56 protein-coding genes and 1 pseudogene (1 of these 57 running past the window's edge) are annotated in these 56,219 nt (G+C 70.2%); 32 read left to right on the top strand and 25 right to left on the bottom strand.

The features are described 5' to 3' along the window. The 3 genes and pseudogenes from AC5P09_RS24775 to AC5P09_RS24785 all read left to right on the top strand — a co-directional run. Positions 1–674 (top strand): annotated as a pseudogene (locus tag AC5P09_RS24775) (hypothetical protein); the annotation flags it as partial. A 146-nt stretch (positions 675–820) separates the two neighbouring features. Then, entirely contained in the window at positions 821–1,306 is a 486-nt protein-coding gene (locus tag AC5P09_RS24780; RefSeq protein ID WP_493875985.1) for an SRPBCC family protein, read from the top strand. Beyond that, on the top strand, positions 1,303–1,785 hold the full coding sequence (locus tag AC5P09_RS24785) for a MarR family winged helix-turn-helix transcriptional regulator (RefSeq protein ID WP_493875986.1): 483 nt from the start codon (positions 1,303–1,305) through the stop codon (positions 1,783–1,785). Before AC5P09_RS24780 ends, AC5P09_RS24785 begins: the two co-directional genes overlap by 4 nt. Here the strand turns inward: AC5P09_RS24785 and AC5P09_RS24790 are convergent. Then, positions 1,750–3,201 carry a DHA2 family efflux MFS transporter permease subunit gene (locus AC5P09_RS24790; RefSeq protein WP_493875987.1) on the bottom strand — a complete coding sequence of 484 codons (1,452 nt, stop codon included), beginning with the start codon at positions 3,199–3,201 and terminating at the stop codon, positions 1,750–1,752. The genes AC5P09_RS24785 and AC5P09_RS24790 overlap by 36 nt on opposite strands. A 188-nt stretch (positions 3,202–3,389) precedes the next feature. Between AC5P09_RS24790 and AC5P09_RS24795 the strand changes: the two genes are divergently transcribed. From AC5P09_RS24795 to AC5P09_RS24810, 4 genes are read left to right on the top strand one after another with little or no spacing between them, the layout of a single operon-like run. Continuing rightward, positions 3,390–4,721, top strand: a complete 1,332-nt coding sequence (locus tag AC5P09_RS24795; protein WP_493875988.1) for a beta-ketoacyl-[acyl-carrier-protein] synthase family protein — start codon at positions 3,390–3,392, stop codon at positions 4,719–4,721. Then, a complete protein-coding gene (locus AC5P09_RS24800; protein WP_493875989.1) occupies positions 4,718–5,968 on the top strand; it encodes a ketosynthase chain-length factor in 1,251 nt (416 codons plus the stop codon). The genes AC5P09_RS24795 and AC5P09_RS24800 overlap by 4 nt, the downstream gene beginning before the upstream one ends. 50 nt (positions 5,969–6,018) lie before the next feature. Continuing rightward, positions 6,019–6,276, top strand: coding sequence for an acyl carrier protein (locus AC5P09_RS24805; RefSeq protein ID WP_493875990.1), 258 nt, complete (start codon positions 6,019–6,021; stop codon positions 6,274–6,276). A 19-nt stretch (positions 6,277–6,295) separates the two neighbouring features. Further along, positions 6,296–7,213, top strand: a complete 918-nt coding sequence (locus tag AC5P09_RS24810; RefSeq protein WP_493875991.1) for an MBL fold metallo-hydrolase — start codon at positions 6,296–6,298, stop codon at positions 7,211–7,213. An 83-nt stretch (positions 7,214–7,296) separates the two neighbouring features. On the opposite strand, the gene AC5P09_RS24815 is transcribed toward AC5P09_RS24810, so the two are convergent. The 7 genes from AC5P09_RS24815 to AC5P09_RS24845 all read right to left on the bottom strand — a co-directional run bounded on the left by AC5P09_RS24815 (position 7,297) and on the right by AC5P09_RS24845 (position 14,453). Next, positions 7,297–7,494: an acyl-CoA carboxylase epsilon subunit gene (locus AC5P09_RS24815; RefSeq protein WP_493875992.1), complete on the bottom strand. Its 198-nt coding sequence runs from the start codon at positions 7,492–7,494 to the stop codon at positions 7,297–7,299. 2 nt (positions 7,495–7,496) lie between these two features. Then, positions 7,497–8,243, bottom strand: a complete 747-nt coding sequence (locus AC5P09_RS24820) for an SDR family oxidoreductase (RefSeq protein WP_493875993.1) — start codon at positions 8,241–8,243, stop codon at positions 7,497–7,499. A 25-nt stretch (positions 8,244–8,268) separates the two neighbouring features. Continuing rightward, positions 8,269–9,423 (bottom strand): alpha/beta hydrolase family protein, encoded by a 1,155-nt coding sequence (locus AC5P09_RS24825; protein WP_493875994.1) that lies wholly within the window; start codon positions 9,421–9,423, stop codon positions 8,269–8,271. Continuing rightward, entirely contained in the window at positions 9,416–10,873 is a 1,458-nt protein-coding gene (locus AC5P09_RS24830) for an aromatase/cyclase (RefSeq protein ID WP_493875995.1), read from the bottom strand. The genes AC5P09_RS24825 and AC5P09_RS24830 overlap by 8 nt, the downstream gene beginning before the upstream one ends. Before the next feature lie 71 nt (positions 10,874–10,944). Continuing rightward, on the bottom strand, positions 10,945–12,552 hold the full coding sequence (locus tag AC5P09_RS24835) for a class I adenylate-forming enzyme family protein (RefSeq protein ID WP_493875996.1): 1,608 nt from the start codon (positions 12,550–12,552) through the stop codon (positions 10,945–10,947). Then, entirely contained in the window at positions 12,545–12,982 is a 438-nt protein-coding gene (locus AC5P09_RS24840; RefSeq protein ID WP_493875997.1) for an SRPBCC family protein, read from the bottom strand. The genes AC5P09_RS24835 and AC5P09_RS24840 overlap by 8 nt, the downstream gene beginning before the upstream one ends. Continuing rightward, positions 12,975–14,453, bottom strand: a complete 1,479-nt coding sequence (locus AC5P09_RS24845; protein WP_493875998.1) for a coproporphyrinogen-III oxidase family protein — start codon at positions 14,451–14,453, stop codon at positions 12,975–12,977. The genes AC5P09_RS24840 and AC5P09_RS24845 overlap by 8 nt, the downstream gene beginning before the upstream one ends. Positions 14,454–14,691: 238 nt before the next feature. Here AC5P09_RS24845 and AC5P09_RS24850 point away from each other — a divergent pair, with 238 nt between their 5' ends. From AC5P09_RS24850 to AC5P09_RS24865, 4 genes are all read left to right on the top strand, one after another. Next, positions 14,692–15,474, top strand: coding sequence for an SDR family NAD(P)-dependent oxidoreductase (locus tag AC5P09_RS24850; RefSeq protein WP_493875999.1), 783 nt, complete (start codon positions 14,692–14,694; stop codon positions 15,472–15,474). A gap of 77 nt (positions 15,475–15,551) precedes the next feature. Further along, positions 15,552–16,298, top strand: coding sequence for an AfsR/SARP family transcriptional regulator (locus tag AC5P09_RS24855; protein WP_493876000.1), 747 nt, complete (start codon positions 15,552–15,554; stop codon positions 16,296–16,298). A gap of 176 nt (positions 16,299–16,474) precedes the next feature. Then, the gene (locus tag AC5P09_RS24860) at positions 16,475–17,275 is read left to right on the top strand and encodes a DNA-3-methyladenine glycosylase family protein (RefSeq protein WP_493876001.1); all 801 of its coding nucleotides are present in this window, start codon (positions 16,475–16,477) and stop codon (positions 17,273–17,275) included. A 6-nt stretch (positions 17,276–17,281) separates the two neighbouring features. Further along, on the top strand, positions 17,282–17,527 hold the full coding sequence (locus AC5P09_RS24865; RefSeq protein WP_493876002.1) for a hypothetical protein: 246 nt from the start codon (positions 17,282–17,284) through the stop codon (positions 17,525–17,527). A gap of 439 nt (positions 17,528–17,966) precedes the next feature. On the opposite strand, the gene AC5P09_RS24870 is transcribed toward AC5P09_RS24865, so the two are convergent. Genes AC5P09_RS24870 through AC5P09_RS24895 form a run of 6 tightly spaced genes read right to left on the bottom strand, consistent with a single transcriptional unit; the run spans position 17,967 to position 24,930 of the window. Further along, on the bottom strand, positions 17,967–18,317 hold the full coding sequence (locus tag AC5P09_RS24870) for a hypothetical protein (RefSeq protein ID WP_266435858.1): 351 nt from the start codon (positions 18,315–18,317) through the stop codon (positions 17,967–17,969). 60 nt (positions 18,318–18,377) lie between these two features. Continuing rightward, positions 18,378–19,205 carry a carbohydrate ABC transporter permease gene (locus AC5P09_RS24875; protein WP_493876003.1) on the bottom strand — a complete coding sequence of 276 codons (828 nt, stop codon included), beginning with the start codon at positions 19,203–19,205 and terminating at the stop codon, positions 18,378–18,380. Next, entirely contained in the window at positions 19,202–20,137 is a 936-nt protein-coding gene (locus tag AC5P09_RS24880) for a carbohydrate ABC transporter permease (protein ID WP_493876004.1), read from the bottom strand. The genes AC5P09_RS24875 and AC5P09_RS24880 overlap by 4 nt, the downstream gene beginning before the upstream one ends. A 38-nt stretch (positions 20,138–20,175) precedes the next feature. Continuing rightward, complete coding sequence (locus tag AC5P09_RS24885) at positions 20,176–21,423, bottom strand: ABC transporter substrate-binding protein (RefSeq protein WP_493876005.1); 1,248 nt, start codon at positions 21,421–21,423, stop codon at positions 20,176–20,178. Positions 21,424–21,439: 16 nt separating this feature from the next. Further along, a complete protein-coding gene (locus tag AC5P09_RS24890) occupies positions 21,440–22,570 on the bottom strand; it encodes a LacI family DNA-binding transcriptional regulator (protein ID WP_493876006.1) in 1,131 nt (376 codons plus the stop codon). 2 nt (positions 22,571–22,572) lie between these two features. Beyond that, on the bottom strand, positions 22,573–24,930 hold the full coding sequence (locus AC5P09_RS24895; RefSeq protein ID WP_493876007.1) for an ATP-binding SpoIIE family protein phosphatase: 2,358 nt from the start codon (positions 24,928–24,930) through the stop codon (positions 22,573–22,575). 220 nt (positions 24,931–25,150) lie between these two features. On the opposite strand from AC5P09_RS24895, the gene AC5P09_RS24900 reads away from it, so the two are divergent. Continuing rightward, the gene (locus tag AC5P09_RS24900; RefSeq protein WP_493876008.1) at positions 25,151–26,044 is read left to right on the top strand and encodes a glycosyltransferase family 2 protein; all 894 of its coding nucleotides are present in this window, start codon (positions 25,151–25,153) and stop codon (positions 26,042–26,044) included. Positions 26,045–26,139: 95 nt separating this feature from the next. On the opposite strand, the gene AC5P09_RS24905 is transcribed toward AC5P09_RS24900, so the two are convergent. Both AC5P09_RS24905 and AC5P09_RS24910 read right to left on the bottom strand, forming a co-directional pair. After that, a complete protein-coding gene (locus AC5P09_RS24905; protein WP_493876009.1) occupies positions 26,140–27,825 on the bottom strand; it encodes a bifunctional 3'-5' exonuclease/DNA polymerase in 1,686 nt (561 codons plus the stop codon). Positions 27,826–27,930: 105 nt separating this feature from the next. After that, complete coding sequence (locus tag AC5P09_RS24910) at positions 27,931–28,665, bottom strand: Clp protease N-terminal domain-containing protein (RefSeq protein WP_493876010.1); 735 nt, start codon at positions 28,663–28,665, stop codon at positions 27,931–27,933. 103 nt (positions 28,666–28,768) lie between these two features. Between AC5P09_RS24910 and AC5P09_RS24915 the strand changes: the two genes are divergently transcribed. Further along, a complete protein-coding gene (locus tag AC5P09_RS24915) occupies positions 28,769–29,881 on the top strand; it encodes a DUF2786 domain-containing protein (protein WP_493876011.1) in 1,113 nt (370 codons plus the stop codon). A 55-nt stretch (positions 29,882–29,936) separates the two neighbouring features. Here AC5P09_RS24915 and AC5P09_RS24920 read toward each other — a convergent pair whose 3' ends face one another. The 4 genes from AC5P09_RS24920 to rpmB form a co-directional block, all read right to left on the bottom strand. Beyond that, on the bottom strand, positions 29,937–30,476 hold the full coding sequence (locus AC5P09_RS24920) for a DUF4232 domain-containing protein (protein ID WP_493876012.1): 540 nt from the start codon (positions 30,474–30,476) through the stop codon (positions 29,937–29,939). Positions 30,477–30,589: 113 nt separating this feature from the next. Continuing rightward, positions 30,590–31,141, bottom strand: a complete 552-nt coding sequence (locus AC5P09_RS24925) for a hypothetical protein (RefSeq protein WP_493876013.1) — start codon at positions 31,139–31,141, stop codon at positions 30,590–30,592. Between the two features lie 86 nt (positions 31,142–31,227). Beyond that, a complete protein-coding gene (gene rpsN, locus AC5P09_RS24930) occupies positions 31,228–31,533 on the bottom strand; it encodes a 30S ribosomal protein S14 (protein ID WP_307676475.1) in 306 nt (101 codons plus the stop codon). Beyond that, positions 31,533–31,769 carry a 50S ribosomal protein L28 gene (rpmB, locus tag AC5P09_RS24935; RefSeq protein ID WP_030043313.1) on the bottom strand — a complete coding sequence of 79 codons (237 nt, stop codon included), beginning with the start codon at positions 31,767–31,769 and terminating at the stop codon, positions 31,533–31,535. Before rpmB ends, rpsN begins: the two co-directional genes overlap by 1 nt. Positions 31,770–31,831: 62 nt before the next feature. On the opposite strand from rpmB, the gene rpmG reads away from it, so the two are divergent. The 5 genes from rpmG to AC5P09_RS24960 all read left to right on the top strand — a co-directional run bounded on the left by rpmG (position 31,832) and on the right by AC5P09_RS24960 (position 34,224). After that, positions 31,832–31,996, top strand: a complete 165-nt coding sequence (gene rpmG, locus AC5P09_RS24940) for a 50S ribosomal protein L33 (RefSeq protein ID WP_046260352.1) — start codon at positions 31,832–31,834, stop codon at positions 31,994–31,996. Positions 31,997–32,003: 7 nt separating this feature from the next. After that, positions 32,004–32,252 carry a type B 50S ribosomal protein L31 gene (locus AC5P09_RS24945; protein ID WP_307676477.1) on the top strand — a complete coding sequence of 83 codons (249 nt, stop codon included), beginning with the start codon at positions 32,004–32,006 and terminating at the stop codon, positions 32,250–32,252. Between the two features lie 4 nt (positions 32,253–32,256). Further along, on the top strand, positions 32,257–33,417 hold the full coding sequence (locus AC5P09_RS24950; RefSeq protein ID WP_493876014.1) for a CobW family GTP-binding protein: 1,161 nt from the start codon (positions 32,257–32,259) through the stop codon (positions 33,415–33,417). A gap of 7 nt (positions 33,418–33,424) precedes the next feature. After that, complete coding sequence (gene rpsR, locus AC5P09_RS24955) at positions 33,425–33,661, top strand: 30S ribosomal protein S18 (protein ID WP_266435819.1); 237 nt, start codon at positions 33,425–33,427, stop codon at positions 33,659–33,661. Between the two features lie 296 nt (positions 33,662–33,957). Beyond that, positions 33,958–34,224, top strand: coding sequence for a DUF397 domain-containing protein (locus AC5P09_RS24960; RefSeq protein WP_493876015.1), 267 nt, complete (start codon positions 33,958–33,960; stop codon positions 34,222–34,224). Positions 34,225–34,306: 82 nt separating this feature from the next. Here AC5P09_RS24960 and AC5P09_RS24965 read toward each other — a convergent pair whose 3' ends face one another. Further along, a complete protein-coding gene (locus AC5P09_RS24965; protein ID WP_493876016.1) occupies positions 34,307–34,792 on the bottom strand; it encodes an ATP-binding protein in 486 nt (161 codons plus the stop codon). 352 nt (positions 34,793–35,144) lie between these two features. Here AC5P09_RS24965 and AC5P09_RS24970 point away from each other — a divergent pair, with 352 nt between their 5' ends. The 7 genes from AC5P09_RS24970 to AC5P09_RS25000 all read left to right on the top strand — a co-directional run bounded on the left by AC5P09_RS24970 (position 35,145) and on the right by AC5P09_RS25000 (position 42,270). Beyond that, positions 35,145–35,981: a Sco1979 family transcriptional regulator gene (locus AC5P09_RS24970; RefSeq protein ID WP_493876068.1), complete on the top strand. Its 837-nt coding sequence runs from the start codon at positions 35,145–35,147 to the stop codon at positions 35,979–35,981. A gap of 123 nt (positions 35,982–36,104) precedes the next feature. Then, the gene (locus AC5P09_RS24975) at positions 36,105–37,565 is read left to right on the top strand and encodes an aldehyde dehydrogenase family protein (protein WP_493876017.1); all 1,461 of its coding nucleotides are present in this window, start codon (positions 36,105–36,107) and stop codon (positions 37,563–37,565) included. Between the two features lie 144 nt (positions 37,566–37,709). Beyond that, a complete protein-coding gene (locus AC5P09_RS24980; RefSeq protein WP_493876018.1) occupies positions 37,710–38,258 on the top strand; it encodes a DinB family protein in 549 nt (182 codons plus the stop codon). 38 nt (positions 38,259–38,296) lie between these two features. Then, positions 38,297–38,938 (top strand): PadR family transcriptional regulator, encoded by a 642-nt coding sequence (locus AC5P09_RS24985; RefSeq protein WP_266435807.1) that lies wholly within the window; start codon positions 38,297–38,299, stop codon positions 38,936–38,938. A gap of 92 nt (positions 38,939–39,030) precedes the next feature. Then, the gene (locus AC5P09_RS24990) at positions 39,031–40,014 is read left to right on the top strand and encodes an ATP-binding cassette domain-containing protein (RefSeq protein WP_493876019.1); all 984 of its coding nucleotides are present in this window, start codon (positions 39,031–39,033) and stop codon (positions 40,012–40,014) included. Positions 40,015–40,085: 71 nt separating this feature from the next. Beyond that, entirely contained in the window at positions 40,086–40,814 is a 729-nt protein-coding gene (locus AC5P09_RS24995; protein WP_493876069.1) for an ABC transporter permease, read from the top strand. A 229-nt stretch (positions 40,815–41,043) separates the two neighbouring features. Then, positions 41,044–42,270: a WD40/YVTN/BNR-like repeat-containing protein gene (locus AC5P09_RS25000; protein WP_493876020.1), complete on the top strand. Its 1,227-nt coding sequence runs from the start codon at positions 41,044–41,046 to the stop codon at positions 42,268–42,270. Positions 42,271–42,293: 23 nt separating this feature from the next. Here the strand turns inward: AC5P09_RS25000 and gad are convergent, their stop codons facing one another. Further along, entirely contained in the window at positions 42,294–43,706 is a 1,413-nt protein-coding gene (gene gad / locus AC5P09_RS25005; RefSeq protein WP_493876021.1) for a glutamate decarboxylase, read from the bottom strand. 53 nt (positions 43,707–43,759) lie between these two features. Next, positions 43,760–45,043 carry an ion channel protein gene (locus tag AC5P09_RS25010; RefSeq protein ID WP_493876022.1) on the bottom strand — a complete coding sequence of 428 codons (1,284 nt, stop codon included), beginning with the start codon at positions 45,041–45,043 and terminating at the stop codon, positions 43,760–43,762. Between the two features lie 157 nt (positions 45,044–45,200). On the opposite strand from AC5P09_RS25010, the gene AC5P09_RS25015 reads away from it, so the two are divergent. Together AC5P09_RS25015 and AC5P09_RS25020 are read left to right on the top strand one after the other, a co-directional pair. Then, positions 45,201–45,962, top strand: a complete 762-nt coding sequence (locus AC5P09_RS25015; RefSeq protein ID WP_493876023.1) for a MerR family transcriptional regulator — start codon at positions 45,201–45,203, stop codon at positions 45,960–45,962. Between the two features lie 145 nt (positions 45,963–46,107). Further along, on the top strand, positions 46,108–47,061 hold the full coding sequence (locus AC5P09_RS25020) for a DedA family protein (RefSeq protein ID WP_493876024.1): 954 nt from the start codon (positions 46,108–46,110) through the stop codon (positions 47,059–47,061). Between the two features lie 63 nt (positions 47,062–47,124). On the opposite strand, the gene AC5P09_RS25025 is transcribed toward AC5P09_RS25020, so the two are convergent. After that, positions 47,125–48,831: a threonine/serine exporter family protein gene (locus tag AC5P09_RS25025; protein WP_493876070.1), complete on the bottom strand. Its 1,707-nt coding sequence runs from the start codon at positions 48,829–48,831 to the stop codon at positions 47,125–47,127. Positions 48,832–48,934: 103 nt separating this feature from the next. Further along, positions 48,935–49,426 carry an inorganic diphosphatase gene (locus tag AC5P09_RS25030; RefSeq protein WP_030599677.1) on the bottom strand — a complete coding sequence of 164 codons (492 nt, stop codon included), beginning with the start codon at positions 49,424–49,426 and terminating at the stop codon, positions 48,935–48,937. A 124-nt stretch (positions 49,427–49,550) separates the two neighbouring features. Here AC5P09_RS25030 and dacB point away from each other — a divergent pair, with 124 nt between their 5' ends. The 5 genes from dacB to ftsH form a co-directional block, all read left to right on the top strand. Continuing rightward, positions 49,551–51,134 (top strand): D-alanyl-D-alanine carboxypeptidase/D-alanyl-D-alanine endopeptidase, encoded by a 1,584-nt coding sequence (gene dacB, locus AC5P09_RS25035; RefSeq protein ID WP_493876025.1) that lies wholly within the window; start codon positions 49,551–49,553, stop codon positions 51,132–51,134. 62 nt (positions 51,135–51,196) lie between these two features. Then, complete coding sequence (locus AC5P09_RS25040) at positions 51,197–52,321, top strand: zinc-dependent metalloprotease (protein WP_493876026.1); 1,125 nt, start codon at positions 51,197–51,199, stop codon at positions 52,319–52,321. Between the two features lie 191 nt (positions 52,322–52,512). Next, positions 52,513–53,625, top strand: a complete 1,113-nt coding sequence (gene tilS, locus AC5P09_RS25045; protein WP_493876027.1) for a tRNA lysidine(34) synthetase TilS — start codon at positions 52,513–52,515, stop codon at positions 53,623–53,625. Between the two features lie 61 nt (positions 53,626–53,686). Next, positions 53,687–54,247 carry a hypoxanthine phosphoribosyltransferase gene (gene hpt / locus AC5P09_RS25050; protein WP_266435785.1) on the top strand — a complete coding sequence of 187 codons (561 nt, stop codon included), beginning with the start codon at positions 53,687–53,689 and terminating at the stop codon, positions 54,245–54,247. Between the two features lie 184 nt (positions 54,248–54,431). Further along, a protein-coding gene (gene ftsH, locus AC5P09_RS25055) for an ATP-dependent zinc metalloprotease FtsH (RefSeq protein WP_493876071.1) crosses the window boundary here: on the top strand, positions 54,432–56,219 show its 5' portion. 252 nt of this gene lie beyond the right edge of the window; 1,788 of the gene's 2,040 nt are visible here — the first part of the coding sequence; it begins with the start codon at positions 54,432–54,434; its stop codon lies off the right edge, out of view.

Consider the following 56,219-nt stretch of genomic DNA (forward strand, 5'->3'; position numbering starts at 1 on the left):
GCATCCTGGAGGACGCCCTGCTCACCCGGCTCGCCCAGCAGATCCACGACCGCACCGTCGACGCCCGCGACCTGATCCGGCGGATGGACACCGACATGCGGGCACACACGATGTCCTCGGGGACGACGGTCGGCGTGAACTGGCTGCTCGCAGACCATCTCGACGACGAACAGCGCGCTGTCTGCGGCCTCCTCGACGCCGACGCCGTCCGCCTCGGCCCCGAAGGTCTCGCCCGGGTGCGCACCCACTTCGCCGCGCAGATCAAGACCGCCCGCGCCCGCCACCGCGACCAGCCCTGCCGGGACTTGCTGGCCGAGGTCCTCGACTACCGGCACTGGCGGCAGTTCGCGTTCCAGCACCACCTGATCCGGCCGCGTGCACGTATCGCACGAATGACCTTGCCCCAGGCCGAGGAGTACGCCGCGACCATGCGAGACCTGGGTACCGCGATCCTGGCCTTCGGCCGTGAATGTGGCGGCCTGAGCGCGGAGGAGGTGGCGATGGGTGAGCAGGCGGCCGCCGAACGGATCAACCAACTGGTGGCCGCTTCCCGGCCACTGGCCACGCATGGCAGTTGCGTCTCCTGCGACGAACCGTGCGCCCCCTGGTACACACACTGCGATGCCTGCCACTCCGCCCGCTTCTCGTGCTATGACGTCGAACTCGACTGGTGACAGCGGACCGCCAGGGCCGTGGGTGCGTGGGTGGGTCCGGGCGACGGCGGAACAGACCCACGCCCCTCCGTCCCCGTTCGCTTCGGGGCCGGCGATGTAAACCGTGCCGAGGTCAGGTCTGCCTGTGCAGTTGCTGCCGTGCCGTTTTGGCCGCCGACCATAAAGTAAGTACACTGATTATAAGTACACATACCTTTGGAGGCGGCATGTGGGATTTCGAGCACACCATCGAGGCTGATGTCACCCCGGCTCAGGTCTGGTCGCGGTACGTGGACACAGCCAGCTGGCCCGAGTGGGACGAGGGGATCGTGCGGGTGACGCTGGACGGGCCGTTCGCGGCGGGGAGCACGGGCACGATGACGCCGGAGGGGCAGGATCCGCTGCCGTTCACCATCACGGAAGCTGTTCCGGAGCAGGGATTCACCGATGAGACGGTGATTCCCGACGCGGTCACCCTGCGGTTCATTCACCGGCTGACCGCTCTCCCCGGTGGGCGGACGAAGATCACTCACCGCCTCGAGATCGAAGGGCCGGCTGCCGAGGCGATGGGGCCTGAGCTGGGACCGCAGATCACTTCGGACTTCCCCGAGGCCATGGAGGCCTTGGCGAAGGTCGCAGGACAGGCCGGATGACCGATCGAGCAGAGCGGGAGCAGGGGCCCTGGAACAATCCGGGGTTCCTGCTCTGGCGCGTCACACTCCGCTGGCAGCGCGCCGTCGCCGGTGCCCTGCGGCCCTATGAGCTGACCCATCCGCAGTTCGTCGTGTTGGCCAGCGCCTGGTGGCTCGGCCGTCACGGGCAGCCGCCCAGCCAGCGCGAACTCGCGGAGCACGCCGGGATGGATGCCATGACCGCGTCCCAGGTCGCCCGTGCCCTGGAAGGCAAACGGCTCATCAGCCGTGAGCAGGACCCGCACGACACCCGGATCAAACGCCTGCACGTCACGGACCAGGGAACGGCACTCGCCCGGGAGGCCATCGAGCTCGTCGAGGCCGTTGACCGGGCCTACTTCGAGGCGACACCGGACGGGCCGGCCTTCGTCGAAGCGCTGCTGGCCCTCGACGCGCAGCCCGGCTCAGCGGCGGTTCTCCCTGGCGCGGGCAGCGAGTAGCACCCCCAGCGCGCTGACCACCGAGGCCAGGGAGAAGAAGGCGAGGCACCAGAAGGCCGCTCGATGGTTGGAGACGGCTGTTGCCCCGCCGGTTCCGCTGCTCACCACGGAGACCAGCAGTGCGGAGCCGACGGCACCACCGAGCCGCAGGAAGATGTTGATCAGAGTGACGGCGTCGGGGATGCGTGGTGGGGCCACGGTCACGTACGCGGCTGTCGAAGAGGGCACCACTGACAGCGCGTTCCCGACGCCGAGCAACAGCAGACACGCCTCGAGGACGAACAGTGAGGTGCCTACCGGCAGCAAGGCCGCAGGTACGAAGGCCAGGGTTGTCACCACCGCACCCGCGAGGGACACCGGCCCGCCGCCGAAGCGGTCGGTGAGCTTGCCGGCGAAGGGCAGTACGGCTGCTCCCACGGCAAATCCGATCATGGCGAGGCCGGTGTCCACCACGCCGTATCCACGGACCAGTTGGAAGTAGAGAGCCCAGATCACCAAGGCGCCGAACTGGACCACTCCGGCCAGCAGACTCGACGCGGCCGCGGCCACGAACACCTTGTTGGCGAACAGGTCGAGGTTCAGCAGCGGCGCTTCGGTTCGGCGGGTGAGGACGCCGAAGGCGACCAGAGCGGCGCAGCCCAGGACCAGGGGGCCGTAGAACGCCGTGAGGGTCAGGCCGTCCGACGCGTCGGACAGGCTCACCGCGTAGGTCACGGCCGAGAGGCCGGCACCGATCAGGACGAAGCCCACGGCGTCGAACCGGGCCGCCTTCGTGGGCTCGCCTCGCGGGATGAGGCGCCTGCCGAGCCAGAGCCCGACCAGACCCACCGGGATGTTGACGAGGAACAGCCACCGCCAGGAGGCATGGGCGATCAACAGACCGCCGATCACCGGACCCGCGGCCGGGCCCAGCACGAGTGCCGCCCCGGCGGTGCTCATCACCCGGCCCATCAGATTCCGGCCCGCGACCTGGGCGATGACCGTCTGGCCCGCCGGCAGCAGCAGCCCGCCGAACAGTCCCTGAAGTATCCGGAAGAGGACGAGCAGCCGGATGTCGGTGGCCAAGGCGCACAACGTCGACGTCAGGGTGAAGCCACCGAGTGACCACATCCACAGACGGCCGGCGCCCAGACGACGGCTGCCCCAGCCACACAGCGGCAGGCCGACGACCAGGCCCAGCAGATAGCCGCTGACGATCCACTGGGTGGACCGGAGCGAAGCGTGCAGATCGTCCGCCACCGTGGCGAGGCCGACGTTGACGAGCGCGGCGTCGAGCTGCGTGATGAAGGCGCCCACGATCACCACCGCGGTCACCTGCCACACGTGGCGGGGAACGCCGGGCACCGGCTCCTGCGGGCCGTCGGCGGCGGCGAGGGAGCCGCCCGACGGCTCCGTCTCACCCGAGGGCGGTCTCATGTGCTCTCCCGTGCGCTCGTGACTGTCGGCTCCTCGGCACCAGAGGAATCGATCGCGGTAGCAGTTCGGTCGTGAGTTGCTCGGAATCTCTTCGAAGGCGCCGTCGCAGGGGGTGAAAGGCCGACGAGCGGTGTTCGAGCCGTCCTGCCCAGGCTGTGTCCTGTCGTCACTGCCCGCGGCGGGAGCTCGTGGGGGAAGGAGATGTTCGCCATGGTCCTCAGGTCCAACTCGCCGACCCCGGGCGGTTCCACGTGAGCCGTCGTGTGGTCATCACCGGGATCGGAGTCAGGGCCGCCGACAGCGGCAGCAGAGCGGAGTTCTGGAGCCTGCTGACATCGGGGCGCTCGGCCACCCGGAGGATCTCCTTCTTCGACCCGTCCCCCTACCGCTCGCAGATGGCCGGTGAAGCCGATTTCGACCCGCTCGCCGAGGGGTTGACGCCTGCTGAGATCCAACGCATGGACCGGGCCGCCCAGTTCGCGGTCGTCTGCGCCCGGGAGGCCGTCGCCGACAGTGGCATGGACTTCTCCGCCCTCGACCTCACCCGCGTCGGGGTGAGCCTGGGCAGCGCCGTCGCCGCAGCCACCAGCCTCGAGCAGCAGTACCTTGCCGTATCGGCGGGGGGTCGCGACTGGCTGGTCGATCACACCCGAGTGTCCCCGAACATGGCGGACTACCTCATCCCCAGCGTCATGCCCGCGGAAGTGGCCTGGACGGTGGCGGCTCAGGGCCCGGTGACCATGATCTCGAACGGCTGCACCTCGGGACTCGACTCGGTCGGTCACGCCTGTCGGCTGCTGCGGGAAGGCAGCGCCGACGTGATGCTGGCCGGGGCCTCGGACACCCCGATCACCCCGATCGTGGTCGCCTGCTTCGACGCGATCCGGGCGACCAGCCCGCGCAACGACGATCCCGAGCACGCCTCCAGGCCCTTCGACGCCTCGCGCAACGGCTTCGTCCTGGCCGAGGGCGCCGCGATGTTCGTCCTGGAGGAGTACGAGCACGCCCGGCGCAGGGACGCCCACATCTACGCGGAGATCTCCGGCTATGCGAGCCGCTGCAACGCCTACCACATGACCGGCCTGAAGGCCGACGGCCGGGAGATGGCCGAGGCGATCAGGGTGGCGCTGGCGGAGGCCAGGACGGATCCGTCCGCCGTGGACTACATCAACGCCCATGGCTCCGGCACCAAGCAGAACGACCGGCACGAGACGGCCGCGTACAAGCGCAGCCTCGGCGAGCACGCCTACTCCACGCCCGTCAGCTCCATCAAGTCGATGGTCGGTCACTCCCTGGGGGCGATCGGGTCCATCGAGATCGCGGCGTCCGCCCTGGCCATTGAGCACGACGTGGTGCCACCGACCGCCAACCTGCACCAGCCCGACCCTGAGTGCGATCTCGACTACGTGCCCCGGACCGCCCGCGAATGCCCGGTGAACACCGCACTCACGGTGGGCAGCGGCTTCGGCGGATTTCAGAGCGCCATGGTGCTCCGCAGTCCGGAAGGAGCTCGCGCATGACGGCCGGCATGGCCACCGGTGCCGGAGGCCGCACCGTGGTGACGGGAATCGGCCTGCTGACGCCCAATGGGTTCGGACTGGAGGAGTTCTGGCAGGCCACGCTCGAGATGCGCAGCGGCATCGGTCCGCTGACCCGGTTCGACGCGACGCGCTATCCCGCCCGGCTGGCCGGCGAGATCGACGGATTCGACCCGGCTTCACACCTGCCGGCCCGGCTGCTGCCGCAGACGGATGTGTCCACGCAGCTCGCGCTGGTGGCCTCGGACTGGGCACTCCAGGACGCGAAGGTGGAGTCGGGCGGCTACGCCGACTACGACATGGGTGTCGTGACCGCCAACGCCTGCGGCGGATTCGCCTTCACCCACAGGGAGTTCCACAAGCTGTGGTCCCAGGGCCCGGACTCGGTCAGCGTCTACGAGTCGTTCGCCTGGTTCTACGCGGTGAACACGGGCCAGATCTCCATCCGCAACGGCCTGCGCGGGCCGAGCAGCGCGCTCGTCGCCGATCAGGCCGGAGGGCTGGACGCGGTCGGTCACGCCCGTCGGACCGTACGCGCCGGGACGCCCCTGGTGGTCACCGGGGGCGTGGACTCCGCACTCGATCCATGGGGCTGGGTGTCCCAGCTTGCCGATGGCCGGGTCAGTCACGCCGTCGACCCCGAACACGCCTACCTCCCCTTCGACACCCACGCCTGTGGTCACGTCCCCGGCGAAGGAGGCGCGCTGTTGGTGCTTGAGGACGCCGACGCGGCGCGGCACCGCGGGGCCCATCAGGTATACGGGGAGATCGCCGGGTACGGCTCGACGTTCGACCCGCCTCCGGGGTCCGGGCTGCCGTCCGGGCTCGCGCGAGCGGCGGAACTCGCCCTCGCGGACGCCGGGGTGGCAGCGTCCCAGGTGGATGTGGTGTTCGCCGACGGGGCCGGAGTCGGCGAGCTCGACCGGGCGGAGGCCGCGGCGATCAACGCGGTGTTCGGACCGCGGTCCGTGCCCGTCACGGTACCGAAGGCACTTACCGGCCGGATGCACTCCGGAGCCGGTCCTGTCGACATCTGCGCGGCGCTGCTGTCGATCCGGGACGGTGTGATCCCGCCGACCGGCAAGGTCACTCGAGTGCCGGCGGAATACCGCATTGACCTGGTGCGCGAGGAGCCACGGACGGCGAGGGTCTCCTGCGCGCTGGTACTGGCCCGCGGACGGTGGGGGTTCAATTCCGCCGTCGTGGTCCGCGAGGCCCTGCCTCGATGAATGTTTCCTGCCCGACGCATTGATCATCAGAGAAACCGAGGGAGTTGAACATGTCGACGATCACCATTGATGACCTGAACCGGCTGCTCACCGAGGAAGCAGGTGGGACGGACAACGGCGCACTCACCAGCGAGCTCGTGGACACCGAGTTCGTGACACTCGGATACGACTCCCTGGCGCTGCTGGGGATCGCCACCCGCATAGGCAAGGAGTTCGGGGTGCACATCTCGGACGAGGTGCTGTTCGATCTGGTCACCCCACGTGCTGTGCTCGATCTGGTGAACGGGGTGGCCCAGGAAACCCGCTGACGGCGGCAGGGCGGTGGTGATGGATACGCAGACCGAGCAGGAGACCCTGACCGAGGTCGCCGAGGACGTGTACGCCTATGTACAGCGGCCGGGCGGCTGGTGCGTGAGCAACGCGGGTGCGATCGCGGGCCGCGACGGCGCGGTGATCGTGGACACCTTGGCCACCCAGGCCAGGGCGGAGCGGTTTCGCGCATGTGTGGACCAGTTGGGCGTCGGCGCCCGCAGAACCGTGGTGAACACCCACCACCACGGCGACCACAACTTCGGCAACCAGGCGTTCGGCACATCGGCCGAAGTGATCGCTCACGAGCGGGCGCCGGCAGAACTGATCGACACGGGGCTGGCGCTGACCCGACTGTGGCCGGACGTCGAGTGGGGGGATGTCCAGGTGGCGCGGCCCACGATCACGTTCGCCGACTGCCTGGTGCTCGAAACCGGCGAGCAGCGCGTGGAGTTGCTGTACGTAGGACCGGCGCACACCACCAACGACATCGTGGTGTGGCTGCCTCGGAGCAAGGTGCTGTTCACCGGGGACGTGGTGCTCGCCGACGCCACCCCCTTCGCGTTGATGGGGTCGGTCTCGGGTTCCCTTGAAGCCGTCGAACGGCTGCGCCGGCTCGGTGCGCGGACCGTGGTCTGCGGCCACGGCCCGGTGAAGGGCCCCGAGGTGTTCGACGAGAACGAGGCGTATCTGCGGCGCATCCAGCAGGTTGCGGCCGCGGGCCTGGACGCCGGCTGGAGCCCGCTGCGGGCGGCGCGCGAGGCGGGCCCGGGTGATTTCACGCATCTCCTGGATCCGGAGCGACTGGTCGGCAATCTGCACCGTGCCTACGCCGAGCTGCGCGGTGGGGAACGCGGTGAGCCGCTGGACGTGCCGTCGGTCTTCGGCGAGATGGTGGAGTACAACGAGGGAGTACTGCCGACCTGTCTGGCCTGACCGGCAGCACCGCAGCACCGCAGCACCGCAGCAACAGGGCGTCCCCACAGCCATCGCCGTGAGGACGCCCTTTTGTTGTGCGGTCAGGCGCTCTGTCGCCAACTGAGCGGTGTCGCCGCGTACTTGGGCAGCCGTTCCAGACGCTGCCAGTTCGCGTGCCGAACCGGGCCCACGCCCCGCGTGCGCACATCGGTCGGCACACCGGGGGACAGGCGGAGGGCCAGGACCAGGGCGAGCGCAGCCAGTTCCTCGGCAGTCGGGTCTCCTCGTGCGATGCGCACGATCATGAGGTCGTGCCGCCGTCGACGGTGATGACCTGGCCGGTGATCCACCGGCCCGCGTCACTGACCAGGAACGAGATGACGTCTGCCACGTCCTGGGGCTGGCCCAGGCGTTTGAACGGCGAAGCCTCGGCCATGGCGGCCTGCCGCGCCACCGGCGCCTGACTGAACATTCCGGGGACGGTGGGCCCGACCCGCAGCGCGTTGACGGTGATTCCGCGGGGCCCCAACTCCTGCGCGGCGACGGTGCTGAACAGCTCGAGCGCGGCCTTGCTCGCCGCGTAGGCACCCGAGCCGGCGATGGGGGAGCGCACGAGGGTCGAGGAGATGTTGACGACGCGCCCCCAGTCGGCCAGATGCCTGCTCGCCTCGCGCAGCACGTTCAGGGCGCCGCGCACGTTGACGTCGAAGATCCGGTCGTACAGCGCGTCGTCGAGCTCGGCCAGGGGACGCGGCACCGTCGTCCCGGCGTTGTTGATGACGGCGTCCAGCCGCTTGTGGCGAGTCATCACCTGGGAGAAGGCCGCGGTCACCCGCTCAGGAACCTTGACGTCGAACTGCAGGACTTCCGCCGCACCCCCTTCCTTCTCGATGGTGGCCGCCAGCTCCTCGGCGGGTTCGACTCCGGTGTACGCGCCCACGACGACGTGGTAGCCGTCGGAGGCCAGCCGTTGGCAGACGGCGCTGCCGATGCCACCGGCGCCGCCGGTCACCAGGGCGACCGGCGTGGTCGGGCGGGTCAGGGACATGGAAGCCTTCTCTCTCGTCAGGTGGTCATCGGAGCCGTTCGGCGACCCAGTCCGCCGCTTCCAGGCTCCAGGCGTCGATCACGTTCAGGCAGACGTGCGCCTCGTCGGCGTACGTCCGCAACCGGTGCCGTGGCCCCCAGGCCCGGTCGAGGTCCGTGAGCCCGGCGAGCGGGAAGATGTCGTCGAGGGCGCCATGGATGCTCAGAACCTCGGTTCGGACCGGGCGGCCCGGGTCGAGGGCGAGAGCGTCGAAGCGCGCCTGCATCTCTGGGGCGGCGCGGTCGCCGAAGGCGAATCGGAAGTCGTCCTTCAGACGGCGCGGCAAGCCTTCGTACGGGGCGATGTACGGGCCTCCGGAGGCATTGACGACGCACCGGAAGCGAGCGCCGAGGAACCGAGCCACCCGCAGGGCGAAGTAGCCGCCGAAGCTGATCCCGAAGAAGGCAAGGCGGTCGGCCGCGATCCTGGGGTCCCCGCGCAGCCGCTCCACGAGCGCCTCGACGACGCGCTCCATCTCGATCAGGAGCGGAGTGCGCCCCAGCTGAACGCCCTGCCCCGGGCCGTCGAACAGCACGGCCGCGATGCCGCGGTCGAGATAGGTCTCCGCGACGGCCAACACCTCGACCTCGGTCATGGAGTCCAGGCCGTTGGACAGCACCACGCAGGGCAGCCGGCCGGGCCCGCGCCGATGGGCGGGCGGCAGGATCAGCCAGTACGGAACGGAGGCGTCACGGGCGTCCGGAACCGTCAACCAGCCTTCCTCCAGCTCGAGTTCCTCGCACTCCAGACTGCGCAGAAACAACGTGCGGATCCGCCGGCGCAGGGAATGCTTGCGTTCGGCATCGTCGAAGTACATGAACTCGGCCCAGTGGTAGCAGCCTGCGGCGACACGGGCGGCACGGGAACGGCCCGCCGCCGTCGACGACGATTCGGCCAGGTCCGCGTAGGTGTCGCCCTGGGCGGTCCAACGGATACGCCACTCCTCCCAGAACGCCGCTGAACCGAGATCGGGGTCGTCGTCGGGGAAGCCGTCCAGGGCCCGGGCGATGTCACCCCACCCGACGCGTGGGGCGTAGCGGGAATGCAGGAACATCAGACGCGGCAGGAAATAGCCGCAGGCGCGGAACAACGACTCGGGCAGGCGGGCCGGCCGAACGGCGGCCGGCGGCACACTAACCATGCCGTGCCCGTGTTCCAGGGGTGCCGTCGAGCAGCCGGGCGCAGGACTCGACCGTCAGCCGGCTGTTGGCGTCGAGCAGATCGCGCACCCGCTGCTTCTGAGCCCGCAGGTCGTCCGTCCCGAACGCTTTCGCGCAGGCGGCCCGGTCCAGAACGACCGTGTGCCGCGAGACGACCTCGCTGCCGCCGGCCGCCGCCCGCACCTGCCAGTCCCCTTCGTGCCGACGCAGCAGCTCGGGCGGTTCCGGCTGGAAGTAGGTGATCGACAGCCGCTCCTTGTCGCAGTGCCGCACGCTGCGGAAGGTCTCCGCGCCGGCGGGTGTCCGGATGTCCAGAGTGAACTCCTGGTGGCGTCCGTCGTCGTAGCGGAGGTCGAGCCCTTCACAGTGCGGCAGGAACTTCGGCCAGCCGGAGACATCCGCGAGCAGCGCGTGGACCGCGTCCGGGGGATGCGGCACCGAGATGCGGGTGGTGACGGTGGTGAGCGCGTCTGTGCCCTCCTCGGCGTAGGCGCGCAGGGCGACCATCTCGGCCGCCGCGTTGGTCTCGACGAAGTCGCGTACGGCCGCGGCTCGCGCCGTGGTCTCCGCCTCGGACCGGATTCCGCCGACGTCCCCGAGCAGCGTCCAGTGACGGTCCACGGTGAGCAGGCAGTGATCGGAGCCGAGGGGGACGACACGCCACTGCCCGTGCATCGAGGAAACCAACGGCATGGGCACCGGCAGGTGGTAGTCGACCCTGCGGATCGCGTCGTAGGAGCGACGGCGCGTGTCCCAGCTGACCGTCCCGTCGCCCTGCACCGCTTCGATGCGGACCAGTTCGCCGGTGTCGTCCGTGTCGACGGTCGTCACGGCCACACAGGCGTCGAAGATGCGCGGCCAGATGCCGGGGTCGCGGATCAAGGGGTACACGGTGTCCGCAGGGGCCGCGATGACCACCGAGTGCCGGGCATGGCCGTCGCGCTGCGAGGCGGGGGCGGCCGGGCGCTCGGCAGTGGCCTTGATATTGCGGAGTTCCACGGTCGAGTTGGTGTCGATGGCGGTTTCGATGAAGCGCTCCGCCTCGGCGCGGGTGGTCACCGAGTCGACCTGGCCCGTGACGTCCTCGCACAGGTCGTAGGCGTGTTCCAGCAGGAGCAGGCTCTGCTCGTGGTTCACCGGTACGACCCGCCACTCGGTGGTCATGGCGGCGACCAGCTTCATGGGGCGGACCACCTCGGCCCGCACGCCGTACACGTCGGGCAGAAGGTCGCGCCGTGACTGCCAGGTCATCGATTCACCACCGACGCGGGCGCGGATCTCTATGTGCTCGAAATCCGGCTCCGCGGCCAGCACGGTGACCGCCTCACAGGGGTCGAACACCTGCGGCCAGTCGGTCGAGCGACTGATCAACTCGTAGACCCGGTCGGGCGGGGCCGTGCAGAGGACGGAGTGGGACGCGTGATAGCGCATGGGGCAGCTCCAGGGGATCTCGCCGCGGGGCGGCGGGCGATGAGGAGGGGCACGGTGCGGTCCGTGCCCCGTCACAGTTCGATCAGTGCGTCGCGTTCGATCTGCCGGGCCACTTCTCCCCGCAGGACTTTGTCGTTGCCGCTCCTGGGGAACGGGGCGGTGACGGCGTACAGCAGTTCCGGCCACTTCTCCTGGCTGAGCACACCGGTGAGTGCGGCGGTCACCGCAGCCCGCAGGGCGCTCGGGGTCCGGTCCCCCAGCGGCCCCGAGATGCAGGCCACGGGCTGCTCGGCAGGACCGTCGGGAGCGGGCAGTGCGACGAGCACCACCTCCCGCACGCCGGGGAGCGCGCTCAGTACGGACTCGACTTCCTCCGGATAGATACGGTGGCCGTTCGCGCTCATCACCGTGCCGCTGATGCGTCCCTTGAGCAGCAGGTCACCGTCCGGACTCCAGGAGCCGAGGTCTCCGGTGCGCAGCCATGCGCCGGGCCTCGCGACCTCGCCCGAGGCCACGTCGAGATACCCCTCCATGACAGCGTCGCCCCGCAGCAGGACCTCGCCCACCTCGGGCGGATGTCCCTCCAGCGGTTCGAGGCGCACCTCCAGTGTGTCGTCCGGGCGGCCCACGCAGTACGTGCGCTCCACGCGGTGAGGATCTCGGTGACCTGCCTCGTCCAGCCAGCAGAACGGCCCGAACGTCTCGCTCAGGCCGTAGCCCTGGACCCAGTCGCACGGCATGAGCCGACGGCCCTGGGCGAGGACCGGGCGCGGCAGGGCGGTGGCTCCGTAGGCGACGACGCGCAGACAGGACAGATCGGTCCGCTCCGCCTGCGCGGACTCCACGAAACGCCGCATCGCGGCGGGGCGCAGCATGATGTGCGTCGCCCGGTGACCGGCCACCTCGGCTGGCCACCGCGCGGGATCCCGGTCGCCCGGCAGGAACAGCCGCGCATCGTGCAACAACGCCCCGAAGGAGAAGATCACTCCGGTCGTGTTGTTGAGCAGCCCGGACATGAACACCCGGGAACCGGGGCCGAATCGGAGCATCCGGGTGACGCTGCGTATCCGGCGGCACACCAGGGCCTCGGACACGCTGACTGCCTTGGGTGCCCCGGTCGATCCGCTGGTGAACAGCACCAGGAAGTTCTCGACCGGCTGCGGATGGTCGACGCGCACCTCGCCGACGGGAGCGCCCTCGCCGTCGTCGCTCTCCGGCGCGAACTCGACCACCCGCGGGCCGAGTTCCGCGAGCGCGCGGACACCGGCGAGCCGCCGGCGGTCGGCGCCGGCCCGCAGATGGACGACGACGTCGGGGCGGGCGTCGACCACGATGGACCGCCATTCGGGCAGCGCCACGGCGCTGAGGTTGTACGGCATCATGACGCGCAGGCCCAGCGCGCTCGCGGCCGCCAGGAAGACCAGCCCGCGGGCATCGTGGTCGAGCAGCGCGAGCACCCGGTCCCCGGTCGCGATGCCTTGCTCGCGCAGCCGCGCGACGCAGCGGCCGACCGCGTCCGCGAGCTGCCGGCGGGTGTATGTGCGCCCGGACTCGACCAGCCGGAAGGCCCCGCCGGCCGCCGCGTCGGCGGACAGCAGCATGGTGACCAACTTGTCGGGCGGCGCGGTCCCGCCGCGCGTCCGCCGCGCGGCCGGCGTGCCGAGCGGCCGTTCAGTCACCGCTGACCAGATCGGCCAGACCGAGCAGCGACGAGGAGAGACCGCTCTGCAGCTGGGGCCAGATGTCCTTCCCGAAGAACGGCGCCATCTCGCAGTGGATCTCGGCCGTCACTTCGTGGGTGAGCTGTACCCGGCCGTCGAGGGGCTGCATGCGGTGCCGGGTGACGATGTTCCCGAAGGGGAGCACGGTCTCGTCGGAGAACTCCTCGCCCTGGGTCACCGTCCTGAGCACGACCTCCATGGGCTCGCCGCCCTTGGGAGTGAGAGTGAAGGTGTTGCCGGCCTTGAAGTTGCCGTGCAGCCGGGTGCTCTCGATGCCGTCGTCCCAGTTCTTCCAGGCGTTGACGTCCACCCACACCGCCCAGATGTCGTGCGCCTGGGCATGGACCGTCGCGGTGGCGGACGCGACGAACTTCTGCGTGTCAGCCATGGTCGGCCACCTTCTCGGCCGTGTTGGCCCCTGGTGGGGGCGGGAAGAACGTGACGTCCTCGCCGCCGAGCCAGTAGTCCCGGGAGTGCGCGCCCACCTCGACCATCACGCCGTTGAGTGACCAGTTCGGCTCGTTCAGGGAGTCGGAGTCGTTCCAGAAGGCGGGGTTGAAGAACTCGAGAATGACGTTGGTGTGCCAGACCAGGCCGAGCTGCGTCAACCGCATCCTGTCCCCGGTCAGTTCCACGAGGCCTTTGCGCTCCAGCCGCTGGAGCTCGTCGGCGAAGTCCTCGCGGAACTCGGTGCCGAACTTGCTGCGGTAGAACGCGTACTCGATCTCGTAGTACAGCAGGGCGAAGATGACGTAGCGCTCGCGCTGGACGCGGGGGGACAGCTCGTCGGTGACGGTGCTGATCAGGAAGTCACCGCTCTCGACGGTCTCGACGTACTTCTCGACATCGGTCTCCGTGCCCAGCCGGTACCCGTCGAAGTAGCTGTAGGAGCCCGGGCCGACCGCCAGGGTGTCGATGTACACCTTCCAGTTCCAGTGGTTGTACATGTTCTCGTAGCCGGGCTTGCAGAAGTGGTCGACCATGTACATCGAGTAGCCCATCTCCTCGGCTATCTCGACCGCCTCGCTGTACATGGCCTTCACCATGGGGCCTTCGGGGTCCGAGGGGCGTTCGACCTTCCCCTTGGAGATCAGCTTCGCCTGGATCGTCTCCTGGTGGATCCGGTACAGGTAGATCGTGAAGTGCGGTACGTCCAGGGTGGACAGCACCTGAAGGTCGCGGCGCCAGATGTCGATCGTGTGGCCCGGCATGTTGTACATCAGGTCGAGCTGGATGTTGCGGAAGTCCCGTGCCTGGAACTCCTTGATGACCCGGGCGCTGTCCTCGGCCGCGTGCGGGGAGCCGATGATCCCCAGGAGTTCGGGCTGGAAGGACTGCACGCCGAGGCTCAGCCGGTTGATCTGTGACTGGGCGACGTAGTCGATCTTCTCGTCGTCGAAGTCCCTGGCGTTGCCCTCCAGGGTGAACTCGGCGTCGTCCGCGACCTGGAACGTTTCGTAGACGGTGTCGACCAGGCGGCGAAGGTTCTCGGTGCGCAGAATGCTGCCGGTCCCGCCGCCGATGAAGATGTTGCGGATCACGCCGGTGGCGAACTTGGGGTAGCCGCCCCAGCGCCTCAGGTCGGCGAGCAGCGCGTTGACGTACCGCTCCTCGCGGCCGCCCGGATCCTTCTCGGAGAGCAGGCTCGCGAAGTAGGGGCAGGACTTGCAGCGCGTACGGCAGAACGGGATGCCGATGTACAGCACGAAGTCGCTGCCCTGCTGCTGCATGTCGATGTGGCTCTCCAGCCACTCGCGTCCCCCGCTGGTCCGGTGCATCCCCGGGGGGTACAGGATGAACGGGAGGTAGCACTTGTTCGGGTACGGGTCGCCGGCCATGGCGGTCTCCAGCGCTGTCATCAGTCCTCCGGTGCCGTGCTGGTTCCTGGTGCGATCGCCGCCACGATCGCCCCACCCGTTCGAACCTCGGTCTGTCGTCCGCTAGAGGTCCGGCAGTTCCGGCCGACCAGCCCCTCGAGGCCTTCCGGACAGGCTCACTAGCGAACTCCTAGCCATCGTCGACCGGCTTCCCAAGATGACCTGGTCACCCTTCTCTCCGCAGCGCCGACACGAGCACTGCGGAGAGAGGGGACCTGAGATGAGCGAAGACCACCGCGTCGCGTTGGTGACCGGAGCCACCAGCGGAATGGGCCTGGAGATCGCGAGGACCCTGGCTCAGGACGGTGCACGGGTGTTCCTGTGCTCCCGGCGGGAGGAGGCGGTGAACCGGACCGTGAAGGAACTGCGCGACCAGGGACTCGACGTCGACGGCAGCGCCTGCGACGTCACCTCCGCCTCCGACGTCGACCGGCTGGTGCGCGCCTGTGTCGACCGTTACGGCCGTATCGAGATCCTGGTCAACAACGCCGGCCGTCCGGGGGGCGGGGCGACGGCCGAACTGGACGACGACCTCTGGTACGACGTGATCGACACCAACCTCAACAGCGTCTTCCTGGTCACCAAACGCGTACTGCGCGATGGCGGCATGACCGACGGGGACTACGGGCGGATCATCAACATCGCCTCGACGGGCGGCAAACAAGGCGTTGTCCACGCGGCCCCCTATTCGGCCTCCAAACACGGTGTGGTGGGATTCAGCAAAGCGCTCGGTCTGGAACTCGCGCAGACCGGTATCACGGTGAACGCGGTCTGTCCCGGGTTCGTCGAGACGCCCATGGCGGAGCGCGTCAGGGAACATTACTCGGTGATCTGGGGTGTCGGCGTGGACGAGGTTCACGACCGCGTTACCGCGCGAGTGCCGATTGGTCGGTACGTGGCGACGGAGGAAGTCGCTGAAATGGTTCGCTACTTGGTGAACCCTCGGGCCGCGGCGATCACGGCGCAGGCTCTGAACGTCTGCGGCGGGCTCGGAAATTACTAAACCTTGGAAGTAGGTGCACCTTGTGAGGGCTAGAATCCTCACGGAACCGAGGCCGGATGGGCTACGGGGGGCTCTGCATGCACTTCAAGGTGTTCGGTCAGGTCGAAGCGTCCAGAGACGGCGAATCGTTCCTGTTGGGGAAATCGAAGGTCGGGCAGATGTTGTCGCTGCTGCTGGCCCGGAGTAATGAAGTCGTGAGCATCGACGCGCTGATCGACGAGTTGTGGGGGGACCGGGTTCCGCGTACCGCGGTGACCACGCTGCAGACCTACGTGTACCACGCCCGCAAGCTCTTCGAGACCGAGCTGCGGATGGAGCATCCGGAACAACTGCTGGTCACCTGTACCTCCGGTTATCTCATGGCGCTGGCCGATACCGAACTTGATGCGATCTTGTTCGAGGCGCTGATATCCGAAGGGATGTCGTGTTTCAACGACGGGCATGCCGAGGCTGCTCTGGACCACTTTTCGAAGGCGTTACACCTTTCCCGAAGCCCCGCCTTTCTCGGAATGCCCATGGGGAGATCCCTTGAAATGCATTCCACCTATCTGCAAGAACTTCGGCTCTCCGCGATCAGTGTGCGCGTCGATGCCTACAAGAGTCTCGGGCGCCATCGGGAATTGATTCCCGAGCTGCGGTCACTCGTCTCCGAGAACCCGCTCAACGAGAATTTTCACGCCCAGCTCATCGACTCACTTCATCATTGTGGTCGCAGGGCCGAGGCACTCCAGGCGTACCAGCGCTTGTCGAACGTCCTCGACGTCGAACTCGGCGTACGTCCCTCGCTGCAGCTCCAGGATCTCTATCAGAAGTTGCTGGTCTGATCCCAAAGCCGCTGCCACTGCGAAGCCGCTGCCACTTCGAATCCGAACTCTGCTACGGGGAGACGCCCATGCCATCTGCTGAGCCGACCGTGCCTGGTGTGACGACCGTCCGGCTACCGGCCAGAGCACCCTTCTCCTTCCCGGCCTCCCTCGCCTTCATCAGCTCGTTTCCCGCCATGACAGGCGAGCAAGGTACGGAGGCCGGGGTGCTGACCATGGCGCTCAGGGAGGGCGGCACCACTGTGGGAGCCGCTCTGACCGCCGTACCGGCGGAGCACGCCGTCGACTGCACGCTCTCGGCGGACGTCCCGATCGGCGAGGCCACGGTGAACGCCGTGATGGACCGGCTGGACTTCTACCTCGGGTTGCAGGACGAGCTGACCGGCTTCTATCAACTGGCCCGTCAGGACCCGCCCTTCGGGCGAGTGCTGGAGCGGCTGCGCGGCTACCACCAGGTCAAGTTCCCCTCACCGTGGGAGCTGCTGTGCTGGGCGATCCTGTGCCAACGGGTCCCCATGCCGGTGGCCAGACAGATGAAACGGGCGCTGGTCGAGGCGGTCGGCAACCGGATCCCAGTGCGGGGGGAGACCCGGTGGGCCTTCCCGGACGTCGATCAGCTGCGCGCCTTCGACGAGGCGGATCTGCGGAGTCTGATCGGTAATGAGCGCAAGGCCGGCTATCTGTACGGCGCGGTGCGTCAGTGGGACGAGCTGGACGAGAAGGTTCTGCGCACGGGGCCGTACGACGATGTGTGCGAGCAGCTGCTCCGGATTCCTGGGATCGGCCCGTGGTCCGCCTCGTTCCTCCTCGTCCGAGGTCTCGGCCGCACGGAACGGGTCAGCCTCGACAAGGAGATGCTCCGTGCCGCGCGGAGGGTCTACGGACGCACCATGGACGAGCAGGAGTTCCAGCGGCTGGCTGACCACTACGGGACCTGGCAGGGTTACTGGGGACACTACCTCCGGGTCGGAGGCTGACGACCGGTGGCGTCGAGCGGGTTGCGCCCCACCCGCGATGGCCGTCGCCACGAGCCCTTCGGCGACGGTCCAGCGTTCGTCGAGACGGGTGAGCGTCCGACCGAACAGCCTCGGGCCCGGGACCAGGATGCGGGCAGCCGGGGGCGAGGTGGGGAGCAGGGGCTGCCGGTTGACGCGGACCTGGCCGATGCGGTGCTGGACTACCGGCACCGGGCCACCGCCGACGGCCGGCTGGGGCTCTGGGAGCCGTGACATGGGGAGGAGTTGCTGCTCCTCCGGCTCCCGAAGACGATCACCGAACTCCCCGGGGAGCAGGGGCGAGCCAGCACCCGGAAACCGCGTCGGAGGGGCTCGCTGGAGCCTCGTGCCTGGCTCCATCGAGGCGATCACATGCGTTCGGATTTCTCCTTCGCTGTTCTCGTGACCCAGGACTGGCCGACCCGTTGAGCAAGTCCGCCCACTGCGCGCAAGCCCGAACGCGGCCGCGCGATGCACGGTAGGGCCGGATGTTGGTGTCGGCATAGGTGAAGTCGATACGCCACTTGCAGAAACCGCTGCTCAGCGCTCCGACGAAGGCGTAGTCGACTCCGGCGTCCCGTGCGCGGGCCGCCCGGACCGCGCGGGGTGTGGAGGCGCACCCCGTGCGGCGCGAGCATGACCACCCCGGCCGGGTAGACCCCTGGCGGCCCGCCTACTGCTCCGTCTCGCCCGCGAAGCGCAAGGAGATCGAGCGCAGGACGTCCGTGGTGGAGATGTCGGTGCGGCCCTCGTCGTGGACCTCGGCGAGCTGTACAAAGGCGAACGAGAAGCAGTTGGCGATGCTCACGATGGTGGGGCCCAGCTCTTCGGTGACGATGGCCGCGGCTGCCTGGCCGCCCGCGTCGGCGGGCAGGTGGATGTGGGGCAGGGTCTCGGCGAGCAGTGCGGAGATGGCGCCGGTGAGAGCGATCTGCTTGCCGGGGTTTTCGCGGACCTGTCGCCGCATCTCGAGTGACTCGGTGAGAATGCCGACGACGCGCTGCATGATCTCTCGCTGATCCATGCGCGCAGCCTAGACGCCCGTCTCCGGCAGCGATGGGCGGTCTCGGCGGCGGCCGCGGAGTCAGTTCTTGACGCTCCCGGTGGTGAGCCCGCCGACGATGAAGCGCTGGAAGATCGCGAAGACGCAGACGACCGGGATGCTGATGAGGGTGGCGGTGGCCATCAGGGCTCCCCACGCGGTGCCGTGCCGGCCCACGAAGGAGTTGAGCAGGACGGTGACGGGCTGCACGGCGGGTTCCGAGGCGAGGGTGAGACCGAAGACGAACTCACCCCAGCCGATGAGGAACGCCAGGCCGGCCACCGCGAACAGGCCGGGCACCATGACCGGCAGGACGACGCGCAGCAGGACGCCCACCGGGCCGCAGCCGTCGACGAGGGCCGCCTCCTCCAGTTCCCTCGGCACACTCCGCAGGACGGGGCGCAGCACGATCACCGCGAAGGGCAGGGTGAGGGTGGTGTCGGCGGCGATCAGACCGAGGTGGGTGTCGTCGAGGCCGGCTCGGCGTTCGAGGATGAACAGCGGGGCCGCGAGCACGATGCTGGGCGGCAGTTGGGCGACGAGCAGGGCGAGCACCATGGTGCCGGAGCCGCGCATCGGGATCCGGGCGAGCGCGTAGGCGAGAGGGACGCCGAGGAGCAGGGTGAGCGCGACGACTCCGCAGGAGATCACCACGCTGTTGAGCAGGGCCTGGGGCAGGGCGTCGGCGGCCAGCGCCGTCGAGTAGTTCTCCGTGGTGACCGGTACCGGAAGCCAGTGCGGGGTGTCGGCCTGGATCCGGTCCGGCTCGGTCAGGCTGGTGTTGACCATCCAGTAGACCGGCAGGAGGAAGGCGGCGGTGATCAGCGTGGCGACGGCGGTGCGCAGCCAGGGGCGGCGGCCCGGGGTCACGCCGCCTCTCCTTCCCTGCGCAGCCTGTGCACATAGAGCCCGCCCGCGAGCAGGGGGACGAGCAGCAGGAGCAGGCCGGCCGCGGCGCCCTCGCCGAAGCGGAAGAACCTGAAGAAGATCTCGTAGACGTAGAGCGACAGGACACTGGTGGCGTCGACGGGACCGCCGCCCGTCATCACGAAGATGATGTCGAAGACCTTGAAGGTGTAGACGAGCCCGAGCAGCAGCACGGTCACCGACACGGGCCGCATCAGCGGCAGGGTGATCCAGCGGAAGCGCTGCCAGACGCTCGCGCCGTCGATGGCGGCGGCCTCGTGGAGTTCCGGGTCGATGGTGTGCAGCCCGACCAGGAGCAGCAGCATGTTGAAGGGCACGCCGACCCAGACATTGGCGAAGACGACCCCGGCCAGCGAGGTGCTCGGGTCGGTGAGCCAGTCGTGGGACAGGGCGCCCAGCCCCGTCGCGCGCAACAGGGCGTTGTAGGCGCCCGATTCACCGTCGAGCATCCAGCGGAAGAGGGTGCCGCTGACGACCGGGGGCAGCAGCCAGGCCACCAGCAGCAGCGACCGCAGCAGCCCGTTCAGCGGGAACGGCCGGGCGAACAGCAGGGCCAGGGCGAAGCCGATGACGAACTGGAACAGCAGCGACGCCAGGGTGAAGACGATCGAGAGGCGTACGGCGTGCCAGAAGTCCGGGTCGGCCACGGTGGCCCGGTAGTTGGCGAGGCCGTTGAAGCGCGAGGCACCGCCGAGCAGAGCGCCCAGGTCGACGTCGTGCACGGACGTCCACACGTTGTAGAGCAGGGGGTACGCCAGGAAGAGGCCGAGGAAGGCGAGGCCGGGGAGGGAGAACAGGTACCCGGCTCGGCGGCGGCGGGAGGAAGGTGAGGAAGGGTGACGTCTCCGGTGACGCTCCCCGTGGCGCTTTCTCACCGGTGCGTGGCGCCTCCTCACCGTTGGGTGACGCCTCCTCACCGGCTCCCCAGCGCCTTGTCGATCTTGACGGCTGCGGACTTCGCCGCAGCCGTGGGCGCGGCGGAGTCGGTGAGTACGGCCTGTTCGGCCACGGCGACGGCCTGCGAGGCGTCGGCGTAGCGCGGTCCGTACTGACGCGGACGGGCGACGGGCAGCTGGCTGAGGAAGAGCCTGAGGGCCGGGTCGGACGCCCAGGTGCCGGTGTCCGCCAGGTCCTTGCGGGCGGGAAGGTTGCCGAGCGCCACCAGGTACGGCACCAGGACCGACGGACGCTGGGTGTACTCCAGGACCTCCCAGGCCTTGTCCTGGTGCTTGCTGCTCTCCATCACGACCCAGTTCTCACCGCCCAGGCAGGTGGCGGACGTTCGGTCGCGGGGCAGGGCGACGACCTCCCACTCCAGGTCGGCCTGCTTGAGGGAGGGGAGCTGCCAGGGGCCGTTGATCTGCATCGCGGCGCGCTGGTTGAGGAACCGGGTGTTGACGTCCTGCTGTGTCCAGCCCACGCACTGCTCGGACAGCGAGCCCTTGGCGACGAGGTCGTCGAGGAAGGACAGCGCGGTCGCGCCGTCCGTGGCGAAGGTGTCCAGGTCGCCGCCGGCCTGCCACAGGAAGGGCAGGAACTGGAAGACGCCCTCCTCCGTCCTGATCGCGCTCATCGCCAGGCCGAACCGGTCCCCACGGGTCAGCTTCTGCGCCGCGTCGGCCAGCTCGTCCCACGTGGTCGGCGGCTTCACCCCGGCGGAGTCGAGCATCCTGGTGTTGCAGTAAAGGGCGAGGCAGTTGCTGTTGTTGGGAATTCCCAGGGTCTTCCCATCGACCTGGCAGCCGGCCCAGGGGCCTTCGTAGTACGTGCCCGACTGGCCCCACTCCTCGACCCGGCCGGTGAGATCGGCCAGCAGTCCGCTGCCGCCGAGTGAGTTCATGGCGACGTTGTCGACGATGGCGATGTCCGGGAGGTCACCGGAGACCGCGCCCAGGGTGATCTGCCGGTCGAGGTCCGCGAAGGGGAACGTCCGGCGCTCGATCCTCACGTCCGGGACGTTGGCCTCGATGTCCTTGACCAGCCGTGCGAAGGCGGGCTGGAAGTTGTCCAGGGTGAAGTAGTCCCACCAGGTGAGGGTGACTGTCCCGCCGCCGCTGTCCTGGCCCGAACCACAGGAGGCCAGGGCGGAGCCGAGGCCGAGGGCGGCGGCTCCCGCTCCGGCGGCGCGCAGGAAACCGCGGCGGTCGACGGCGTAAGACATGCTCTGCTCCCAGGTGTCAGAAGTCGGAATCCGGCAGATCAGGGAAAGCGTCCAGGTCAGGAAAGGCGTCGAGATCCGGGAACTCCCGATCGGGCTCCGAACCGGGCACCGGGCGGCAGGGACCGGTGCTGGCCCGCAGGGAGATCAGGGGTTTCAGCAGGACGTGCCGGGGAGGTGAGTCCGGTGAGGTGAGCCGTCGCATCATCAGCTCGACGGCCACCCGGCTCATCTCCTTGGCGGGGATCTCCGCCGCGGTGAGCTGCGGATCCACCTGCTCCGCCCAGCGGCCGGCCGCCACGCCGACGACCGAGAAGTCGCGCGGCACGGCGCGGCCGTGCCGCGTCAGCCCGCGGTACAGGCCCACCAGGGCCGCCTCGTTCATGGTGACCAGCGAGGTGGTCGCCGGATCGTCCAGCAGGATCTGTTCCAGGACCGCCTCCCCGGCGGCGACGTCGTCGTCGCAGAGATACGCACGGGGGGTCAGGACCTGCTCCGCCATGGCCTTGGTGTAGCCCTCGAGTCCGAGGTGCGCGAAGCCGTAGCCGCTCTGGAAGAGATCTTCGGACCGGTTGACGAAGGCGATCCGGCGGTGGCCCAGGTCGGCCAGGTGGTACACGCAGCCGCGTGCCAGCCCCGCGAAGTCCAGATCGACCCAGCCGGTCTCCTCCGCCCGGCTGTTCCTCCCGATGGTGACGAAGGGGAAGCCGGCCCTGGCGAGGTGCTCGACCCGGTCGTCCTCCAACAGGATCTCCATGACGATCACGCCGTCCACCCGCCGTCCGTCGATCATCCGCCGGAAGGACGGGTCGCTCGCCCGGTCGGCGGGGGAGAGGAGAAGGTCGTAGTCGTATGCGGTGGCGGCCTCGGCCACACCGCCGATGAAGGTGAGCTGCCCCCCGGTGTAGTCGTGTTGGCGTCCTGCCGGGGGATAGACGAGACCGAGGGTGCGTGTGCCGCCTTCTGCCGGGGTCGTCCCTGCCTGCGTGCGTGCGCTGTCTTCCGCCGGGGTCCTTGCCTCCGTGCGTGCTCCGCCTTCCTCCGGGACCCCCGCCCTCGCCCCCGCGCGCGTGCCGCCCACCTCCGGGACCCCCGCCCCCGTGGGCGGGGCGGCTCCGGCGGCGCTGGGATTCTGCGGCGGCCTCGTCATCTTCAGCTGACCGGCAGGGGTTGTTCGGCCCAGATGGTCTTGCCGGTCGGGGTCTGGCGGGTGCCCCAGCCCTGGGTGAGCTGGGCGACCATGTGCAGCCCGCGTCCGCCCTCGTCGTAGGTACGGGCGCGGCGCAGGTGCGGCGCGGTACTGCTGGCGTCGGAGACCTCGCAGATCAGCGTACGGTCGCGGATCAGCCGTAGGCCGATGGGGACCGCCCCGTAGCGGATGGCGTTGGTGACCAGTTCGCTCACCACGAGTTCGGTGACGAACGCCGCTTCCTGAAGCCCCCAGAGGGCCAGCTGGCGGGAGGCCTGGGCGCGGGCGTCCGCGACGATCGCCGGGTCGGACGGCAGGGACCAGGCGGCGACCTGGTCGGTGTGCAGGGCGCGGGTGCGGGCGAGGAGCAGGGCCACGTCGTCGTCGGGGCTGTCGGGGAGCAGCGCCTTGAGTACGGCGTCGCAGGTGACCTCCAGCGAGGGGGTGGGGGAGCCGAGGGAATCGCACAGCCGGTCGAGGCCGAGGCCGATGTCGTGGTCGCGGGCCTCGATCAGGCCGTCGGTGTAGAAGGCGAGGAGGGTGCCCTCGGGCAGTTCCAGTGCGGTGGCCTCGAAGGGCAGGCCGCCGACGCCCAGGAGCGGCCCGGGGGAGAGCTTGACCACGCTGACCGTGCCGTCGGGATAAAGCACCACGGGCGGGGGGTGGCCGGCGCTGGCGAGGGTGCAGACGCGGGAGACGGGGTCGTAGACGGCGTACAGACAGGTGGCGCCGATCTCACCGGCGGACGGCATCTCTTCGGGGATGCTCTCGTCGTCGTAGGTGAGATGGGTGACCAGGTCGTCGAGGTGGGTGAGGAGTTCGTCCGGGGGCAGGTCGACGTCGGCGAGGGTGCGCACCGCCGTGCGGAGCCGTCCCATGGTGGCGGAGGCGTGCAGGCCGTGCCCGACCACGTCGCCGACGACCAGGGCGACCCGGGTGCCGGACAGGGGAACCACGTCGAACCAGTCGCCGCCCACGCCGGCCCCCGTACCGGCCGGCAGATAGCGGTACGCGACCTCGACGGCCGCCTGTCGGGGCAGGCCGTGGGGCAGCAGGCTGCGCTGGAGGGTGAGGGCGTTGGCGTGCTCCCGGGTGTAACGGCGGGCGTTGTCGATGCCGACCGCCGCCCGGCCCGCGAGTTCCTCGGCGAGGACCAGGTCGTCCTGCTCGAAGGGATCCGAGGAGCTGCCCCGGGCGAAGACCGCCACGCCGAGCGTGATCCCGCGGGCCAGCAGCGGGACCGCCATGATCGAGTGGAATCCGTACGCCCGCACGCTGGCGCTTCTGGCCTCGTGCCGGGTGATCCACTGGACGAAGTCGGGGTCGTCGGTCCCGCTGAGCACGGGTCGGCCGGTCGCCAGGCAGCGGGCGGGGGGCGAGAAGGCGGGGTACGTGTCGACGTGGCCGAGGTGCACGGCGGCCTCGGGCACTCCCTCGGCGGCGGACTGGTGGGCGACCCGGCGCAGCACCACGGCCGCGTCGACCGGGCCCGGGACCGGCTCCTCCCCTCGGGTCACGGAGTCCAGCAGGTCCACGCTGACGAAGTCGGCGAGCCGGGGCACGGCCAGATCGGCGAGTTCCTGGGCGGTGCGCTCCACGTTCAGGGTGGTGCCGATACAGGCGCCCGCCTCGTTCAGCAGGGCCAGCCGCTGCCGGGCCCAGTGCTGCTCGCTGCTGTCGAACGCCGCGGTGCCGACCCCGCACACCCGGCCGGTGGAGGGGTCCCTGACGGGCCACATCTCGATGATCCAGGCGTGCTGGCGGGAGGGGGACGGTCCTGGTGCGAAGCGCTCGTAGCGCATCGGCTCCGCGTCCTGGGCCACCTGGTCGACGAACCGTAGGAATCCCTCGTCGGCGCCCTCGTCGTCGAGGACGTCCGGGTAGGGCGAGCCTGTGGCTGCCGACGCCAGGGTGTTCGGCCGCCAGTGGCGCGAGCGTGTGGTGAATGTGGACATGGCGACGGAGGACTGGGTGCACGCCCACTCCACCATCCTGCGGTCGTAGCCCGGCTCGGAGGTGTCCGCGGTGGCGGTCACGACGAACCCCTGGGCCTTGCCGTCGCCGTCCAGCGAGGGGTAGGAGTGCAGGGACACCTCGACGCGACGGCCGTCCTGGTGACGGAGGGCCGCCGTGCCGCTCCACTCCCGCGAGTCGATCCGGGTGAACCCGGCCGGGCGGGAGCCTTCCACGGCGAGCAGGCCGGCCGCGGAGTGCCCCACCACGTCCGAGGCGCGGTAGCCCAGCAGCCGCCGAGCTCCCTCGCTCCAGCCCGTGACGGTGCCTCGGGGGCTGATGGTGGCCGTGGCGGCTCCGGTGTCCATCCCTGCTCAATTCGTGCCGGGCGTGTCACTCATAGTCCTCAGCGTGCCCGCCGCACCACAAACGGACAAGTCGGACTTGGTCGAGTGGGTTGCGGCGCCTTCCGGCGATGTCGTTTGCCATCGCCCGACTGTTGTCATTGCCGGACTTGTACTTAGGGAGTCCTTACAGTGAACGGCTAGCATCGCGATCGCGATGGTCGGCCGGGATTGGGGAGAGAACGTGCGGGAACCGAGGATCGGTGTCGCCGTGGTGACCATGGGGAACCGGCCGGCGGAAGTCGACGCGCTGCTGGAGTCCGTGGCCAAGCAGGACCTGGCCCCCCGGCGCATCGTGATCGTCGGCAACGGCTGCCGGCTGCCCGAGTTCGCCGCGCGGCTGTCGCTGCCCGGCGAGGTCACCACCATCGACGTCGAGGAGAACCTCGGCTGCCCCGGCGGGCGGAACGTGGCGCTGGCCCGGCTGCGGGAGTTCGGGGACGTCGACGTCGTGGTCGAGCTGGACGACGACGGGCTCCTCGTCGACGCCGATGTGCTGCGCCGTGTGGCGGAGCTGTTCGCCGCCGACCCGCGCCTGGGCATCGTCGGCTTCCGCATCGCCGACGAGCTCGGGGAGACGCAGCAGCGGCACGTCCCCCGCGTCGGCTCCGCCGATCCGATGCGCGGCGGGTATGTGACCGGGTTCCTCGGCGGCGGACACGCCTTCCGTATGACGATGCTCGGCGAGATCGGGGACTGGCCCGCCGAGTTCTTCTTCGCCCACGAGGAGACCGACCTGGCCTGGCGGGCCGCCGACGGCGGCTGGCGGATCCTGTACGCGCCCGAGCTGCTGCTCCAGCACCCGAAGACCTCGCCCGCCCGGCACGCCATCTACTACCGGGTGAACGCCCGCAACCGGGTCTGGCTGGTCCGCCGTCGGCTGCCCCTCGCGCTGATTCCCCTGCACCTGGGCGTGTGGACGCTGCTCACGCTGCTGCGGGTGCGGTCGGCGGCCGGACTGCGCGCGTGGTTCGGCGGATTCGTGGAAGGAGTACGGGCGCCTGCCGGCGAGCGGCGCCCGATGCGCTGGCGGACCGTCTGGCGGCTCAGCCGACTGGGACGGCCGCCGGTCATCTGACGCCGGGCGGACGGCGTTGCGGCCGGGAGCCTGAGCCGGCAACCCCCTTTCCCTCAGGGAGGGGGATTCACTTCTTTCCCTCAGGGAGGGGAGATTCACTTCGCGTCCGCGTAACACTCCACCACCGCCGTGCTGAACGGAAACCGCACCGGCGTCTGACCGAACGTCAGCCGGCCCGCCAGCTCCGCCGCCTCCCGGATCGCCGCCACGACCGCCTCGGCCTCCTCCTCGGGACAGTGCACGATCACCTCGTCGTGCTGGAAGAACACCAGTTCGGCCGCCATGCCCGCGCAGGACTGCCGCAGCGCGGCGAGCAGCAGTAACGTCCAGTCGGCGGCGCTGCCCTGGACGACGAAGTTGCGGGCGAAGCGGCCGCGGGCGCGGGCATCGGTGGAGGCGTACCCGGGCACCCACTGACGGTCCCCGGACTCGTCCTCCGCGGCGGGGATGCCCGCCTCCTCGGAGGCGTCGTCGCCCGTCCCGGCCGCCGGTGGGCAGGTCCGGCCGAGCCAGGTCCGTACGAGCCGCCCCTCCTCGCCCGCGCGGGCCGCGTCGTCGACGTAGGCCACCGCGCGCGGGAAGCGGCGTCTGAGCGCGGCGAGGTTCTTGAGCCCGTCGCCGGAGGTCTGGCCGTAGACCGCGCCGAGCACGGCGAGTTTGGCCTGGGCGCGGTCGCCGGAGAAGGCGCGGTCGGAGACGGACTGGTACAGGTCGGTCTCCCGGCCGGCCACCTCCATCAGCCCGGGGTCGCGGGAGATCGCCGCGAGGACGCGCGGCTCCATCTGGTCGGCGTCGGCGACGACGAGCCGCCAGCCGGGATCGGCCACCACGGCCCGACGGATGACCTTGGGGATCTGCAGCGCGCCCCCGCCGTTGGTCACCCAGCGGCCGGTGACGGTCCCGCCCGCCTGGAACTCGGGCCGGAAGCGGCCCTCGCGCACCCAGTCCTGCAGCCAGGACCAGCCGTGCGCGACCCAGATGCGGTACAGCTTCTTGTACTCGATGAGCGGCTTCACGGCCGGATGGTCGACCGACTCCAGCTCCCAGCGCCGGGTCGACTTCACCTTGATCCCGGCCTGCGCGAACGCCTTGACCACGTCGGCGGGCAGGTCGGGGCGGACCCGGCGGCCGAAGGCGGCGGACACCTCGTCGGCGAGTTCGGCCAGGCGCCGGGGCTCACCACCGCCCGCGTACCGCTCGCCGAGCAGTTCGTGCAGCACCCGGCGGTGGACGTCGGCGCTCCACGGCAGTCCCGACCGGTTCATCTCGGCGGCCACCAGCATCCCCGCCGACTCGGCCGCCGTCAGCAGCCGCATCCGGTCCGGGTGCGCGGTGGCCTCGTGCCGGCGCTGCTGCTCGGCGTACACCTCGACCAGGTCCGTCAGCGGCAGGTGCACGGACTGCGGCTCGAACAGGGGCGACTGCGAGCCCGGTTCGGCGGCCCGCTGCGGCGGATCCGGCGGTACGGGGCCGCCGCGCAGCCGGGCCAGGGCGGCGGCCGCCGAACGCGGCTCGCCGGAGCGCCCCTCGTGGCCCAGCAGCAGCGTCTCCGCGTCCTCGACGTCGTAGCACCGCTCCACTCGCACCCCCGTGGCGAGCAGACGCGGATACGTCTCGGCCGTGGACCGCCACACCCAGCGCGTGACGTCCGGCAGGCCCCGTACCGCCTCGGCGGGGTCCGGCGCCCGCCGCACCGGCCCGGCGAGCAGCCCGCCGGGGCCGAGGGGGGCGATCTCCACGCCACCGTCCTCGGCCGGAGCGAGAGCCCACCGGTCGGTCATGCTGCGAGTGTGGCAGGAGGGTCTGACAACGGCCTCTGACCTGCTCCGACCTGCTCTGGCCTGGCTCCGACCTGCTCCGACCTGCTCCGACCTGCTCCGGCCTGTTCAGTCCTGTTCGCCGAGCTTCACCGTGATCTTGGCGAGTGCCGCCGCGATGTTCTCCTCGACCGCCGGCTTGGTGACGCCGAGGCCGGACAGGACGCCCTCGCCGTTCTCGAACTCCAGCAGGGCGAGCAGGATGTGCTCGGTGCCGATGTAGTTGTGGCCGAGACGGAGGGCCTCGCGGAAGGTGAGCTCCAGGACCTTCTTGGCGTCGGAGCCGTAGGGGACGAGCTCCGGGACCTCCTCGGCGGCGGGCGGCAGTGCGGCGGTGGCGGCCTGGCGTACGGAGTCCAGGAGGACGCCCTGCGCGGTGATCGCCTTGGCGGCCAGGCCGTCCGGTTCGGCCAGCAGGCCGAGGACCAGGTGCTCGGGGCGGCCCTCGGGGTTGCGGGCCGCGATGGCCTCGTTGTGGGCGGCCATCACCGTGTTGCGGGCGCGGGGCGTGTAGCGGCTGAAGCCGGAGTTCGGATCGAGGGCCGCCGACTCCTTCGGCACGAACCGCTTCTGCGCGGCCTGCCGGGTGACGCCCATGCTCTGGCCGATGTCCGTCCAGGAGGCGCCCGAGCGCCGCGCCTGGTCCACGAAGTGGCCGATCAGATGGTCGGCCACCTCGCCGAGGTGCTCACCGGCGAGCACCGCGTCCTGGAGCTGTTCGAGGGGCTCGGCATGGACCTTCTTGATGGCCGTGATCAGGTCGTCGAGACGTACGGATGACGTGATGTTGGGGTTCGTCGTCATGTGTCAACCTTAGGTTGACAGTGGTCCAGTGTCAACCACGGGTTGACGTCAGGGGGTCCATGACGCGAGTTCCGGAGTGAGACGGGAGTGAGACGATCGTCCGGTGAGCAGCACCGTCGAACGCGCCTTCCAGGTCGCCCTCTACGCCGACACCGACTCCGCCCTCGACACCGGCGCCTCCCTCCTCGCGGCCGACCTCGCGGCGGACGCCGAACTCGACCGGCGGGGCCAGGAGTTCGTGGCGACGGCCTGGCGGCGCGGCTGGCAGCCCGCCGACGTCGTACGGATCGTGCGGCGCGAGCTGGACGGCGTGCACGCGCGCGTGCTGTCCGCGCTGATCCGCTCCCAGGCGGCGTACGACCGTCCGCGCGGCCCGCGCTGGACCGCCCAGCTCGACGAACTGGCCGCCGAGGCCGCCGAGGCCCCGCCCCGCACGGACCGCTTCTCGTACGCGACCGTCGTCCTGGAGCTGTACCGCCTGCTCCTGAGCCTGCCCGCGATCGAGCCCCTGGAGCAGCCCGCCGCCGCCCGGCACCACTCCAAGTCCGAGTCCCGCATGCTCGCCCGTATCCGCGCCCTCCTCGCCAAGGCGGAGGCGACCGGCTTCCCCGAGGAGGCCGAGGCGCTCAGTGCCAAGGCGCAGGAGCTGATGGCCCGGCACAGTGTCGACGAGGCGCTGCTCGCGGCCGGGGCGCCCGCGGCCGACGCCCCCGGCGCCTGCCGGATCGGGGTCGAGCCGCCGTACGAGCAGGCCAAGGCGGTGCTGCTGGACGCGGTCGCCACGGCGAACCACTGCCGGGCCGTGTGGAACGAACCCTTCGGCTTCACCACCGTCGTCGGTTTCGAACCGGACCTGGAGGTGGTCGAGCTGCTCTACACCTCGCTGCTCGTCCAGGCCCAGTCCGCGATGGCGAAGGCGGAGGCGGCGCAGCGCGCGGGCGGCCGTAAGCGGACCAAGAGCTTCCGGCAGTCCTTCCTCGCGGCCTATGCCCACCGCGTCAGCACGCGTCTGGCCGCGGCGGCGGACACCCAGGTCACCGACGATCTGCTGCCGGTCCTCGCCACCCGCGAGGTCGCCGTCACCGACCACCTCGACCGCATGTTCCCGGAGACCACCACCACCCGCCTGCGCGGCGTCAGCGACGAGGCGGGCTGGACGGAGGGGTCCCAGGCGGCCGACCGGGCGCAGGTCCGGGCGCGCCGGCCGCTCGGCTGAGGAGGCCGCTGAGGCTGAGGAGGCCGCTGAGGAGGCCGCGCACCTGTCGGCCGGGTCAGTCGCCGACCTGCTGGAATCCGCTCACCGTGGCGTCGGGCTCGCTCCCGTCGCCCTTCAGCGCGACCTCGCCGTACGACCACGGGAAGCCGTGCGTGGCCGTGGCCCCGGGCAGGCTGAACTTCCCGGTCTTCACGGCGAGGCTCTGCGCGCCGCCCGCCTCGCCCCGGACGTAGGTGATGGTGAAGGACATGGCCTGGTTCGCGGCGAGGGTCAGCTTCTGGGCCGTGGCGGCCGGGTCCGCGGGGACGTCCGTCGAGGTGTCGCCCGCCTGGAGGCCGACGGTGGGGAGGCCGTCGAGGGTGCACTCGGTGGCGCTGTTGGTGATCGTGACGGGGACGCTGCCCGTGTCCCCGGCGGCCGGGGCCTCGGCGGCGGGCCCGACCTCGACGGTGACCTCGTCGAGCTTGCAGGCGGTGCTCTCCTTGCCGGTTTCCGCGGCACCGACGCCGTCGTCATTGCTGCCGCTGTCGTCGCAGGCGGTGAGGAGGAGGGCTGCGGCGAGGGCGGCTGCGGCCAGGGAAGGGGCGGTGCGCATGAGGGTCCTCTGGGGGAGCGTGATGCCGATGGTCGAGTGCATGGATCATCACGCATCAGGCGGTGGTGCGGTTGCCCGCCCCGCCCAGGAGCCCGGTCGCCCGGGACGGAAACTCAGGACCCCAGGCTCGCCGTCGGCAGCTCGCTCGGCAGCTGTCCGCCCTCCGACCTGGTGTAGGTCTCCGTGCCGAGACCGCCCTCCCAGGTCACCTCGAGCGTCGACCCGCCGACGGAGTCGACCGTGCCCTCGGCCCGGTTCTTACTGCCGTCCGAGCACTTGAGGCGGATCGTTTCCGCGCCCGACTCCTCGCCGGCGGTGCCGCTGCACACCGCCCCGTCGGTGGCGAAGAGCCCGGCCTTGGTGCCGGTGATCACCAGCGCCACGGCCTTGCCGTCGGTGGTGGCGAGCCAGCTGCCCTCCAGCTCGTCGGACGCGGCCGTGCCCCCCTCGCTGCCGCCGGTCACGCCGCCGGTGTCCGCGCTCCCGGACGCGCTCGCGGACGTACTGGCGCTCGCGGACGGGCCGGGGCTGTCGGAGGCCTCGTCGTCGGAGCCGCCGTCACCACTGCACGCGGTCAGGGTGAGCGCACCGGCCAGGGCCGCGGCCGCGGCGGCGGTCCGCACCCGCCGCCGCGCCGCCGTACGCGAGAAGGTCGCCGAAGTCACTGGAAGCTCCCAAGCTGTAGCCGGTCGCCCCGTCGGCCGAGTCGGCCGGTTAAGGACCGCAGCAAGCTACCAGGGCGTAACCGGGCCTACCAGGACGACTTGCGAACGCCCGGCAGGTACCCCGCGTGCGCCTGCTCACGCAGCCCCACCCGGGACAGCCCGAAGGCACGGAAGTAGCCGCGGGGCCGTCCGTCCACCTGATCGCGGTTGCGGACGCGGGTGGCGCTGGCGTCCCGCGGCTGCCGGCGCAACTCCTCCTGGGCGGCGAGCCGTTCGGCCTCCGTCGAGGACGGCCGCCGGATGATCTCCTTCAGCTCGGCCCGGCGGGCGGCGTACCGCGCGACGATCACCTGGCGCTGCTCGTTCTTCGCGATCTTGCTCTTCTTCGCCATCAGACCTTCACCCCTCGCGCCCGGATCCGGGCCACGGCCGCCTCGACGCCGATCGTGTCGACGGTCTTGATCCCCTTGGTGCTCAGCCGCAGCCGTACGTGCCGGCCCTCGCTCGGCAGCCAGTAGCGCTTGGACTGGATGTTGGGGTCGAAGCGGCGCGAGGTGCGCCGGTGGGAGTGGGAGATGCGGTTGCCGAAGCCGGGCTGGGCGCCGGTCAGCATGCAGTGGGCGGACACGGGTGATGCACCTCTCTCGAAGCGGTTGTAGAAATGGAATTCATTTTCAGTAAGATACCAGCATGGCTCGCAACGAACTCCGCCCGGTCATCAAGCTCCGGTCCACCGCCGGGACCGGCTTCACCTACGTCACCCGCAAGAACCGCCGCAACGACCCGGACCGCATGACCCTGCGGAAGTACGACCCGGTCGCCCGCCGCCACGTCGACTTCCGAGAGGAGCGCTGACACCGCCATGCGCAAGGGAATCCACCCCGAGTACCGCCCCGTCGTCTTCCGCGACCGGGCCGCCGACTACGCCTTCCTGACCCGCTCGACGATGACCAGCGAGAAGACGGTCGAGTGGGAGGACGGCAACACCTACCCGGTCGTCGACGTCGAGATCTCCGACGTCAGCCACCCCTTCTACACGGGCACCGCCCGGGTCCTGGACACCGCCGGGCGCGTCGAGCGCTTCGAACGCCGGTACGGAAAGCAGGGCTAGCACCGTGGCCGTGCCTTCCGCACTCTCCGTCGTGATCGTCGGCGGGCTGCACGCCGACGCCCGCCGGGCGGCCGTCGCGCGGCTGCTCGCCGACGTGCCCGGCAGCGTCATACTCCACCACGACCTGGCGACCGCCGCGGCCGGCACGGTCGTACGGACCATCCGCGACGCCACCGGCATCATCGACGCCGGTGAGGCGCCCCTGGTCAACGACTGCGCCTGCTGCGCGCTCCGCGAGGACCTGGTGCCCGAGCTGCGCCGGCTCGCCGAGGTCGGCGCGACCCACCTCGCGGTCGTCGAGCTGTGGGACTCGGTCGAGCCCAAGGCCATGGCCGAGGTGGTCACGTCCGGCGGGCTCACCGTCACCGGCGTGATCACCGCCGTCGACCCGGCCCTCGTCCTGCCGTACCTGGCCAACGGCGACGACCTGGCCGAGGGCGGCCTCGCCGCCGCGGCCACCGACCAGCGGACGGTCGCCGACACCTTCGCACGGCAGCTGGAGTACGCCCCCGTCCTCGCCCTCGCCGACTCCCCGGAGGCCGACGACGAGGACCGGGAGCTGCTGGCCCAGCTGCATCCGACAGCCCGCCAGGTCCCGATCGGCCACGGCGACCTGGCGGGCGCCCGGCAGGAACTCGCCCGCGCCGCCCTCGCCGGCTTCGACGTGGAAGCCGCCGCGGCCGCCCAGCACCCCGCGTGCGCCCTGCTGCCCGCCGAGGCGGACGCGCACGGCGTGTCCACCCTCGTCTGGCGCCGGCACCGCCCCTTCCACCCGGAGCGGCTGTACGAGGCCCTGGAGGACATCACCTGTGCCGCCGCCCGCAGCCGGGGCCGGTTCTGGCTCGCCGACAAGCCGGACGCGCTGCTGCACTGGGACGCGGCCGGCGGGGCGCTGTGCGTGGAGAGCGCGGGCCCCTGGCTCGCGTCCCTCCCGGACGCGGCCTGGGAGATGGTCCCGCCGGTGCGCCGCGCCGCCGCCGCGCTGGACTGGCACCCCGAGCACGGCGACTGCTGCCAGCACCTCGTCTTCACGTCCCCCGGCCTCGACCGCGACGGACTGGAGTCGCTGCTGGAGTCCTGCCTCCTGACCGACACCGAGTACGCCGCCGGGCGCGACGCCTGGAAGCGGCTGCCGCCCGCCTTCGACACCCTCCTGGAGGTCTGACCCCGCCATGCCGCCCCGCAAGACCGACCGCAAGCCCGTCAAGAACCGGCCCAATCCGCTGGATCAGGCCAAAATCACGTACATCGACTACAAGGACACCGATCTGCTGCGGAAGTTCATCTCCGACCGCGGCAAGATCCGCAGCCGCCGGGTCACCCGCGTCACCGCTCAGCAGCAACGACTGCTGGCCCGCGCGATCAAGAACGCGCGGGAGATGGCACTGTTGCCGTACTCCAGCCGCTGACGGCGGCTCCCCGGTATCGCACCGTGACCACCGGCCGGGCGACGGTCCATTCCCGGCCATCGCCCGGCCGATGGAACACGAACGCCGTGCAATGCGTCTCTTTCCAAGGCAAGCCTTGGTGCGCGGCGGCATCGGTAAAACGTCCGTCAAAGCTGTAACCGCAGGAACACCCCCCGTGCACGTGCATCTGCAGATGCATCCGCCCATGCGTCTGCACATGAACAGGGCTATGATCCGGTCCAGTTGACCAATGCATCAATGGCCTCATCAGCCAGTGCACCACCGGGGAGCGACCTGTGGACCACGACGTGTACGACGTTGACGCGTCCGGCGTGTACAACGGCATGCCGGCCCCCAGGCTGGACGGGGTGGCCTGGCAGAAGAGCAGGCACAGCAACTCCCAGGGCTCCTGCGTGGAGTTCGCCCGGCTCCCCGGCGGCGAGGTGGCCGTACGCAACTCGCGCTTCCCCGACGGACCGGCGCTCGTCTACACCCGCGCCGAGATCGAGGCGATGCTGCTCGGCATCAAGGACGGCGAGTTCGACCACCTGATAGCGAGCTGAGCCGGACCGCTCCGGACCGTAATGTGGCGGTTGCTCCCCGTAACGCGCGTAGAACCCCGGCGTCAGAAAACGCCGGGGTTGCTCATTCGCCGGACTGCGGCTGGGGCAGCCGGAACAGCGCCCAGACGACCTTCCCGCCCAGCGTGCCCGCCAGCGGATGCCAGCCCCAGCTGTCGCTGAAGGAGTCGACGAGGAACAGTCCGCGGCCGGACTCCGCCGAGAAGTCGTCTGCCTCGCGGGCGATGGGACTGTCCGCGCTCGGGTCGCGCACCGCGCACACCAACCGCTCGGTCCACCGCATCAGATGCAGCCGCACGGGCGGGCTCTGCTCCGGTACGCGCGGGGTGTTGGCCGGCAGTGCGTGCCGCAGCGCGTTGGTCACCAGCTCCGAGACCACCAGACCGAGGTCGTCGAAACGGTCGCCCAGATCCCACCCGTCCAGCGTTCTGCGGGTGAACTGCCGTGCCTCGCGCACGGCTTCGTAGCGAGCCGGCAGTGCACACGATGCGGCGTTGGACACGGCCGCGGGGTCCAGCGGCGGAAGGCCCTGCCGTAACGGCTCGAGCATGGTCGATCCATTCGTCCCCATGCGAGGCACTCCCGGGAGGTCGCGGTCGTTGCGATGCAGCGGTTGCGCGGGACCATGGTTTCGGATGCGTACAGCAGATGCAAGGGCAGATGCACGTGCACGTGACCGAATTGGACCCTCCCGTACCGCTTGTTGGCCAATTTTTCCGCCATCTTCTCCCCGACTTCTTGCCCACTCCTCCCCAGAACCTGTCTGCCCACTGTGCGGATGGATCAATTATTTCCGTCTCTGTAATCGGACGAGTACTGCTCGGAGTGTTTTAGTGGCAGACTTCGGCCCCTGAAGACGGTTGGGGAGGCTGACGAACGTGAGCGCGGGAGAGCCCGGATCGGTGGTGCGGCGGATGCTGCTCGGCTCGCAACTCAGGCGACTGCGTGAGGCACGCGGGATCACCCGTGAGGCCGCGGGGTACTCGATCCGCGCCTCCGAGTCGAAGATCAGCCGGATGGAGTTGGGCCGGGTGAGCTTCAAGACACGGGACGTGGAGGACCTGCTGACGCTGTACGGCATCACGGACGAGGCGGAGCGCAACTCGCTGCTCTCCCTCGCCAAGGAGGCCAACGTCGCGGGCTGGTGGCACAGTTACTCGGACGTGCTGCCGAGCTGGTTCCCCACCTATGTCGGCCTGGAGGGCGCGGCGTCCCTGATCCGCGCCTACGAAGTCCAGTTCGTGCACGGCCTGTTGCAGACCGAGGCGTACGCGCGCGCGGTCGTGCGGCGCGGCATGAAGGGCGCGAGCGCGGAGGACGTCGAGCGGCGCGTGGCGCTGCGCCTGGAGCGGCAGAAGTACCTCCTGGAGGACGACGCCCCCGAGTGTCACATCGTCCTGGACGAGGCCGCCCTGCGCCGCCCCTACGGCGACCGCGAGGTGATGCGCGGCCAGTACCAGCACCTGATCGAGATCTCCGCGCGCCCCAACGTCCGGCTGCAGATCATGCCGTTCAGCTTCGGCGGGCACTCCGGCGAGAGTGGCGCGTTCACGATCCTCTCCTTCCCGGAGTCCGACCTGTCCGACGTCGTGTACCTGGAGCAGCTCACCAGCGCGCTGTACCTGGACAAGCACGAGGACGTCGCCCAGTACGAGAAGGCGCTGAAAGAACTCCAGCAGGACAGCCCCGGGCCGGACGAGAGCCGGGACCTCCTGCGGGGTCTCCTCCAGCTGTCCTAGGGTTCTCCCCAGGTTCTCCCCAGAAGATTGCCCAGAGTGCCCAACTCGCTTGAGACGCCAGTACGATGACGTGTGATCAGACCGTGACGTTGATCGTGTGTCTGCTAGTGATTTGGGGATCACATGTCGTCCTACTTCACCGACCTGGCTCAGCAGTACATCGACGGTGAGTGGCGCCCGGGTACAGGCTCCTGGGACATCATCGACTTCAACCCGTACGACGACGAGAAGCTGGCATCGATCACGATAGCCACGGTCGACGAGGTCGACGAGGCGTACCAGGCGGCCGCCCGCGCCCAGAAGAAGTGGGCCGAGACCAACCCGTACGCGCGCCGCGCCGTCTTCGAGAAGGCCCTCAGACTGGTCGAGGAGCGCGAGCAGGAGATCGCCGAGGTGATCATCGCCGAGCTCGGCGGCACCCGGCTGAAGGCCGGCTTCGAGCTCCACCTCGCCAAGGAGTTCCTGCGCGAGTCGATCCACCTGGCGCTGCGCCCCGAGGGCCGGATCATCCCGTCGCCGGTCGACGGCAAGGAGAACCGCCTCTACCGCGTGCCGGTCGGCGTCGTGGGCGTGATCAGCCCCTTCAACTTCCCGTTCCTGCTGTCGCTCAAGTCGGTCGCCCCCGCGCTCGCCCTCGGCAACGCCGTGGTCCTCAAGCCGCACCAGAACACGCCGATCGTCGGCGGCTCCCTGGTCGCGAAGATCTTCGAGGACGCGGGCCTGCCCGGCGGTCTGCTCAACGTCGTCATCACGGACATCGCGGAGATCGGCGACGCCTTCATCGAGCACCCGATCCCGAAGGTCATCTCCTTCACCGGCTCCGACAAGGTCGGCCGCCATGTCGCCACCGTCTGCGCCGCGAACTTCAAGCGCTCGGTCCTCGAACTGGGCGGCAACAGCGCGCTGGTGGTCCTCGACGACGCGGACATCGACTACGCCGTCGACGCGGCGGTCTTCAGCCGGTTCGTCCACCAGGGCCAGGTCTGCATGGCCGCGAACCGTGTCCTCGTGGACCGTTCGGTCGCCGACGAGTTCACCGAGAAGTTCGTCGCCAAGGTCAAGACGCTCAAGGTCGGTGACCCGCGCGACCCCGAGACCATCATCGGCCCGGTCATCAACTCCTCCCAGGCGGACTCCCTTTCCGGCGTCGTCGAGCAGGCGATCACCGAAGGTGCCACGGCGCTCGTGCACGGCACCAGGACGGACAACCTGGTCGAGCCGTCCGTCCTCACCGACGTCCCCGCAGGCTCCTCCCTGCTCCAGCAGGAGGTCTTCGGCCCGGTCGTCTTCCTCGTCCCCTTCGACGGCGAGGAGGAGGCCGTACGCATCGTCAACGACACCCCGTACGGCCTGAGCGGCGCCGTCCACACCGGTGACATCGAGCGCGGCGTGAACTTCGCCAAGCAGATCGACACCGGCATGTTCCACGTGAACGACGGCACGGTCCACGACGAGCCGCTCGTCCCCTTCGGCGGCGAGAAGCACTCCGGCATCGGCCGTCTGAACGGCGACTCGACGGCGGACTCGTTCACCACGCTGAAGTGGATCTCGGTGCAGCACGGGCGGAGCGGGTTCCCGTTCTAGGTTTCACCGGCGGTCTTTCTCCGGCCGCTGTTTCTTCGGCTGTCGCGACCCTTGCGGACAGAAGCTGACCGCAAGGGCCCGTAGCTTCGTCGGTGTCGGGGGAAACCCCCGGAACATCCCGAATCCGACGAAAGGCGGCCGGTCATGGTCACTCACGTGCGAGCCGAGGCGCAGGGCGACGAGCGCGGTGCGCTGCTCTCCTTCCTGGCCGAGCAGCGCGGCGGCATCCGGCGCGCTGTGCTCGGGCTGACGGACGAGCAGGCCACGTCGAGCCCCAGCGCCAGCGAACTGTCCCTGGCCGGCCTGCTCAAGCACGTCGCCGAGGTCGAGCAGGGATGGGTGGCCCGCGCGAAGGGCGGGGCGCCGGTGGTGAAGCGCGACGAGTCGAACTGGCACGAGTGTTTCGAGCTGGTGGGTGACGAGACCGTCGAGTCGCAGCTGGCGTACTGGGAGAAGGTCGCCGCCGACACGGAGGCGTTCGTCCGCTCGGTCCCGAGCCTCGACGACACCTTCCCGCTCCCGAACGACCCCTGGTTCCCGCCGGACGAGCGCGTCTCCATGCGCTGGGTGGTCCTGCACCTGATCCGCGAGACGGCCCGGCACGCCGGCCACGCCGACATCATCCGCGAGTCCCTGGACGGCGCCACCGCCTTCGAACTGGTGGCCAAGGAGCAGGGCGCCTCCTGGGGCTGACCCGCGGTGCTGCCACGCGGCGGCCTAATCTGGACCGCATGTCAGCGATCCGTCTCCTCGTGCTCGGCGCGGTGCGCCAGCACGGCCGGGCCCATGGCTACCAGGTGCGCAACGACCTGGAGTACTGGGGCGCGCACGAGTGGTCCAACGCCAAGCCCGGCTCGATCTATCACGCGCTCAAGCAGATGGCCAAGCAGGGTCTGCTGCACGCGCACGAGATCGCGCCGTCCACCGCGGGCGGGCCGCCGCGCACGGAGTACGAGCTCACCGAGGCCGGTACCGAGGAGTGCTTCAGGCTGGTGCGCGAGGCGCTGACCTCGTACGACCAGAAGATGGACCTCAAGTCGGCGGCCATCGGCTTCATGGTGGAGCTGCCGCGCGCCGAGGCCGTGGCGCTCCTGAAGGAGCGGATCCGGCGCATCGAGGAGTGGCGCTCCGCCGTCACCGAGCACTACGTGCCCGAAGAGGGCCCGGAGCAACTCGGCCACATCGGCGAGATCATGAACCTCTGGGTCCACACGGCGGACGCCGAGGCCGAGTGGACCCAGGGGTTGATCGCCCGCATCGAGGGGGGCGCCTACACCTTCGCGGGTGAGGGCGAACCCTTCGTCGGCATCCTGGCCGAGGGCGAGGAGAACCCGTACGCGACGGATGAGCGGCATCCGGGAGACGCCCGCTAATCAAGTTTGACCAATATGATGCGCGGTGATACTTTGCTGAGGTAGTCAAGTTTGACTAACGAGTGGGCGGGCGAGTGAGCAAGGGAGTGGCAGTGGCCGACACGGCGATCACCGTCGAAGGCGCACACAAGAAGTACGGCGACAAGAAGGCACTGGACGGACTCGACCTGCGGGTCGGGCGAGGGACGGTGCATGGCGTGCTCGGGCCGAACGGCGCGGGCAAGACGACCCTGGTCCGCATCCTCTCCACCCTGCTCCGGCCCGACGCGGGCCGGGTGGAGGTGGTGGGCCACGACCTCGTGACCCACTCCCAGGAGGTCCGCTTCCGTATCGGACTGCTCGGCCAGCACGCGGCCCTCGACGAGGAGCTGTCCGGCCGCCAGAACCTGGAGATGTTCGGCCGGCTGTACCACCTGGGCGCCCGGCACGCGCGCGTGCGGGCCGGCGAGCTCCTGGAGCGCTTCGGCCTCGCCGACACCGGCCGCAAGCCCGTCAGCGCCTACAGCGGCGGTATGCGGCGCCGCCTCGACCTGGCAGCCTCCCTCATCACCGACCCGGAGGTCCTCTTCCTGGACGAACCCACGACCGGCCTCGACCCGCGCGGCCGCGCCGAGGTGTGGGCCGCGGTCCGCTCCCTCGTGGGTGCCGGTACGACGGTCCTGCTGACCACGCAGTACCTGGAAGAGGCCGACCAGCTCGCCGACCGTATCTCGGTCGTCGACCAGGGCCGGGTCATCGCCGACGGCACGGCGGACGAACTGAAGGCGCTGACCGGGGGCGACCGGATCGACGTGGTCCTGCGGGACGCGGGCCAACTGGGCGCGGCGGTGGCTCTCTTGCCGCTCGCCGCGTCGCAGGTGTCCGTCGACGCCGACCGCCGGCTGCTCAGCGCGCCGGTCACCGACCGCATGGCGGCACTGTCCGGTGTCGTACGGGCACTGGAGGAGGCCGGCATCGAGGCGGAGGACGTGGCCCTGCGCCGCCCGACGCTGGACGAGGTGTTCCTGCACCTCACCGGCGACGACAGAGGGGGCGACCAGCGAGTGGGCGACCACGGAGTGAAGGAGGCCGCGTGAGTACGAGTACGAGCACATACGCCACGAGCCGGTACGCCACGCGCGCGTACGCACTGACCGATTCCTGGACCATGACCCGGCGCGAACTCGCCCACTGGGCACGGCAGCCGGTGCAGGTCGTGGTCGGCCTGGTCTTTCCCGTGATGCTGCTGCTGATGTTCGGTTACCTCATCGGCGGTGGGCGGGAAGTCGAAGGAGGCTACGTCGACTACCTGGTCCCCGGCATGCTCGCACTCACCATGGCCTTCGGCCTGGAGGGCACGATGCTCGCCGTCACGCAGGACCTCAACAAAGGCGTGATCGACCGCTTCCGGTCCATGCCGATGGCCAACAGCGCGGTGCTGGTGGGCCGTTCGGCCGCCGACATGCTCCAGTCGGCGGTGAGCCTCACGGTGATGATCGGCGTCGGGTACGCGATCGGCTGGCGGCCGCACGGCGGGGTCTCCGGCCTCCTCGGAGCCGTCGGGCTGCTCCTGCTGTTCCGCTTCGCCATGCTGTGGATCGGCATCCACCTGGCGATGGTGGCCGGGAAACCGGAGCTGGTGCAGGCCGTGCAGATCCTGGTCTGGCCGGTCGGCTTCCTCTCCAACGCCATCGCGACCCCCGAGTCCATGCCGGGGTGGCTGGGCACGGTGGTCGAGTGGAACCCGATGTCCCAGACGGCGACGGCGGTACGGGACCTGTTCGGCGGGCCGGGCGGGGAGCCGGGGCATGTGTGGGCGGCGGTGGTGTGGCCGCTGGTGCTGCTGGGCGTGTTCTTTCCGTTGGCGGTGCGGAGGTTCCGGGGGTTGAGCAAGTAGGGCGGGGCGGAGAGTTGGCGGGGCGGAGGGGCGGAGTGCCGACGGGGCGGCACGGCGGCGGGCGGTAGGGCGGCACGGCGGGCGGCAGGGCGGCGCGGCGGGCGGCAGGGCGGCTCCGAAAAGTCGTCGTGGGGGAGTGGGAACCCGGATGCGGCGAGCGGTGTACCAGAAATGACAGTGCATCGCGGCCGGGCGGATCCGGTGGATCTGTGGTGATCGGGGGGGTCCCATGAGGTGGGTCAGGGGCAGGGCGGTGGTGGCCGCAGCGCTGGGCGTGCTGGCGTTGGCGACGGCTTGCGTGGACGCGGGGGCGGAGGACGGGCGGGCGGACGCGCGTGCGGGCGAGAGAGGGGACGCGGGGGCCGCCGGGCCCCCTCGTGTCCCGTCCGCGCCGGACCTGCCCGGCTTCGTGGCCGGCACCGGCTTCGCGTCGGACGGCAGCGGGTTCGCGCTGTTCGCGGAGTGCGAGAAGACGCGGTGCCGGCAGGGAGTCGCCGTGCTCGACCGGGGCGCCGGCGCCTGGCGGCTGGGGCGCTCGCCGTTGCCGGACGTGACGGGCAACCTCGGGATCACGGCCGGCCTGGTCGTGCTGGGGCCCGGCCGTGCGCTCATCACCGAGGGCACCTGGCCGCCGCCGGACGGCACCTGGTTCACCGGGGACGGGGGCCGCAGCTGGAAGCGGGGCTTCAGCGAGCCCTCGGGCGCGACGCCGGTCGTGCCCGAGGGGGGTGCCCTGGTCGAGGACTGCCTCCGGACGGACCCGGAGGGCAACGGCTGCGAGCGGTCCCGCCTGGCCGCGATCCTGCCGGACACGGGGGAGTACCGGACGTTGGCGACCCAGCCTCCCCTGAAGGGCGCGGTGCGGCCGGCGGGGGAGGTCGCGGGGGAAGCCGAGAGCGGTCCCGTGCGCGGGCCGGCCGCGAGCCTCCTCTTCGCCTCCGGCAGCCACCCGCACTCCGGCCGGCCCGCCCTCGCCGTCAGCGAGGACCGGGGGCGCAGCTGGCGGCTGTCCCGGCTGCCGGGGGCGGCGGAGCACGGCTCGGGTGCGCACGTGGTCGGCGCCGCGCGGTCGAAGGTGCTGTACGCGCTCCAGCCGGGCGTCCCGCCCGACGAGGACGACGTGAAGAACGGCCTGCTCGCCCTGTACCGCAGCACCGACGGCGCCCGCACCTGGGCGCGGGTCTGGAAGCACCGCAAGGGCGTGGAACCGCGCTCGTCACTCGGCGCCCCGGTCGCCGCCTCCGACGGCAGTCTGACGGTCTACGGCGAGGCAGGCGTCTGGCGCAGCACCGACGGCGGGCGTTCCTTCACAGGGTCCGGCTCCCGGGGAATCGCGGGCTCGGTCACCCCGACGCCGCTCGGCTACCTGTGGAGCGACAGCTATGGCGCCGGGAGCTTCCGCATATCCGCCGACGGGGTCCACTGGACGTCGTTCGACCTGGGCGACGGGAACTGACGGGGGCGCACCGCACGGCCGGATCAGTGATGGAAACCCGTGGCCGCTTCCTTGTCGTGGGTCAACGGGTGCGGCTGTCGGCGCAGTTCGGGCACCAGCCGCCCCAGGTCCTCCACGAACAGCTCGGCGAGGTCGGCCGAGAACCCGTTGCGGCACACCACCCGCAGGACGGACAGGTCCTCGCGGTGGGGCGGGAAGGTGTATGCGGGCACCAGCCAGCCCCGCTCACGCAGCCGCCGGGACACGTCGAAGACGTCGTACGCGTCCACGCCGGGCGCGGTCGTGAAGGCGAACACCGGCAGCTGGTCGCCCCGGGTCAGCAGCCGGAAGTCGCCGAGCGCCTCCACGCGTTCGGCGATGCCGAGGGCCACGTCCCGCGTGGACTGCTGCACCGCCCGGAAACCCTCGCGGCCCAGCCGCAGGAACGTGTAGTACTGCGCGACCACTTGGGCGCCCGGCCGGGAGAAGTTGAGGGCGAAGGTCGGCATGTCGCCGCCCAGGTAGTTGACCCGGAAGACGAGTTCCTCGGGCAGGGCCTCCCTGTCACGCCACAGGGCCCAGCCGACCCCCGGGTAGACGAGCCCGTACTTGTGGCCCGAGGTGTTGATGGAGGCGACCCTCGGCAGTCGGAAGTCCCACACCAGGTCCTCGTCGAGGAAGGGCGCCACCATGGCGCCGGACGCCCCGTCGACGTGCACGGGGATGTCGAGGCCGGTCCGCTCCTGGAGGGCGTCGAGGGCAGCGCACAGATCGGCGATCGGTTCGTAGGAGCCGTCGAAGGTGGAGCCGAGGATGCCGACGACGCCGATGGTGTTCTCGTCGCACAGTTCGGCGGCCGCCTGTGGGTCGAGGTGGAAGCGGTCGCCCTCCATGGGGACCTGACGGGCCTCCACCTCCCAGAAGTTGCAGAACTTCTCCCAGCAGACCTGGACGTTGACGCCCATGACGAGGTTCGGGCGGGTGTCCCGGGCCGGGTACCGGTCGGCGTTCCGCTGCGCCCAGCGCCGCTTGAGCGCCATGCCGGCGAGCATGCACGCCTCGCTCGACCCGGTGGTCGAACAACCCACGGCGGCCGCCGGGTCGGGCGCGTTCCACAGGTCGGCGAGCATGGCCACGCAGCGCCGCTCCAGTTCGGCGGTGCGCGGGTACTCGTCCTTGTCGATCATGTTCTTGTCCCGGCACTCGTCCATCAGGACCCCGGCCTGCGGTTCCATCCAGGTGGAGACGAAGGTGGCGAGGTTCAGCCGGGAGTTGCCGTCCAGCATCAGCTCGTCGTGGACCAACTGGTAGGCGGTCGTGGGCGACAGGGGAGTGTCCGGGAGCCGGTGCTTGGGCGGGGCCTCGGTCATGCCGCCGATCGGGTTGGCCTCGCCGTAGAAGGGATTGACGGACAGGGGACGCTCGTCGGGCTTCTCGGGGCCTTTGTGGAGCGGCATGGGCGGGTCTCCTCAGGGGATCGGGGGGTTCATCGGCGGGTTCATCGGCGGGTTCAGACGACCGGGGTTCCGTCCTTGCGCAGCTGCATCTGCGGACGCCCCGTCACCAGGAGCCAGGCGGGCAGGGAGGCGATGCAGAGCAGGGCGAGGATCGCGGGGGAGGCCACCAGCACGGCGGCCGTGAACAGGCTCACCCAACCCTGCCGGGTGATGGCGAGAAGCATCCCGAGGACACCCGCGGCGACACCGACCGCCGGGTGCACGGCGGGCACCAGGGCATGGGCGCCGAGCCCGAAGGCGACGCCGACGAACACGGCCGGGAAGATCCGCCCGCCCCGGAAGCCGCAGGACGCGGCGACGAGCAGCGCGGCCAGCTTCACCACCGTCATCGTCGCGAACTCGCCCGCCGACCAGCCCTCGGGGCTGCGGGCCAGCTCGCCGACCTCGTCCAGCCCCTTGAAGAGCGTCAGATGCCCGCCCAGGGCCGCCAGCAGGCCCAGCACGAGCCCGCCCGCCGGAAGGGCCAGCATCGGGTGCCCGAGCCGGGCGAAGGCGCCGTGGACGTACGGGAAGGCGTACACGGCGACGATGCCGAGCAGCGCCGCCGCCGACGCGACCACCAGCACCGCCAGCAGGTCGCCCCAGCCGGGCCGCCCGATGGCGGGCAGATGCAGATCGAAGGTCGGATGGGCCACCAGGGTGGTCGTCAGGGCGCCCGCCGCGGCGGCGACCAGCGGCGCGAAGACGTTGTCCCACAGCGCCCCCCTCAGCTGCTTCCCGGCCAGCGCCTCCGAGATGAGCAGCGCCGCTGCCACCGGCGTACCGAACAGGGCCCCGATCGTCGCCGCCTCCGCCAGCGCCGGCCACAGGCCGCCTGGAACCCGGGGGAGCAGTCGGCTGCCCAGCCAGAAGGCGAGCCCCACGTTCACGGCGATGATCGGGTTCTCGGGACCGAGGCTCGGCCCGCCCGCGAGCATCAGCCCGGTCGCCAGCACCAGCCCGGGCAGCACGGCGGGCGGGAGAACGGGAGCGTCGAGGCCGGTGGTGGCCGGGTCGGGACCGGCGTGCCCGGGCACCTTCCACACCACCAGCCCGACCGCCACGCCCGTCGCGGTGAGCACGACGAGCATCCACAGCACGGAGTACCGGCCGATCCCCAGCGCGTCCGGCAGGTCCTGCCACAGCACGTCCTGGAGCTCCTCGGCCGCCGCGCTCACCCCGACGAAGAGCAGGCTCGCGCCCACCCCTACGACGAGAGCGGGGAGGATCAGCGGCAGCAGGGCGCGCGCCGGGGTCGCCGGGGCGGCGGGTGCCTGCTGCACGGTGTCCTGGGCCACGGGCTCACGATAAGCGGACAAAACCGGCGGAACATCCGGAGGGATCCGGTTGGGCCCGCCGCCTCGCACCTGGCCGGGGAATCCGGGAAATCCGGCTTGCACCTCACGTCACGTGAGGACCCACCGTGGAGTGCGTACCGAGAAGGGAGCGGACGAAGTGAGCTATTCCGTGGGACAGGTCGCCGGTTTCGCCGGAGTGACGGTGCGCACGCTGCACCACTACGACGACATCGGCCTGCTCGTCCCGAGCGAGCGCAGCCACGCGGGCCACCGGCGCTACAGCGACGCCGACCTCGACCGGCTGCAGCAGATCCTGTTCTACCGGGAGCTCGGCTTCCCGCTCGAGGAGGTCGCCGCCCTGCTCGACGACCCGGCCGCGGACCCGCGCGCGCACCTGCGCCGCCAGCACGACCTGCTGACCGCCCGGATCGAGAAGCTGCAGAAGATGGCGGCGGCCGTGGAACACGCCATGGAGGCACGCACGATGGGCATGAACCTCACACCACAGGAGAAGTTCGAGGTCTTCGGCGACAAGGACCCCGAGCAGTACGCCGAGGAAGCCGAACAGCGCTGGGGCGACACCAAGGCGTACGCCGAGACACAGCGCCGCGCCGCGCGCTACACCAAGGACGACTGGCAGCGCATGCAGGCCGAGGTCAACGACTGGAGCGAGCGCTACAACGCCCTGATGGACGCCGACGAACCGCCGACCGGCCAGGCGGCGATGGACCTGGCCGAGGAACACCGGCAGCACATCTGCGGGTGGTTCTATGAATGCTCGTACGAAATCCACCAGGGCCTCGGCGAGATGTACGTCTCCGACGAGCGCTTCAAGGCGTTCTACGACTCCATGCGCCCGGGCCTCGCCGAACACCTCAGGGATGCGATCAAGGCGAACGCGAGCCGCCGCACCTCGTAACCCCTGGCCCAGGGTGCACAGCTTTGTCCCAGACGGACCACAGTGCATCCTGGGGACGCCCATGGAACCTGGGCCACGACAGCTGCGTTGATACTTTTGGGCAGCCAGCCTCAGCCCGTCCCCCATCAGCAGGAGCCACAATCCCGTGACCACGCTCGCGCTCGGCCCCGAGTGGCTCAGCCCCGACTACCTCATCGAGACCTTCAGCCTGCCCGGCATCCTGCTGATCGTCTTCGCCGAGTCCGGGCTCTTCGCGTTCCTGCCCGGCGATTCGCTGCTGTTCACGGCGGGACTCTTTGTGGCGGAGGGGAACTTCATCAGCCAGCCCCTGTGGCTGGTCTGCACGCTGATCGTGCTCGCCGCCGTTCTCGGCGACCAGGTGGGCTACATGATCGGCAAGTACTTCGGCCCGAGGCTCTTCAGCCGTCCCAACTCCAAGCTCTTCAAACAGGAGAACCTGGAGAAGGCCCACGAGTTCATGGAGAAGTACGGTCCCAAGGCGATCGTCCTGGCCCGCTTCGTGCCGATCGTGCGTACGTTCGCCCCCATCGTGGCGGGCGCCGGCCGCATGAAGTACCGCACGTTCCTCACGTACAACATCGTCGGCGGCGTGGCCTGGGGCGTCGGCATCACGGTCGCCGGCTACTGGCTCGGCCAGATCGACTTCATCAAGACGAACATCGAGGCGATCCTCATCCTGATCGTCTTCGTCTCCGTGGTCCCGATCATCGTCGAGTACCTCCGCGAACGCTCCAAGAAGAAGCGCGCCGCCGCCCAGGCCCCGGTCGCCGCCTACCAGCCCCCGGCGATGGACGACGCGACGACCCAACTCCGCCGCATCCCCCCGACGGACCAGCCGTACGGCAACCAGGGGAACCAAAGCCAGCAGGGACAGCAGGGCCGGCAGGGCGACCAGGGCCAGCAGCAGTACGGCTACGACCAGTACTACGGCCAGCCCTCGCAGCAGCAACAGCAGTACCCGCAGGGCTCCCAGCAGTACCCGCAGGGCTCCCAGCAGTACCCGCAGGGCTACGGACAGGACCAGTACGGCGCACAGCAGGGCAACAACCAGCAGGACCCCTACAACCAGGGTTACTGACAGGCAGCCAAGTGGCGTGGGGCCGTGCAGCTGTGCGGCCCCGAGTTCGTAGGCACCCGGCGTTCAGAACCCGCGTGTCCGCTTCGCGGCCCGCCGCCCCGCCGCACTCCCCGCCCCCGGCAAGCGCAGGAACAGCCGCGAGATCTCCGACCCGAGATTGACCCCGATGGCGATGGCCATCGCGAGCGCCGCCGCCTTGGACAGCGACACCAGCCCCTCGTCGACGTGGTTCTGCGCGATGGACAACAGCCCGAAATACGTCGCGGAACCCGGCAGGAGGGGCCCGATCGCCGCCGTCGTATAGGGCAGCGCGGAGGCGAACCGGTACCGGGACAGCATCTGGCCGAACAAGCCGACCAGCCCCGCCGCCACCGCCGTGGACGCGACCGGCGAGAGACCGCCCGTGTAGTGCATCGCGCCGTACACCGACCAGGCGACCCCGCCGTTCAGCGTCACCGCCAGCACGGTGGACCGTTCCTGCTGGAGCAGCACCGCGAAGGTCAGGGACAGCAGCATCGACGCGCCGATCTGCCACAGCGGATCCTCGCCGATGCCCAGGGCGGCGTCCGGGTTGAGGCTGGCGCCGAGCTGCACACCCACGTAGAGCATGATCAGCACGCCGACGACAATGCCGACGAAGAGGTACATGACCTCCAGCAGGCGCGCGGAGGCGGTGATGTAGAAGCCGGTCAGACCGTCCTGGACGCCCGCCACCAGCGCCCGCCCGGGCAGCAGGGCGAACAGTCCACCGGTGACGACCGCGGAGGCCTTCACGTCCACGTGCGCGAGGGTCAGCGCGATCCCTATCGCGGCCGGCGGCATCGCGGCCACGGTGAACTGGTAGAACTCCGGCAGCCCGCGCCCCGCGCACAGCCACGCCAGCCGGTCGCCGAGCATCGCGCCGAGCGCGGCCGCGACGAAGACGATGTAGTCACCGCCGACGAGCACGGAGGCCGCACCCGCCAGCAGCCCGCTCGCGGAGGTCAGCACCCAGCCGGGATACGGGTGCCGGTTGCGCCGGATCTCCGCGAGCCGCCGGTAGGCCTCCTCGAGGGAGATCGCCGTGTCCGGGTCGCTGAGGTCGTCGACCAGCCGGAACACGGCCGCCAGGCGCGTGTAGTCGGTGCCGCGGCGGCGGACCGTCCGGGAGGCCGTCACCGGGTCCTCCACCAGGGACGGCTGGTACGAGATCGACAGCAGGGTGAAGGTGACGTTCGGCTCGCAGCGGTCCAGTCCGTAGGAGCGGCAGACCGCGAACATCGCCGCCTCCACGTCCTCCGCACCCTCACCACCGGCCAGCAGCAGCTCGCCGATACGCAGCGTCAGGTCGAGCACCCGCGGAACGGCCGGGCCCTCCTCCTCGACCTTCTGCAAGGGCTCCGGAGCGGGCCGCTCGGCCACCGGCATCCGCAGCATCGTGCGCATGCGGTCCTGCCAGGGCGCGTTCTTGGTCAGGCTGATCAGGGGAATGCCGGTCGCCGGAGTGAACGCGGCCGGAGCGTCCTGGGCGCTGTAGGTGCGCGGCGGGCTGAACGCCGACCCCTCGGACTCCGCCACGGGCGTCTGCGGCACGCCGAGCCCCTTGGGAACCGCGAACTCCGATGTGGTCTCGGACTCCGTGGCGACGCCCCTGGGCGCGGCCAGCCCCTCGGGAACCGCGAACTCCGATGTCGTCGAGGAGTCGGCCGGATCCCCACAAACGCCGGTGGGAGCGGTGAACCTGCTCCTGGCCTCGTCCGACCGCGGCTTGCGGTCCTCCGCGTCCGTCACTCCGTAGCGCTCCCTGTACGACACGTGCAGCAAGCCTCAGTATGCGCACACACACGCGAAGGGGCCGCACGCGTGCGCGTGCGGCCCCTTCGCGACAGCAGGCTCAGTGACCGCCCTGGTCCTTGAAGCGCTTGTACGACCGCTCGATCTCGGCCTCGGCCTCGGTGCGGCCCACCCAGTCGGCGCCCTCGACCGACTTGCCGGGCTCCAGGTCCTTGTAGACCTCGAAGAAGTGCTGGATCTCCAGACGGTCGAACTCCGACACGTGGTGGATGTCCCGCAGGTGCTCCACGCGCGGGTCGTGCGCCGGGACGCACAGCAGCTTGTCGTCGCCGCCGGCCTCGTCCGTCATACGGAACATGCCGATCGCGCGGCACTGGATGAGGCAGCCCGGGAAGGTCGGCTCGTCCAGGATGACCAGGGCGTCCAGCGGGTCTCCGTCCTCGCCGAGGGTGTTCTCGACGAAGCCGTAGTCGGCCGGGTAACTGGTCGAGGTGAAGAGGCGACGGTCCAGGCGGATCCGACCGGTCTCGTGGTCCACCTCGTACTTGTTCCGCGAACCCTTCGGAATCTCGATCGTGACGTCGAACTCCACCGGTGGCTCCTCCATGATCAGCACATAGTTCTGGTGGTTAAGTGTCCCTCACGCAGGTGTGTGATCGCGAAAGGGGCTGGTGGTCGTGCCGGAGCGGAGGCCTTGGCGGGCCGCGAGACCGCATGTGACGCGGGTCGCGGACGCCGTACGACCGCGTCTGGCACAGGCCGCGACGGCCGCGAAGCCGAGGCTCGCACGGATCGCGCGGGCCGCGAAGCCGAGGCTCGCACGGATCGCGCGGGCCGCGAAGCCGCAGGTCGCGCGGATCACGAGGCCGAAGACACCGAAGACCTGGCAGTACACCGCGGGCGCCGCCACCGCCGGACTGGCGCTGGCCGCCGCAGTGGTGACCGCCGCGGGCCCCTGGGACTCCACCGGTCAGCGTACGGCGGAGCGGGACCGGGCGGTCGCCCAGGAGCGAACGGGTGGCGCAGATCACGACGGCTCGTCCGGTTCGGCGGGCGGGGCGCCCCGACCCGCCCCCAGCGCCGCCTCCGTCCTCGCCGGCCTCGGCGGTGCCACGAACGGCGTCAAGAGGGCCCCGACCGGCCCGGCCCTCGCCGAGGTCCTGACCCCCCTCCTGAGGGATCCGGCGCTCGGCGCCCGCTCCACGGCGGCGGTCGTCGACGTCGCCACCGGCAAGCGGCTCTACGGCACCGGCGCCGACGAGGCCCTGACCCCCGCCTCCACCACCAAGATCGCCACCGCCGTCGCCGCCCTCTCCGCCCTGGGCGCCGACCACCGCCTCACCACCCGCGCCGCCCTCGAACCCGACACCGACGAACTGGTCCTCGTCGGCGGCGGCGACCCCACCCTCACCGCCCGGAAGGACGCCGAGGGCTGGGCGAGCCTGCGCACCCTCGCCGACGACACCGCCGCCGCCCTGAAGAAGCGCGACATCAACCAGGTCACGCTCTCGTACGACACCACCCTGTACGCCGGTCCGGAACGTCATCCCATCGGAGTCAACGACAACCTCGCCTTCGTCACCGCCCTGATGGCCGACGAGGCCCGCACGGACGACTCCGCGAGCGGCCCCGCGCCCCGCGTGCCGGACCCGGCGGCGGACGCGACCCGTACGTTCGCCGCCTTCCTCAAGGACAACGGCATCAAGACGACGTCCCCCGGCCCCTCCAAGGCCACCGGCCGCGCCGAGGCCCTCGCCACGGTCTCCTCGCCGCCGCTCTCCGCCCTCGTCGAACGCATGCTCACCAACAGCGACAACGACATCGCCGAGGCCCTCGCCCGCCAGACGGCCGTCGCGACCGGCCAACGCGCCGACTTCGACGGCGCCGGCCGGGCCATCGGCGCCCAGCTGAAGAAACTCGGACTGCCCGTGTCGGGCGCCGCCTTCAAGGACGGCAGCGGCCTCGACCGCGACGACAGACTCACGGCGGACCTCCTGACGGCCCTTCTGGTGAAGGCCGGCGACCCCACCCGCCCGGAACTCCGCCCCGCCCTCACCGGTCTGCCGGTGGCGGGCTTCACGGGCACCCTGACCAGCCGTTACACGGACGGCGCGGCAGGGATCGTACGGGCGAAGACGGGCACCCTGACCGGCGTGAACACGCTGGCGGGAACGGTGGTGGACCAGGACGGCCACCTGCTGGCCTTCGCGTTCCTCACGTCGAACACGACGGACCCGGCGGCGGCGCAGTCGGCGCTGGACAGGACGGCGACGGCTCTGGCGGCGTGCGGTTGCAGGTAACGCGGCCCCGTCAACCTGGCGAGGCCCTGCCCCAAGCGGTAGCGCTCACGTACGGTTGACGCATGACGAGCATCGGTGGTGCCGAGATGGTCGACTGGAATCTCGCGGTGGCGACCGCGACCCGGCTCGTACGGCCGGGCCCCGACGTGAGCCGTGACGAGGCCCGGGCCGTCGTCGCGGAGCTGCGTCGGCATGCCAAGGCCTCGGAGGGACACGTCCGGGGCTTCACTCGTTTGGGGACGGAAGACACCCACGACACCCCGGTCCTCGTCGTCGACCGACCGGGCTGGGTCCGGGCGAACGTCGCCGGCTTCCGGGAGCTTCTGAAGCCGCTGCTGGACAAGATGCAGGAACGGCGCGGCAGCACCCCCGGCGGCGCGGTCCTCGGCGCAGTCGGCGGCAAGGTGACGGGCGTCGAGCTGGGGATGCTGCTGTCCTTCCTGTCCTCGCGGGTCCTCGGCCAGTACGAGACCTTCGCCCCGGCCACCCGCGAATTCCCGGCGGGGGCGAACGGCGGCGGCCGTCTGCTCCTCGTCGCCCCGAACATCGTGCACGTGGAGCGCGAACTCGACGTACAGCCCCACGACTTCCGCCTGTGGGTGTGCCTGCACGAGGAGACGCACCGCACGCAGTTCACAGCCGTGCCCTGGCTGCGGGACCACCTGCAGGGCGAAATCCAGTCGTTCCTCGGGGAGACCGAGGTCGACCCCATGACCGTCCTGGAACGCGTCCGGGAGGCCGCCCAGTCGCTCGCCGGCGGGCGCCCCGAGGGCGAGGAGGACGAGGGCGGCAGGTCCATCGTGGAGATCGTGCAGACGCCCGCCCAGCGGGAGATCCTCGGCCGCCTCACCGCCGTGATGTCCCTGCTGGAGGGACACGCCGACTTCGTGATGGACGGGGTCGGTCCGGACGTCGTGCCGACCGTCGCCGAGATCCGCGAGAAGTTCCAGCAGCGTCGCGCCAAGGGGGCCTCCCGACTGGACATGGCCCTGCGCAAACTGCTGGGGCTGGACGCCAAGCTCAGGCAGTACCGCGACGGCGAACGCTTCGTACGGGCGGTCGTCGACCAGGTCGGCATGGACGGCTTCAACCGTGTGTGGACGTCCCCCAACACCCTCCCGACCAAGACGGAGATCGCCAAACCGGCGGACTGGGTCGCGCGGGTGCATCGCAAGGCCGAGTCGTGAACAGCGCGCCGAGGTCGTGAAGCGAATCCGGCCGACGGCAGGCGAACGCCCCTCCAATCACCCGTCCGAGGGACCGTGAGCGATGGGTAGGCGTGCAATGCTCGGGGAACGGCCCGGTTCTGTCACCATCTACACACTCTGAGTGACCGAACCCGGGCTCACCCCCGAAAACTTCATGAAGGGAACCGGACATGGGTCCCCATCCTGCGGTCGCGGCGATACGCCTGGCGGTCCGCCGCGTCCTCCACGACATCCTCACCGAGCACAGCCGTACGACTGCCGGTCGTACGACCGAGAGCCGTCCGACCGAGAGCCATACGACCGAGAGTCGTACGACCGGAGACCTCGGCGCCTTTGACGACACCCCGCACGAGCGCGCGCAGTCGCCGCTCGTGCTCGTGGCGTGCTCCGGCGGCGCCGACTCCATGGCCCTCGCCTCGGCCCTCGCCTTCGAAGCCCCCAAGCTCGGCCTCCGTGCCGGCGGCATCACCGTCGACCACGGCCTGCAGCCCGGCTCCGACCTGCGCGCCGACGAGGTCGTCCTGCGGCTGCGCGAACTCGGCCTCGACCCGGTCGAGTCCACCGCCGTAACCGTCGGCCGCGAAGGCGGACCCGAGGCGGCCGCCCGTGACGCCCGCTACGCCGCCCTCGACGCGGCCGCCGAACGCCATGGCGCCCTCGCCGTCCTCCTCGGCCACACGCGCGACGACCAGGCCGAGACCGTCCTGCTGGGCCTCGCCCGCGGGTCCGGCATCCGCTCCCTGTCCGGAATGGCCGCTGTTTCCGGGGGTCCGGGGGCCGCCCGCCGTTACCGCCGCCCCTTCCTCCAACTCGACCGGCAGACCGCCCGCAAGGCCTGCATGGTCCAGTCCCTGCCCGTCTGGGACGACCCGCACAACGCAGACCCGGCGTACACCCGCTCCCGGCTGCGCCACGAGGGCCTGCCCGCGCTGGAGAAGGCGCTCGGCAAAGGCGTCGTGGAGGCCCTCGCCCGTACGGCCCAGCTCTCCCGCGACGACGCCGACGCCCTCGACGCCTGGGCCGGTCAGGCCGAGGCCGCCGTCCGGGACGCCGCAGGGCTGCTGGAGTGCGCCAAGCTCTACGCCCTGCCGCCCGCCGTACGCCGTCGCATCCTGCGCCGCGCCGCCATCGAGGCCGGCGCCCCGGCGGGCTCGTTGTTCGCGCGTCACATCGAGGAAGTCGACCGGCTGATCACCGGCTGGCGCGGCCAGGGAGCCATCAATCTCCCGGGCAAGGTCGTGGCCCAGCGGCAGGGTGGCAGACTGGTGATTCGGCAAGGCTGAATCCCGGCCTCTCCGTGCACCTCGGCGAGGGGCAGGGCAGCCGGTTGGACGACCGAAAGTGATGCGGGTGGACGCGAAAGACATGGGTGCCGACCTCAAGTCGGTGCTCATCACCAAGGAAGAGATCGACGCGAAGCTCACGGAGCTCGCCGCGAAGATCGACGCGGAGTACGCGGGCAAGGATCTGCTGATCGTCGGCGTCCTCAAGGGCGCGGTGATGGTCATGGCGGACCTCGCCCGGGCGCTGTCCACCCCCGTCACCATGGACTGGATGGCCGTGTCGTCGTACGGCGCGGGCACCCAGTCCTCCGGTGTGGTGCGGATCCTCAAGGACCTCGACACCGACATCAAGGGCAAGCACGTCCTGATCGTCGAGGACATCATCGACTCCGGACTGACCCTGTCCTGGCTGATCTCCAACCTCGGCTCGCGCGAGCCCGCATCCCTCAAGGTGTGCACCCTGCTGCGCAAGCCCGAGGCCGCCAAGGTCGCCATCGACGTCCAGTGGGTCGGCTTCGACATCCCGAACGAGTTCGTCGTCGGTTACGGCCTCGACTACGCCGAGAAGTACCGCAACCTCCCGTTCGTCGGTACGCTCGCGCCCCACGTCTACGGCGGCTGAGCCAGACAGCCCAAGCCCTGTAAGACGATCGGGAACCCCAGCGGGTTTCGCGCCGTTGGAGCATGCAGACGGGTTCACCGGCTGTCCTGTGCGGCTTCGGTCCACAATGCTGGGGTACCGTCAGAAGAACTGTCTTATCAAACTCACTATGGCAGGAGGGACGGGGCGGCACCGCTCCGTATGGATGGACGTGAAGCGATACTTCCGTGGGCCGGTCATGTGGATCGTGCTGGCCGTCCTTGCCGTGGTCGTGTTGATGCAGGTCGTCGGCTCGTCCGGTGGCTACAAGACGGTGGACACCGGCCAGGTGATCCAGGCGATCAATGACAACAAGGTCGAATCAGCCAAGCTGACCACCGGCGATGAGCAGACCATCAAGGTCCAGCTCAAGGACGGCACAAAGGTCGAGGGCAGCTCGAAGATCCAGGCGAGCTACATCGGCGACCAGGGCGCGACCCTCGCCGGCACCTTGCAGAACAAGTTCCAGGACAAGCAGATCCCGGACGGCTACACCGTCTCGCCGACGAAGCAGAACGCTTTCGTCGGGATCCTGCTCTCCCTGCTCCCCTTCGTCCTCATCGTGGTCGTCTTCCTGTTCCTGATGAATCAGATGCAGGGCGGCGGCGGCCGAGTCATGCAATTCGGCAAGTCCAAGGCGAAACTCATCACCAAGGACACCCCGAAGACGACGTTCTCGGACGTCGCGGGCTCGGACGAGGCCGTTGAGGAGCTCTACGAGATCAAGGAGTTCCTGCAGGAACCGGCGAAGTTCCAGGCCGTCGGGGCGAAGATCCCCAAGGGCGTACTGCTGTACGGCCCTCCCGGCACCGGCAAGACCCTGCTCGCGCGTGCTGTCGCGGGCGAGGCCGGCGTGCCGTTCTACTCGATCTCCGGTTCCGACTTCGTCGAGATGTTCGTCGGTGTCGGTGCCTCCCGAGTGCGTGACCTGTTCGAGCAGGCCAAGGCGAACGCTCCGGCGATCGTCTTCGTCGACGAGATCGACGCGGTCGGCCGCCATCGCGGCGCCGGCCTCGGCGGTGGTCACGACGAGCGCGAGCAGACGCTGAACCAGCTGCTCGTCGAGATGGACGGCTTCGACGTCAAGGGCGGTGTGATCCTCATCGCCGCGACGAACCGGCCGGACATCCTCGACCCGGCACTGCTGCGTCCCGGCCGCTTCGACCGCCAGATCGCGGTCGACCGTCCGGACATGCAGGGCCGTCTGGAGATCCTCAAGGTCCACCAGAAGGGCAAGCCGGTCGCGCCGGACGTCGACCTGTCGGCCGTCGCCCGCCGCACCCCCGGTTTCACCGGCGCGGACCTGGCGAACGTGCTGAACGAAGCGGCGCTCCTGACGGCGCGCAGCGATCTGAAGCTCATCGACAACCACATGCTGGACGAGGCCATCGACCGCGTTGTGGCGGGCCCGCAGAAGCGGACCCGGATCATGTCGGACAAGGAAAAGAAGATCACCGCGTACCACGAGGGCGGCCACGCCCTGGTCGCGGCGGCTTCCCCGAACTCCGATCCGGTCCACAAGATCACGATCCTCTCGAGAGGCCGTGCTCTGGGCTACACGATGGTCCTGCCGGACGAGGACAAGTACTCGACCACGCGCAACGAGATGCTGGACCAGCTGGCTTACATGCTGGGCGGCCGCGCGGCCGAGGAACTCGTCTTCCACGACCCGACCACCGGCGCTGCGAACGACATCGAGAAGGCCACCGCAACGGCCCGCGCGATGGTCACGCAGTACGGCATGACGGAGCGTCTCGGCGCCATCAAGTTCGGTGGCGACAACACCGAGCCGTTCCTGGGACGTGAGATGTCGCACCCGCGTGACTACTCGGAAGAGGTCGCCGCGCTCGTCGACGAAGAGGTCAAGAAGCTCATCGAGAACGCGCACAACGAGGCCTGGGAGATCCTGGTCGAGAACCGCGACGTGCTCGATCAGCTGGTGCTCCAGCTGTTG

The sequence above is a fragment of the Streptomyces sp. a15 genome, assembly GCF_059026085.1.

Coding starts and splice junctions, on each gene's coding strand:
- tilS (WP_493876027.1), top strand. CDS start 52,513: ATGGGTCCCCATCCTGCGGTCGCGGCGATACGCCTGGCGGTCCGCCGC.
- AC5P09_RS24920 (WP_493876012.1), bottom strand. CDS start 30,476: ATGCGCACCGCCCCTTCCCTGGCCGCAGCCGCCCTCGCCGCAGCCCTC.
- AC5P09_RS24820 (WP_493875993.1), bottom strand. CDS start 8,243: ATGTCCCTGACCCGCCCGACCACGCCGGTCGCCCTGGTGACCGGCGGC.
- hpt (WP_266435785.1), top strand. CDS start 53,687: ATGCGGGTGGACGCGAAAGACATGGGTGCCGACCTCAAGTCGGTGCTC.
- AC5P09_RS24905 (WP_493876009.1), bottom strand. CDS start 27,825: ATGACCGACCGGTGGGCTCTCGCTCCGGCCGAGGACGGTGGCGTGGAG.
- AC5P09_RS24895 (WP_493876007.1), bottom strand. CDS start 24,930: ATGGACACCGGAGCCGCCACGGCCACCATCAGCCCCCGAGGCACCGTC.
- AC5P09_RS24810 (WP_493875991.1), top strand. CDS start 6,296: ATGGATACGCAGACCGAGCAGGAGACCCTGACCGAGGTCGCCGAGGAC.
- AC5P09_RS24965 (WP_493876016.1), bottom strand. CDS start 34,792: ATGCTCGAGCCGTTACGGCAGGGCCTTCCGCCGCTGGACCCCGCGGCC.
- AC5P09_RS24845 (WP_493875998.1), bottom strand. CDS start 14,453: ATGACAGCGCTGGAGACCGCCATGGCCGGCGACCCGTACCCGAACAAG.
- AC5P09_RS24870 (WP_266435858.1), bottom strand. CDS start 18,317: ATGGATCAGCGAGAGATCATGCAGCGCGTCGTCGGCATTCTCACCGAG.
- AC5P09_RS24980 (WP_493876018.1), top strand. CDS start 37,710: ATGGTCACTCACGTGCGAGCCGAGGCGCAGGGCGACGAGCGCGGTGCG.
- AC5P09_RS24800 (WP_493875989.1), top strand. CDS start 4,718: ATGACGGCCGGCATGGCCACCGGTGCCGGAGGCCGCACCGTGGTGACG.
- AC5P09_RS24975 (WP_493876017.1), top strand. CDS start 36,105: ATGTCGTCCTACTTCACCGACCTGGCTCAGCAGTACATCGACGGTGAG.
- AC5P09_RS24785 (WP_493875986.1), top strand. CDS start 1,303: ATGACCGATCGAGCAGAGCGGGAGCAGGGGCCCTGGAACAATCCGGGG.
- AC5P09_RS24850 (WP_493875999.1), top strand. CDS start 14,692: ATGAGCGAAGACCACCGCGTCGCGTTGGTGACCGGAGCCACCAGCGGA.
- AC5P09_RS24995 (WP_493876069.1), top strand. CDS start 40,086: ATGACCCGGCGCGAACTCGCCCACTGGGCACGGCAGCCGGTGCAGGTC.
- AC5P09_RS24945 (WP_307676477.1), top strand. CDS start 32,004: ATGCGCAAGGGAATCCACCCCGAGTACCGCCCCGTCGTCTTCCGCGAC.
- rpmG (WP_046260352.1), top strand. CDS start 31,832: ATGGCTCGCAACGAACTCCGCCCGGTCATCAAGCTCCGGTCCACCGCC.
- AC5P09_RS25000 (WP_493876020.1), top strand. CDS start 41,044: ATGAGGTGGGTCAGGGGCAGGGCGGTGGTGGCCGCAGCGCTGGGCGTG.
- AC5P09_RS24840 (WP_493875997.1), bottom strand. CDS start 12,982: ATGGCTGACACGCAGAAGTTCGTCGCGTCCGCCACCGCGACGGTCCAT.
- AC5P09_RS24885 (WP_493876005.1), bottom strand. CDS start 21,423: ATGTCTTACGCCGTCGACCGCCGCGGTTTCCTGCGCGCCGCCGGAGCG.
- AC5P09_RS24830 (WP_493875995.1), bottom strand. CDS start 10,873: ATGCGCTATCACGCGTCCCACTCCGTCCTCTGCACGGCCCCGCCCGAC.
- gad (WP_493876021.1), bottom strand. CDS start 43,706: ATGCCGCTCCACAAAGGCCCCGAGAAGCCCGACGAGCGTCCCCTGTCC.
- AC5P09_RS24910 (WP_493876010.1), bottom strand. CDS start 28,665: ATGACGACGAACCCCAACATCACGTCATCCGTACGTCTCGACGACCTG.
- AC5P09_RS24790 (WP_493875987.1), bottom strand. CDS start 3,201: ATGAGACCGCCCTCGGGTGAGACGGAGCCGTCGGGCGGCTCCCTCGCC.
- AC5P09_RS24805 (WP_493875990.1), top strand. CDS start 6,019: ATGTCGACGATCACCATTGATGACCTGAACCGGCTGCTCACCGAGGAA.
- AC5P09_RS24985 (WP_266435807.1), top strand. CDS start 38,297: ATGTCAGCGATCCGTCTCCTCGTGCTCGGCGCGGTGCGCCAGCACGGC.
- AC5P09_RS25040 (WP_493876026.1), top strand. CDS start 51,197: ATGACGAGCATCGGTGGTGCCGAGATGGTCGACTGGAATCTCGCGGTG.
- AC5P09_RS24855 (WP_493876000.1), top strand. CDS start 15,552: ATGCACTTCAAGGTGTTCGGTCAGGTCGAAGCGTCCAGAGACGGCGAA.
- rpsN (WP_307676475.1), bottom strand. CDS start 31,533: ATGGCGAAGAAGAGCAAGATCGCGAAGAACGAGCAGCGCCAGGTGATC.
- AC5P09_RS24825 (WP_493875994.1), bottom strand. CDS start 9,423: ATGGTTAGTGTGCCGCCGGCCGCCGTTCGGCCGGCCCGCCTGCCCGAG.
- AC5P09_RS24890 (WP_493876006.1), bottom strand. CDS start 22,570: ATGACGAGGCCGCCGCAGAATCCCAGCGCCGCCGGAGCCGCCCCGCCC.
- AC5P09_RS24860 (WP_493876001.1), top strand. CDS start 16,475: ATGACAGGCGAGCAAGGTACGGAGGCCGGGGTGCTGACCATGGCGCTC.
- rpsR (WP_266435819.1), top strand. CDS start 33,425: ATGCCGCCCCGCAAGACCGACCGCAAGCCCGTCAAGAACCGGCCCAAT.